This is a genomic window from Kitasatospora sp. NE20-6 (assembly GCF_045862635.1).
In genome coordinates this window covers 56,857-113,502 of sequence record NZ_BPRL01000036.1, presented here as the reverse complement: position 1 = coordinate 113,502, position 56,646 = coordinate 56,857, and the positions used below count along the sequence as shown (strand labels likewise).

General features: G+C 75.6%; 52 protein-coding genes (1 of these 52 only partly in view). 31 read left to right on the top strand and 21 right to left on the bottom strand.

Annotated features, from left to right (window positions below):
* Positions 1–104: 104 nt before the first annotated feature.
* Positions 105–860 carry an enoyl-CoA hydratase family protein gene (locus tag SNE206_RS23575; RefSeq protein ID WP_407915477.1) on the top strand — a complete coding sequence of 252 codons (756 nt, stop codon included), beginning with the start codon at positions 105–107 and terminating at the stop codon, positions 858–860.
* A 93-nt stretch (positions 861–953) separates the two neighbouring features.
* Here SNE206_RS23575 and SNE206_RS23570 read toward each other — a convergent pair whose 3' ends face one another.
* Positions 954–1,709 carry a maleylpyruvate isomerase family mycothiol-dependent enzyme gene (locus SNE206_RS23570; protein ID WP_407915476.1) on the bottom strand — a complete coding sequence of 252 codons (756 nt, stop codon included), beginning with the start codon at positions 1,707–1,709 and terminating at the stop codon, positions 954–956.
* A 79-nt stretch (positions 1,710–1,788) separates the two neighbouring features.
* On the opposite strand from SNE206_RS23570, the gene SNE206_RS23565 reads away from it, so the two are divergent.
* Entirely contained in the window at positions 1,789–2,568 is a 780-nt protein-coding gene (locus SNE206_RS23565; RefSeq protein WP_407915475.1) for an acyltransferase, read from the top strand.
* Positions 2,569–2,763: 195 nt separating this feature from the next.
* Here the strand turns inward: SNE206_RS23565 and SNE206_RS23560 are convergent, their stop codons facing one another.
* The 3 genes from SNE206_RS23560 to SNE206_RS23550 all read right to left on the bottom strand — a co-directional run bounded on the left by SNE206_RS23560 (position 2,764) and on the right by SNE206_RS23550 (position 6,215).
* The gene (locus SNE206_RS23560; protein WP_407915474.1) at positions 2,764–4,083 is read right to left on the bottom strand and encodes a pectate lyase; all 1,320 of its coding nucleotides are present in this window, start codon (positions 4,081–4,083) and stop codon (positions 2,764–2,766) included.
* Positions 4,084–4,322: 239 nt separating this feature from the next.
* Complete coding sequence (locus SNE206_RS23555) at positions 4,323–5,423, bottom strand: calcium:proton antiporter (protein WP_407915473.1); 1,101 nt, start codon at positions 5,421–5,423, stop codon at positions 4,323–4,325.
* Between the two features lie 195 nt (positions 5,424–5,618).
* Complete coding sequence (locus SNE206_RS23550) at positions 5,619–6,215, bottom strand: TetR/AcrR family transcriptional regulator (RefSeq protein WP_407915472.1); 597 nt, start codon at positions 6,213–6,215, stop codon at positions 5,619–5,621.
* A gap of 100 nt (positions 6,216–6,315) precedes the next feature.
* On the opposite strand from SNE206_RS23550, the gene SNE206_RS23545 reads away from it, so the two are divergent.
* On the top strand, positions 6,316–6,807 hold the full coding sequence (locus SNE206_RS23545) for an FBP domain-containing protein (RefSeq protein ID WP_407915471.1): 492 nt from the start codon (positions 6,316–6,318) through the stop codon (positions 6,805–6,807).
* A gap of 169 nt (positions 6,808–6,976) precedes the next feature.
* Here SNE206_RS23545 and SNE206_RS23540 read toward each other — a convergent pair whose 3' ends face one another.
* Entirely contained in the window at positions 6,977–8,254 is a 1,278-nt protein-coding gene (locus SNE206_RS23540; protein WP_407915470.1) for an MFS transporter, read from the bottom strand.
* 17 nt (positions 8,255–8,271) lie between these two features.
* Here SNE206_RS23540 and SNE206_RS23535 point away from each other — a divergent pair, with 17 nt between their 5' ends.
* The 4 genes from SNE206_RS23535 to SNE206_RS23520 all read left to right on the top strand — a co-directional run bounded on the left by SNE206_RS23535 (position 8,272) and on the right by SNE206_RS23520 (position 11,049).
* Entirely contained in the window at positions 8,272–9,630 is a 1,359-nt protein-coding gene (locus SNE206_RS23535) for an ROK family protein (protein ID WP_407915469.1), read from the top strand.
* Positions 9,631–9,724: 94 nt separating this feature from the next.
* A complete protein-coding gene (locus SNE206_RS23530; RefSeq protein WP_407915468.1) occupies positions 9,725–10,159 on the top strand; it encodes a VOC family protein in 435 nt (144 codons plus the stop codon).
* Between the two features lie 19 nt (positions 10,160–10,178).
* Positions 10,179–10,736, top strand: coding sequence for a nuclear transport factor 2 family protein (locus SNE206_RS23525; protein ID WP_407915497.1), 558 nt, complete (start codon positions 10,179–10,181; stop codon positions 10,734–10,736).
* The gene (locus tag SNE206_RS23520; RefSeq protein WP_407915496.1) at positions 10,630–11,049 is read left to right on the top strand and encodes a GNAT family N-acetyltransferase; all 420 of its coding nucleotides are present in this window, start codon (positions 10,630–10,632) and stop codon (positions 11,047–11,049) included. Before SNE206_RS23525 ends, SNE206_RS23520 begins: the two co-directional genes overlap by 107 nt.
* Positions 11,050–11,058: 9 nt before the next feature.
* Here SNE206_RS23520 and SNE206_RS23515 read toward each other — a convergent pair whose 3' ends face one another.
* A complete protein-coding gene (locus SNE206_RS23515; RefSeq protein ID WP_407915467.1) occupies positions 11,059–11,967 on the bottom strand; it encodes a LysR family transcriptional regulator in 909 nt (302 codons plus the stop codon).
* 72 nt (positions 11,968–12,039) lie between these two features.
* Here SNE206_RS23515 and SNE206_RS23510 point away from each other — a divergent pair, with 72 nt between their 5' ends.
* Entirely contained in the window at positions 12,040–12,438 is a 399-nt protein-coding gene (locus SNE206_RS23510; protein WP_407915466.1) for a RidA family protein, read from the top strand.
* Positions 12,439–12,478: 40 nt separating this feature from the next.
* On the opposite strand, the gene SNE206_RS23505 is transcribed toward SNE206_RS23510, so the two are convergent.
* Positions 12,479–12,694: a hypothetical protein gene (locus SNE206_RS23505; protein ID WP_407915465.1), complete on the bottom strand. Its 216-nt coding sequence runs from the start codon at positions 12,692–12,694 to the stop codon at positions 12,479–12,481.
* Positions 12,695–12,915: 221 nt separating this feature from the next.
* Between SNE206_RS23505 and SNE206_RS23500 the strand changes: the two genes are divergently transcribed.
* The 3 genes from SNE206_RS23500 to SNE206_RS23490 all read left to right on the top strand — a co-directional run bounded on the left by SNE206_RS23500 (position 12,916) and on the right by SNE206_RS23490 (position 15,800).
* Positions 12,916–13,797 carry a PhzF family phenazine biosynthesis protein gene (locus tag SNE206_RS23500; protein WP_407915464.1) on the top strand — a complete coding sequence of 294 codons (882 nt, stop codon included), beginning with the start codon at positions 12,916–12,918 and terminating at the stop codon, positions 13,795–13,797.
* 133 nt (positions 13,798–13,930) lie between these two features.
* Positions 13,931–15,118 carry a sensor histidine kinase gene (locus tag SNE206_RS23495; RefSeq protein WP_407915463.1) on the top strand — a complete coding sequence of 396 codons (1,188 nt, stop codon included), beginning with the start codon at positions 13,931–13,933 and terminating at the stop codon, positions 15,116–15,118.
* A 10-nt stretch (positions 15,119–15,128) separates the two neighbouring features.
* Entirely contained in the window at positions 15,129–15,800 is a 672-nt protein-coding gene (locus SNE206_RS23490) for a response regulator (protein WP_407915462.1), read from the top strand.
* 74 nt (positions 15,801–15,874) lie between these two features.
* On the opposite strand, the gene SNE206_RS23485 is transcribed toward SNE206_RS23490, so the two are convergent.
* Complete coding sequence (locus SNE206_RS23485; RefSeq protein ID WP_407915461.1) at positions 15,875–16,495, bottom strand: GNAT family N-acetyltransferase; 621 nt, start codon at positions 16,493–16,495, stop codon at positions 15,875–15,877.
* 226 nt (positions 16,496–16,721) lie between these two features.
* Between SNE206_RS23485 and SNE206_RS23480 the strand changes: the two genes are divergently transcribed.
* From SNE206_RS23480 to SNE206_RS23450, 7 genes are all read left to right on the top strand, one after another.
* Positions 16,722–17,000, top strand: coding sequence for an SHOCT domain-containing protein (locus SNE206_RS23480; protein WP_407915460.1), 279 nt, complete (start codon positions 16,722–16,724; stop codon positions 16,998–17,000).
* Complete coding sequence (locus SNE206_RS23475) at positions 16,997–17,776, top strand: ABC transporter ATP-binding protein (protein ID WP_407915459.1); 780 nt, start codon at positions 16,997–16,999, stop codon at positions 17,774–17,776. The genes SNE206_RS23480 and SNE206_RS23475 overlap by 4 nt, the downstream gene beginning before the upstream one ends.
* Positions 17,773–20,337, top strand: coding sequence for an ABC transporter permease (locus tag SNE206_RS23470; RefSeq protein WP_407915458.1), 2,565 nt, complete (start codon positions 17,773–17,775; stop codon positions 20,335–20,337). The genes SNE206_RS23475 and SNE206_RS23470 overlap by 4 nt, the downstream gene beginning before the upstream one ends.
* Positions 20,338–20,587: 250 nt before the next feature.
* Positions 20,588–21,694: a PLP-dependent cysteine synthase family protein gene (locus SNE206_RS23465; RefSeq protein ID WP_407915457.1), complete on the top strand. Its 1,107-nt coding sequence runs from the start codon at positions 20,588–20,590 to the stop codon at positions 21,692–21,694.
* A 98-nt stretch (positions 21,695–21,792) separates the two neighbouring features.
* A complete protein-coding gene (locus tag SNE206_RS23460; protein WP_407915456.1) occupies positions 21,793–22,287 on the top strand; it encodes a GNAT family N-acetyltransferase in 495 nt (164 codons plus the stop codon).
* A gap of 697 nt (positions 22,288–22,984) precedes the next feature.
* Positions 22,985–24,103 (top strand): endo-1,4-beta-xylanase, encoded by a 1,119-nt coding sequence (locus SNE206_RS23455; protein WP_407915455.1) that lies wholly within the window; start codon positions 22,985–22,987, stop codon positions 24,101–24,103.
* A 95-nt stretch (positions 24,104–24,198) separates the two neighbouring features.
* Positions 24,199–27,399, top strand: a complete 3,201-nt coding sequence (locus SNE206_RS23450) for a glycosyl hydrolase 115 family protein (RefSeq protein ID WP_407915454.1) — start codon at positions 24,199–24,201, stop codon at positions 27,397–27,399.
* Between the two features lie 59 nt (positions 27,400–27,458).
* On the opposite strand, the gene SNE206_RS23445 is transcribed toward SNE206_RS23450, so the two are convergent.
* From SNE206_RS23445 to SNE206_RS23395, 11 genes are all read right to left on the bottom strand, one after another.
* Positions 27,459–28,265, bottom strand: coding sequence for a DeoR/GlpR family DNA-binding transcription regulator (locus tag SNE206_RS23445; RefSeq protein ID WP_407915453.1), 807 nt, complete (start codon positions 28,263–28,265; stop codon positions 27,459–27,461).
* A gap of 87 nt (positions 28,266–28,352) precedes the next feature.
* The gene (locus SNE206_RS23440; RefSeq protein ID WP_407915452.1) at positions 28,353–30,809 is read right to left on the bottom strand and encodes a right-handed parallel beta-helix repeat-containing protein; all 2,457 of its coding nucleotides are present in this window, start codon (positions 30,807–30,809) and stop codon (positions 28,353–28,355) included.
* A 135-nt stretch (positions 30,810–30,944) separates the two neighbouring features.
* Complete coding sequence (locus SNE206_RS23435; RefSeq protein ID WP_407915451.1) at positions 30,945–31,838, bottom strand: MOSC domain-containing protein; 894 nt, start codon at positions 31,836–31,838, stop codon at positions 30,945–30,947.
* 154 nt (positions 31,839–31,992) lie between these two features.
* Positions 31,993–32,676: a DUF6643 family protein gene (locus SNE206_RS23430; protein ID WP_407915450.1), complete on the bottom strand. Its 684-nt coding sequence runs from the start codon at positions 32,674–32,676 to the stop codon at positions 31,993–31,995.
* A gap of 293 nt (positions 32,677–32,969) precedes the next feature.
* Positions 32,970–33,413, bottom strand: coding sequence for a large conductance mechanosensitive channel protein MscL (mscL, locus tag SNE206_RS23425; RefSeq protein WP_407915449.1), 444 nt, complete (start codon positions 33,411–33,413; stop codon positions 32,970–32,972).
* Positions 33,414–33,577: 164 nt separating this feature from the next.
* Positions 33,578–34,852 (bottom strand): DegT/DnrJ/EryC1/StrS family aminotransferase, encoded by a 1,275-nt coding sequence (locus SNE206_RS23420; RefSeq protein ID WP_407915448.1) that lies wholly within the window; start codon positions 34,850–34,852, stop codon positions 33,578–33,580.
* Positions 34,849–36,393, bottom strand: a complete 1,545-nt coding sequence (locus SNE206_RS23415; RefSeq protein WP_407915447.1) for a hypothetical protein — start codon at positions 36,391–36,393, stop codon at positions 34,849–34,851. The genes SNE206_RS23420 and SNE206_RS23415 overlap by 4 nt, the downstream gene beginning before the upstream one ends.
* Positions 36,393–37,436 carry a GNAT family N-acetyltransferase gene (locus tag SNE206_RS23410; RefSeq protein WP_407915446.1) on the bottom strand — a complete coding sequence of 348 codons (1,044 nt, stop codon included), beginning with the start codon at positions 37,434–37,436 and terminating at the stop codon, positions 36,393–36,395. Before SNE206_RS23410 ends, SNE206_RS23415 begins: the two co-directional genes overlap by 1 nt.
* 124 nt (positions 37,437–37,560) lie before the next feature.
* On the bottom strand, positions 37,561–38,655 hold the full coding sequence (locus SNE206_RS23405) for a glycosyltransferase (RefSeq protein WP_407915445.1): 1,095 nt from the start codon (positions 38,653–38,655) through the stop codon (positions 37,561–37,563).
* Positions 38,652–40,445 carry an AAA family ATPase gene (locus SNE206_RS23400; protein ID WP_407915444.1) on the bottom strand — a complete coding sequence of 598 codons (1,794 nt, stop codon included), beginning with the start codon at positions 40,443–40,445 and terminating at the stop codon, positions 38,652–38,654. The genes SNE206_RS23405 and SNE206_RS23400 overlap by 4 nt, the downstream gene beginning before the upstream one ends.
* A 480-nt stretch (positions 40,446–40,925) precedes the next feature.
* Positions 40,926–42,092: a glycosyltransferase family 4 protein gene (locus SNE206_RS23395; protein ID WP_407915443.1), complete on the bottom strand. Its 1,167-nt coding sequence runs from the start codon at positions 42,090–42,092 to the stop codon at positions 40,926–40,928.
* A gap of 177 nt (positions 42,093–42,269) precedes the next feature.
* Between SNE206_RS23395 and SNE206_RS23390 the strand changes: the two genes are divergently transcribed.
* From SNE206_RS23390 to SNE206_RS23360, 7 genes are all read left to right on the top strand, one after another.
* Complete coding sequence (locus SNE206_RS23390; RefSeq protein ID WP_407915442.1) at positions 42,270–43,421, top strand: glycosyltransferase; 1,152 nt, start codon at positions 42,270–42,272, stop codon at positions 43,419–43,421.
* Positions 43,422–43,568: 147 nt separating this feature from the next.
* Positions 43,569–44,510, top strand: a complete 942-nt coding sequence (locus tag SNE206_RS23385) for a slipin family protein (protein WP_407915441.1) — start codon at positions 43,569–43,571, stop codon at positions 44,508–44,510.
* Positions 44,511–44,673: 163 nt separating this feature from the next.
* On the top strand, positions 44,674–45,333 hold the full coding sequence (locus tag SNE206_RS23380) for a DsbA family protein (protein ID WP_407915440.1): 660 nt from the start codon (positions 44,674–44,676) through the stop codon (positions 45,331–45,333).
* Positions 45,334–45,515: 182 nt separating this feature from the next.
* Complete coding sequence (locus SNE206_RS23375; protein ID WP_407915439.1) at positions 45,516–46,415, top strand: ABC transporter permease; 900 nt, start codon at positions 45,516–45,518, stop codon at positions 46,413–46,415.
* Positions 46,405–47,598, top strand: a complete 1,194-nt coding sequence (locus tag SNE206_RS23370; protein WP_407915438.1) for an ABC transporter ATP-binding protein — start codon at positions 46,405–46,407, stop codon at positions 47,596–47,598. The genes SNE206_RS23375 and SNE206_RS23370 overlap by 11 nt, the downstream gene beginning before the upstream one ends.
* 4 nt (positions 47,599–47,602) lie before the next feature.
* Positions 47,603–48,802 (top strand): glycosyltransferase, encoded by a 1,200-nt coding sequence (locus SNE206_RS23365; protein ID WP_407915437.1) that lies wholly within the window; start codon positions 47,603–47,605, stop codon positions 48,800–48,802.
* Between the two features lie 208 nt (positions 48,803–49,010).
* Positions 49,011–49,583, top strand: coding sequence for a flavodoxin family protein (locus tag SNE206_RS23360; protein WP_407915436.1), 573 nt, complete (start codon positions 49,011–49,013; stop codon positions 49,581–49,583).
* Positions 49,584–49,599: 16 nt separating this feature from the next.
* Here SNE206_RS23360 and SNE206_RS23355 read toward each other — a convergent pair whose 3' ends face one another.
* Positions 49,600–50,736: a glycosyltransferase gene (locus SNE206_RS23355; protein WP_407915435.1), complete on the bottom strand. Its 1,137-nt coding sequence runs from the start codon at positions 50,734–50,736 to the stop codon at positions 49,600–49,602.
* A 55-nt stretch (positions 50,737–50,791) separates the two neighbouring features.
* On the opposite strand from SNE206_RS23355, the gene SNE206_RS23350 reads away from it, so the two are divergent.
* From SNE206_RS23350 to SNE206_RS23340, 3 genes are read left to right on the top strand one after another with little or no spacing between them, the layout of a single operon-like run.
* Positions 50,792–51,571, top strand: coding sequence for a glutamate racemase (locus tag SNE206_RS23350; protein ID WP_407915434.1), 780 nt, complete (start codon positions 50,792–50,794; stop codon positions 51,569–51,571).
* Between the two features lie 26 nt (positions 51,572–51,597).
* Positions 51,598–52,323 (top strand): tyrosine-protein phosphatase, encoded by a 726-nt coding sequence (locus tag SNE206_RS23345; protein WP_407915433.1) that lies wholly within the window; start codon positions 51,598–51,600, stop codon positions 52,321–52,323.
* 17 nt (positions 52,324–52,340) lie between these two features.
* Positions 52,341–52,895: an NUDIX hydrolase gene (locus SNE206_RS23340; protein WP_407915432.1), complete on the top strand. Its 555-nt coding sequence runs from the start codon at positions 52,341–52,343 to the stop codon at positions 52,893–52,895.
* 10 nt (positions 52,896–52,905) lie between these two features.
* Here the strand turns inward: SNE206_RS23340 and SNE206_RS23335 are convergent, their stop codons facing one another.
* Positions 52,906–53,901, bottom strand: a complete 996-nt coding sequence (locus SNE206_RS23335) for a polysaccharide deacetylase family protein (RefSeq protein WP_407915431.1) — start codon at positions 53,899–53,901, stop codon at positions 52,906–52,908.
* A gap of 295 nt (positions 53,902–54,196) precedes the next feature.
* Here SNE206_RS23335 and SNE206_RS23330 point away from each other — a divergent pair, with 295 nt between their 5' ends.
* From SNE206_RS23330 to SNE206_RS23320, 3 genes are all read left to right on the top strand, one after another.
* Positions 54,197–54,454 carry a hypothetical protein gene (locus SNE206_RS23330; protein WP_407915430.1) on the top strand — a complete coding sequence of 86 codons (258 nt, stop codon included), beginning with the start codon at positions 54,197–54,199 and terminating at the stop codon, positions 54,452–54,454.
* Between the two features lie 192 nt (positions 54,455–54,646).
* Positions 54,647–55,477: a polysaccharide deacetylase family protein gene (locus tag SNE206_RS23325; RefSeq protein WP_407915429.1), complete on the top strand. Its 831-nt coding sequence runs from the start codon at positions 54,647–54,649 to the stop codon at positions 55,475–55,477.
* Positions 55,470–56,646: the 5' portion of a glycosyltransferase family 4 protein gene (locus tag SNE206_RS23320; protein WP_407915428.1), read on the top strand. It continues 14 nt past the right edge of the window; only the first 1,177 of its 1,191 coding nucleotides appear in the window; the start codon lies at positions 55,470–55,472; its stop codon lies off the right edge, out of view. The genes SNE206_RS23325 and SNE206_RS23320 overlap by 8 nt, the downstream gene beginning before the upstream one ends.

The window sequence follows — 56,646 nt, the reverse complement described above, 5'->3', positions numbered from 1 at the left end:
TCCGCCCGGCCGGGCGGGGACACACTGGCCGACCGGACGTTCGGCGTGCCAGAGTCCTGTGCGAGCCGTCCGACCCACCCTCAGCCGGAAAGCAGGCCCAGGCGATGACACCCCTCGTCCGCATCACCACCGCCGACGCGGTCACCACCCTCGAACTCGACTCCCCGCACAACCGCAACGCCCTCTCCACCCGCCTGATGGCCGAGCTCGCCGCCGCGCTCACCGAGGCCGCCGCCGACCCGGCCGTGCGGGCCGTGGTGCTCGGCCACACCGGCAAGGTGTTCTGCGCCGGCGCCGACCTCTCCGAGGCGACCGGCAGCGACCCGACGGTCGGCCCGCGCGGCCTCGTCGACATCCAGCGGGCCATCGTCGACTGCCCCAAGCCGGTCATCGCCGCGATCGACGGCCACGCGCGCGCGGGCGGCCTGGGCCTGCTCGGCTCGGCGGACCTCGCCCTGGCCGGGCCCGCCGCGACGTTCGCCTTCACCGAGGTCAGGCTCGGCCTGGCGCCCGCCGTCATCTCGCTGCCGCTGCGCCCCAAGCTCGACCCGCGGTCCGCCTCCCGCTACTACCTGACCGGTGAGACGTTCGGCCCGGCCGAGGCCGCCCGGATCGGACTGGTCACGGAGGCCGTCGAGGACGTCGCCGGTGCACTGAAGTCCCTGCTGGACGCCGTGCGGCTCGGCTCCCCGCAGGGCCTCGCCGAGTCGAAGCGGCTCGCGAACGCGGCGGTGGTGGAGTCGTTCGAACGGGACTCCGACGAGCGGGTCGCCCAGTCGGCCCGGCTGTTCGGATCCGACGAGGCCCAGCAGGGCATGCGGGCCTTCCTGGAGCGCCGCCCGGCCCCCTGGGCGCAGTGACGTCCGCGCCGCGGCGGTGACGCGGGGCCGTCCCGCCGCGGTGACGCGCTGCCGCACCACGGCGGGCGCGGGGCCCGCCGTACGGACGGGTGGTCAGCTCCAGCGGATCTGCGCCGACGACCGCCACAGCTCCAGCAGCGAGCGGTCGCCGGTGACGCCGATCCCGTCGACCGGGCGGCGGTTCCAGAGCAGCAGGTAGAGCTCCTGGGCCGGGCCCGTCACCGTGCAGTCGGCGGGCCCCGGGCCGGGCTCCACCCGCAGCGGGTCCGGCCCGATCGTGGCGAGCCAGCTCTCCGGCCGGTCGGTCGGGCTGACGAGCAGGGTGCGGGTGTCCGCGCTGCGCAGTTTCGTCCGCGGCCGCACCAGGAAGCCGTTCAGCAGCTCGTCCAGTCCGTCGGCGGCGAACGCCGGGTCGACGGGGGACGGCCCGGTGCCGGCCGCGGACTCGGCGTCCACCCGGTGCACCGCCGTCTCGTGGGCCTGCCGCCGCGCCCAGAACGCCAGGGGTGACGGTGCCGGCAGGAAGCTCCAGCACGCCAGGTCGGCCGGGGCGCCGTCCAGGGCGGCGAGCAGCGACCGGTGCCCCTCGCGGAACCACGCGACCAGGTCGGCGTCGGAGGGCTCCTGGCCCCAGACGGCGGCGGTGCCCTCCGCGTCGATCGGTGCGGTCAGCGCGTCGCGGACGAGGGCGGTGGCCCAGCGGTGCACCCGGCCGGTGTGCAGTACGAGGTCGCGCAGCCGCCACTCGGGACAGGTCGGCACGGGCGTGTCCGGGGGCGTCCGGTCGGCCGTCGCGGCGAGCAGGCCGCCCTCGCGGCGCAGCACGTCCACGAGCTCGGGAATCTCCATGCGGGGAGTCTGCCAGGGCCCGGTGTGATGTTGATCGCCCCCCGCCGTCAGGCGGGCGTGCGGCCGATACGGTGGGCGCATGCCGAGCCTCCGCACGCTCCTGACCGCCGCCCGCACCGGGGGCCGCCGTGCTGCCGGCCGGGCCGTGCACCGGGCCTGGAAGCTGGTTCAGGAGACCGGTGCGGTCACCAACCGGAGCCCCGGCCCGTACCGGTTCGGCGAGCTCGGCGACGGCACCAAGCTGGCGTTCCCGCTGGGCGCGGTCTTCAACGAGCAGTGGATCACCATCGGCCCCTTCTCGATCATCGGCGAGCGCGTCACCATCTCGGCGGGTTTCCTGCCCGGCCTCGACCTCGGCCCCGAGCCGATCGTGCGGATCGGCGGCGGCTGCGTGATCGGCCGCGGCAGCCACATCGTCGGGCACCAGTCGATCGTGCTCGGCGACGACGTGTGGACCGGCCCGAACGTCTACATCACCGACCAGGCCCACGAGTACCGCGACACCGACCTGCCGATCGGCAAGCAGTGGCCGCGCAACGAGCCCGTCGAGATCGGCGCGGGCTCCTGGATCGGCACCGGCGCGGTGATCCTCCCCGGCTCCCGGATCGGCCGCAACGTCGTCGTCGCGGCCGGCTCGGTCGTCCGCGGCGAGATCCCCGACCACGCGGTGGTGGCGGGCGCCCCGGCCAAGGTCGTGCGCAGCTGGACCCCGGACGACGGCTGGCAGCCGCCGCTGCGCCACGACGCGCCGCAGCCCGTGCCCGAGGGCGTCACCGCGGAGCAGCTCCGCGCCCTGGTCGGCTGGGACCTGCGGATACCGGGCCAGGCGGACGGCACGGAACTCACCGGCCAGGGCTGACGGCCCCCGACGGCCCCCGGACACGGCACGGCGGCCGCGCACCCCCGGTGGTCCGGGAGTGCGCGGCCGCGCTGTGTTGCGGGTGCTACGGGTGCTGCGGGTGCTGCGGGTGCTGCGCCGTGCGGTACGTGCCGCGGTGCGATGCGGTGTGTGCCGTTCGCACGCGCCTTACGGGCAGCGGGTACTGAGGGCCGGTCAGTCCACGTACGTCACGTCGGAGGCGGCGTAGATGCAGGACGTGCCGTCCGCGCCGCTGCCGGTCTCCTTGGGCTCGCCCGACGTCACACCGGTGTACTTGCGGCAGATGTCGAGGTCGCGTCCGCCGTCGTCGTAGACCGTGATCCTGGAGAACCGCGCCGTGTCGCCGTAGTTGGTGTTGATGCCGACCAGGGCCTCGCCCGGCGTGGTGGCCCAGATGTTCTGCAGCTGGATGTGCCGGGCGTACTGGGTGGAGCAGTTGCCGCAGGAACGGACGAGCTTGCCGAAGTCCTGCACCTGGAAGTTCTTGACGATCAGGGTGCCGGCGCCGTTGTGCTGGAAGACCTTGTCCTCGGCGAGCTTCGCGCCGCCGCCGTCGACGGTGCGGACGAGGGAGGCGGAGCTGCCGCGGAAGGTGGCGGCGTCCTCGCCCACGTCCTCCCACCAGACGTTCTTGAGCGTGCAGGCGCCGGCGCAGTGCACGCCGTCCGCGGCGGGCGAGCCGAGGATGACGTTCTGCAGGGTGGCGCCGTCCGCGAGTTCGAACATCGCGGGCAGGTCCTCGTCCTGGCTGCCGGTGCCGAGGTCGCCGCTGCCGTAGTACCGCTTGAGGCCGCCGTCGAACACCCCGGAGACCGGGATGCTGGCGGTGACCGGCTGGGTGCCGGTGGCGGTGGGCCAGGCCGGACGCGTGCCGGGCGGGGTGGTGGACGTCGGGGACGCCGTGGGGGAGGCGGTCGGCGACGCGGTCGGGGTGGGGGTGCTGCCCGCGGCGGTGAACGTCCACTGCTTGCTGGTCACCGAGTCGCAGGAGTTCTGCTGCACGAGGGCCCCGGCGGCGGTGGAGCTGTCCTTGACGTTGAGGCACTTGCCGCCGTTGGCGTTGACGACCTGGTAGGTGGTGCCGCTCACGAGGGTGAGCGTCCACTGCTGGGTCGCGGCGCCGCTGCAGGTCTGCTGCTCGACGGCCTTGCCCGCGCTGGTGGAGGCGTCCTTGACGCCGGCGCACTTGCTGCTGTGCGCGGCGGCCAGGGTGTACCCGCTGCCGGAGGCGGTGAGGCGCCAGGTCTGGGCCGCCGACCCGCTGCAGGCGTTCTGCGCGAGCTGGGTGCCGACGGCGGTCGACGACCCGGGGACGTCCAGGCAGAGTCCGCTGGCGGCGTTCCTCAGGTTGTACGAGCCTGCGGCGGGGGCGGCTGCTGCCGACCCTCCGGACAACAGGGCGGTGAGGCCTGCGGCGAGCAGGGCGACGGTGGCGGTCAGAGCGCCTGCCGTGCGCCGGCCGCGCCTCCTGACGTGCGTGTTCCTTATGAGCACAAGGTGTTCCTTTCACCGCCTGCGGAGGTGGCCGCAGGCGCCAATGGGGGGTTGGCGTGGTGGGAAGGGCATCCCTCGGGCGTCGATTCGACGTTCCGTATTCTGAACAGCGTTCTGCTGTGAGAACGGCCGTGACGATACGTCAACCCCGGTGGCGGGTCAAGGAGATGGGACGGAACCGGTGCGGGCCTGCCCCGGACCGGCCGCCGCCGGGCACCGTGCGGCCGTGGTGGCGACGGTCAGGGGCTGACCGCGAGCACCAGGTACGCCGCGAGGACGGACAGGTGGACGGCCCCCTGCAGCGGGGTCGCCCGGCGGGGGATCACCGTCAGCGTGCCGATCGCGACCGTCAGCGCCAACAGCACCATGTGCGTCGGGCCCAGGCCCAGGACGAGCGGGCCGCTGAGCCACAGGGAAGCCACCGCCACCGCGGGCACGGTCAGCCCGATGCTCGCCAGCGCGGAGCCGAGCGCCAGGTTGAGGCTCGTCTGCACCCGGTTGCCGGCGGCCGCCCGCAGCGCCGCGATCGTCTCCGGCAGCAGGACGAGCAGCGCGATCACCACACCCACCACCGAGGCCGGGAGGCCCGCGTCGGCTACCGCCGACTCGATGGTCGGCGAGACGACCTTCGCCAGGCCCACCACCGCGACCAGGGCGACCGCGAGCAGGCCGAGGCTCGTCAGGGCGGTCCGTGAGCTGGGCAGTTCGCCGTGGTCGTCCTCGTCCAGCAGCTCGCCCTCGGCGGTGACCTGCAGGAAGTAGTCGCGGTGGCGGAGCGTCTGGGTGGCGACGAAGAGGCCGTACAGCCCGAGCGAGGCCACGGCGGCGAAGGTGAGCTGGGCGGTGTTGAACTGCGGGCCCGGTGTGCTCGTGGTGAACGTCGGCAGCACCAGGCTGAGCGTGGCGAGCGTCGCGATGGTGGCGAAGGCGGCGCCGGTGCCCTCGGCGTTGAAGACGGCGATGCGGTGGCGCAGGGCCGTCAGCAGGATCGACAGGCCGAGGATGCCGTTGCACGTGATCATGACGGCCGCGAAGACGGTGTCGCGGGCGAGCGTCGCGTTCTTCACCGGCGCACCGGCCATGAGGGTCACGATCAACGCGACCTCGATGATCGTCACCGCCACGGCCAGCACCAGTGACCCGAACGGCTCGCCCACCCGGTGCGCGATCACCTCCGCGTGGTGCACCGCCGCGAGCACCGCGCCCGCCAGGAACGCCGCCACCACGGCGACCGCCGCGCCCGGCAGCGACCGCCCCCACGTCAGCGCCAGGGCCACCAGCGCCAGCAGCGGCACGGTGACGGTCCATCGGGTGACACCTGCACGGATGCGGTCGATCATCCGTCGAGCTTCGCATCCCGGCCCGCGCCGGGCGGGGCGCGCCGCCGTCCGGGGTGCCGGAGTCGCCTCGACGGCCCAGTCGTCCGAGCGGCGTCGGAGCGGTGGCCGACTGGTGGCGGTCGCTGCAGTCGGGCCTGTCGGCCGCCTGTTGTCAGCCGTCAGCCGTCAGCCGTCAGCCGCCTGCCGCCTGCCGCGTCAGTCGTCGGCGGGCTGCAGGGCGTCCGCCGCTCCCGCCCACCGGCCGAGCACCTCGTGCAGGGCGTCGACGGCCCGGTCGAAGGAGACGGAGACCGGCCGTGGATGGTCGAACCCGGACCGCGCCTCCAGGTCGGCGAAGCCGTGGAAGGTGCTGCGCAGCAGCCGTACGGCGTCGGTGGCGTCCGGCTCGGCGAGCCCGTAGGCGAGGAGCAGCGCGTACGTGGAGCGCAGGATGTGCTGCGCGCCCGCGGAGGAGGCGACGGCGGCCGGGACCGGCCGCAGCTGGGTGGCGGCGTACCGGCCGGGGTGGTCGCGGGCGAACCGCCGGTACGCGTGGGCGAACGCGCCGAGCGCGTCGCGTCCGGCCCGGCCGGCCACGGCGTCGGTGATGCGTTCCGCGAAGTCGTCGACGGCCAGCAGGGCGACCCGGATCCGGAGGTCCTCCAGGCTTCTGACGTGCGAGTACAGGCTGGCGTCCTTGACGCCGAAGCCGCGGGCGAGGGCGGAGACGGTGATCCGGTCGAAGCCGACCTCGTCCGCGAGGTCCGCCGCGGCGCGGACGACACGGTCGGTCGTCAGGCCTGCTCGTGCCATCGGGTCACCCTCTCCTCGCCTGTGCCGTAGGGCTTCAGCCTACAACCTAGGACCATTAAGAAGTTGCCTGAGAGCTGTAGGTGGCGTTAGCGTCGCTGGCATGAAGGCGCTGACCGAACAGACCATCCGCAGCTCGTTCCTGAACTGCTCCAAGGGCGAGGCCGGCCGGCTCGCCGTGCCGCGCGACCTCGCGGACCGGCCCTGGGGCGACCTCGACTTCCTCGGCTGGCGCGACCCCGCCGCACCCGACCGCGGCTACCTCGTCGCGGAGCGCGACGGGGCGCCGGTCGGCGTCGCGCTCCGTGCGAACACCGGCCGTCGCGGCCTGCACCGCAGCATGTGCTCGCTCTGCCTCACCGTGCACCCCGGTGACGGCGTGAACCTGATGGCGGCCCGCCGTCCGGGCGCGGCGGGCCGCCAGGGCAACACGGTGGGCCTGTACCTCTGCGCCGACCTCGCCTGCTCGCTCTACGTGCGCGGCCTGCGGGTGGCCGGGCCGGGCGGGCGCATGGGCGAGTCGCTCACCGTGGCGGAGCAGGCGGAGCGCACCCGGGCCAACCTCTTCGCGTTCCTCGACCGGCTCTCCGCGTGACGGCGCCGCTCCCGTGTCCGTCGCCGGGAGCCGGGAGCCGGGAGTGGGGAGTGGGGAGTGGGGAGCGGGGCGAACGGAGCGGGGGCGGACGGAACGGGCCGGTGCCGGTGGTCGGGGACCACCGGCACCGGCCCGTTCCCGTTCGGTGCCGTCAGGGTCGTGCGGTCGGTCAGACCGTCCGGGACGGGCGCCGGCCGACCACCAGGGCCAGCACGCCGGCCGTTCCGGCGGCCGCGGCCACGCTGGTCAGCGCCAGCGGCAGGCCGACGGCGTCCGCGAGGAAGCCGATCACCGGCGGGCCGATCAGCATGCCCGCGTAGCCGAGGGCGGAGGCGGTGGCGACACCCTGCGGGCCGCCGGTCTCGCCGGCCCGGCCGATGGCCAGCGGGAAGATGTTCGCCAGGCCGATGCCGACCAGGACGAACCCGCCGAGTGCCGCGGGGACGGACGGCACCAGGGCCGCGATCAGCATGCCGGTGGCGGCGGTGAGGCCGCCGAGCAGCATCAGCCGGGTCGCGCCGAGCCGGATGGAGAGCCAGGTGCCGCTGACGCGTCCGGCGGTCATCGCGAAGGCGAAGGCGGCGTACCCGGCGGCGGCCATGCCGGCGCTCGCGTGCACGTCGTCCGTCAGGTGCAGGGTCGCCCAGTCGGCGAGCGCGCCCTCGCCGTAGGCGGTGAAGAGGGCGGTCAGGCCGAGCAGCACCACCAGCAGGCGGGCGTGCCGCGGGGTGCCCGACGCCTTGGCGGCCGTCCTGGACGTCCTGGCGGCCGGGGCGGTCCGCACGGCCGGACGGGCGGCGGGACGGCTGCGCAGCAGGACGGCGCCGGCCGCGGCCGTGACCAGCAGGCCGACGGCCCCGCCGAGGGCGAGCGCCCAGGCCGCGCTCAGCGTGCCGGCCAGCAGACCGCCGACCGCCGCGCCGAGCAGGCCGCCGAGGCTGTAGCCGGCGTGGAAGCTCGGCATGACCGGGCGGCGGAGCTCGGAGACCAGCTCGACCGCGGCGCTGTTCATGCTGACGTTCGCCGCGCCGTACCCGGCGCCGAAGATCAGCAGGACACCGCCGAGCGCGGCCACCGAGTGGGTGTGCGCCGGGAGCGGCACGGCCAGGGCGACCAGGGCGACCGAGCCGACGGTGACCGGGCCGCTGCCGTACCGCACGACGAGCCGGCCGGCCAGGGCCATGGTGGCGACGGCGCCGGCGGAGATGCAGAGCAGGGCCAGCCCGAGCGCGCTGTGGGAGGCGTGCACCTGCAGGCGGATGTCGGGGATGCGGACCACCCACGCGGCGAACAGGAAGCCGTCGACCGCGAAGAACGCGGTCAGCGCGAGCCGGGCGGCGGACCAGGTGCGGGGCGTGCTGCCGGGGGCCGTACGGATGGTGCGGGGGGCGGAGGCGGGGCTGTCGGCGGCGGAGGACCGGGCGTCTGTTTTGTTCAGTAGCGGCACAAAGTAAGAATAGGGGAGTGCCCACCTCATCCACAAGTGCCCAGCCCCCGACGGGTCCGCAGCGCCCGGCGGATCCGCGCACCCCGCCGGACCCGCAGCCCCCGGCCGGATCCCGCACCCCGGGCGGGCCCCGCCCCGCCGGCGCCGAGCACCGCCGCGCGGCGCCCGACCGCGGCCGCACCCTGCTCGGACCCGCCCTCGCACTCGTCCACACCGGCCGTGCCCCCACCCGCTCCGCCCTCACCACCGCACTCGACGTCACCCGCGCCACCGCCGGGGCCGTCACCGGCGAGCTGGAGGCGCTCGGCCTGATCACCGTCGACTCCCGCCCCGCCGGCGGCGGCCGCGGCCGGCCCTCGCACCGGCTCGCCATCGACCCGGCCGGGCCCGTCGTCGTCGCCGCCCAGATCCACGCCGACAGCCTCAGCGTCACCCTCGCCGGCCTCGGCGGCAGCCTCGACAAGCCCCGCTACCTGCCGCTGCCCGCCGCCACCGACCCCGTCCGGATGCTGCGCGCCGTGGCCGAGGCGGGCGCCGACCTCGCCCGCAGCACCCACCGCCGCTGCCTCGGCATCGCGCTCGCCCTCCCCAACCCGGTCACCGAGCCGGACGGCACCGCCCTGGCCGCCCTGCACTTCTCCTGGCCCAGCGGCACCCCCGTCGCCGACCTCTTCGACGAGGAGGTGCGGCGCGCCGACTTCGGCCCCCGCGCCCGCACCCCGCTGCCCAGCGCCGTCGCGAACGACGCCAACCTCGCTGCCCTCGCCGAGCACCGCCACGGCGCCGGACGCGACGCCCGCCACCTGCTCCTCGTCACCTCCGGCCACCGCGGCGTCGGCGGCGCGCTCGTCATCGACGGCCGGCTGCACACCGGCAGCGCCGGACTCGCCCTGGAGGTCGGCCACCTCACCGTCGACCCGCTCGGCCGCCCCTGCGGCTGCGGCAACCGCGGCTGCCTCAACGCGGAGACCGACCCCGAAGCCCTCTTCGTCGCCGCCGGGCTCACCCCCGACCCGCTCACCCCGCTCTTCGAACAGGCCCGAAGCCTCGCCCGCTCCGCCGCCGCCGACCCGCCCGACCCCGTCGCCGAAGCGGCCGTCGCCCACGTCGTCGACCGCCTCGGCCTCGGCCTGGCCGGACTGGTCAACATCCTCAACCCCGACCGCATCGTGCTCAGCGGCCTCCACCTCGACCTGCTCGCCGTCGCCCCCGAACGCCTCGCCGCCGTCGTCGCCGACCGCTGCCTCTGGGGCCGCAGCGGACGCGTGCCGATCGTGCCCGCCCAGGTCGACCACGCAGGCCTCGCCGGCGCGGCCGAACTCGCCTGGGAGCCCTACCTGCAGGACCCGCAGGCGGTGCCCACCGGCCGCGCCTGAGCCGGTCCCCCCGGAACCCGCTGCACCGGGCGCCCGTCCGCCGCTACCGTGGAGACGTCCCGCCCGGGCGCGGCGGACGGAGAGGGGCCCGACCGTGGCGTACGAACTCGACCACGTGGTGCTCTGGGTGGCCGACCCGGTGCGGTCCGCCGCCTTCTACCGCGACACCGTCGGCCTCGAACCCGTCCGCCTCGCCGCGTACGAGGCCGGGGAGGCGCCGTTCGTCAGCCTGCGCATCGGCCCGGGCACGCTCGTCGACCTCGTGCCGCTGCGCCTCGCCGACGGCCTGAACGCCGCCCCCGGGGCGGAGGGCAGCGCGGGCAACAAGCACAACCACGTCTGCCTGGCCACCACCGCCGCCGGGTTCGAGGCCCTGCACGCCCGCCTCACCGCCGGCGGCCACCACGTCACCCCCTTCGCCACCGACTCCTTCGGCGCCCGCGGGACCGCCCCCCGCACCTTCTACTTCGCCGACCCGGACGGCAACGTGCTCGAAGCCCGCCACTACGCGGAGACCGGCGGTCGCTGAGACCTGCGGATCCGGGGCCCTGCGGATCCGGGGCCCTGCGTTCTTCCGGGAGGACTCCACCTGGACGCTCGCCGGAGACCTGCCGCTCTCCCGCACCTGGACCGGCCCGGACGAGATCCTCGGCGAGTTCGTGCCCGCGATGGTCGCCCGTCTGCTGCCCGGGACCATGGAGTTCTCCGTCGACGGCGTGCTCGCCGACGGCGACCGGGTGCTCGCCGAGTGGAACACCCGGGCCACCACCCGCACGGGACACCGCTACGACCAGCACTGCCTCGCCGTCATCACCGTCCGCGACGGCCGCCTCGCCGACGTCCGTGAGTACCTCGACAGCCTGCACGCGCGGACCACGGTGTTCGCCCGAGCCGCCGGCGGCCGCGCCCGCGGGCAGGGGCCCCGGCCGCCGGGATATCGGCTGGCCGTCCGGTGCGGCGGGCTGCTTGGATCCCCCCATGGACGACACACCCGTACCCCTGCCGGACGGTTACGAGATCTCCGCCGACCCCGCCCGCCTCGACGCGGAACGCATCCACGGCTGGCTGTCGGGCGACGCGTACTGGGCCCGCGGGCGCTCACGTGAGAAGCAGGACGCCGCGATCGCGGGCTCCCTCAACCTCGGCGTCTACGAGACCGGCACCGGCGCGCAGGTCGGCTACGCCCGCATCGTCACCGACCGGGCCACCTTCGCCTGGCTCTGCGACGTCTACATCGCCCCCGCCGCCCGCGGACGCGGCCTCGGCACGGCCCTCGCGGCCGCCGTCCGCGACCACCTCGCGGGGCACGGGCTGCGTCGGGTGATGCTCGCCACCGCCGACGCCCACGAGGTCTACGCGAAGGCCGGGTTCGAGCCGCTGGCGGCGCCCGACAAGTGGATGGTGCTCGGCGAGCAGTAGCCCGCCGGCTCACCGGGCCCGCTGCCGCCGCACCTCCGCGGCCACCGCCAGGAAGTGCCGCAGCAGCGGGCCGTCGTCACCGGCCCGCCACGCCACCGCGACGGAGGTGCGGGCGGTCGCCGGTGCGGTGCGGCGGTAGGCGACACCGGGCAGCCGCAGCCTGCGGACGCTCTCGGGCGCGAGGGACACCCCGAAGCCGGCGGCGACCAGCGCGGCGACGGTCTGCCACTCCACGGCGCGCTGCACGACCCGTGGCTCGAAGCCCGCCTCCCGGCACACCCCGACGATGCGGTCGTGCACGGTCGGCCCGTCGACCCGCGGCAGCAGCACGAACGGCTCGGCGGCCAGGGCGGCGACCGGCACCACCCGGCGCGCGGCCAGCGGATGCCCGGCGGGCAGCACGGCGACGAACCCCTCGGTGAGGAGCGGCCGGACGGCGAGCCCCGGGTCGTCCGGCGGTTCGCGGAGCAGCCCCACGTCGAGCGCCGCCTCCTGCAGCGCCGCTACCTGCGGGGCCGTGGTCATCTCACGGATCTCCAGCTCCACCCCGGGGTGGCGGTCCCGGAACGCCCGCAGCAGCTCCGGCAGCACGGTCGGCGCGAGCGAGGCCGCGAAACCGATCCGCAGCAGGCCCGCCCCGCCCGAGGCGACCCGCCGGGCGGCCCGCAGCCCGCCCGCCACGTCGTCCAGCGCCCGCCGGGCGGCGGGCAGCAGTTCCTCCCCGGCCGGGGTGAGCGACACCCGGCCGGGCCCGCGCAGGAACAGCGGATGGCCGACCTTTGCCTCCAGCCGGCGGATCTGCTGGCTCAGCGGCGGCTGGGCGGTGCCGAGGCGTTCCGCGGCCCGGCCGAAGTGCAGCTCCTCGGCGAGCACGGTGAAGGCGTGCAGCTGGTGCAGGGCGAGTTCGGGTCCGTCCATACGCCCAGCGATATCACAGGAGTCCCCGGGAAGTATTGGACGTATCGCCGCAGGCTGCCTAGCGTCTCGGGCATGAGAGAGCGGCGCGCGATCCTGAGCGGATCCACCTTCGAGGAACAGATCGGCTACGCCCGGGCGGTGGTCGACGGCGACCGGGTGCACGTCTCCGGCACCACGGGCTTCGACTACGCGGCGATGACCATCTCCGGCGACGTCGTCGAACAGGCCGAGCAGTGCCTGCGCACCATCACCGCGGTGCTCGCCGAGGCGGGCTGCACCCTCGCGGACGTCGTACGGGTGCGCTACCTGCTGCCCGAACGCGACGACTTCGAGCCCTGCTGGCCGGTGCTGCGCCGGGCGTTCGGTGCGGTGCGGCCGGCCGCCACCATGATGGTCTGCGGTCTCGCCGACCCGCGGATGAGGATCGAGATCGAGGTGGACGCGAGGCGGCCCGCCACCGGGGAGCGGTGACGGGCCGTCGGGTGAGCCGGGTGCCGGAGGAGGCTGCGGCTCACACCGAGTAGCCGAGGCGGCCCACGGTGCGGCGGCCCAGCAGGCGCAGCAGCGGGGCCCGGCGATACGTGGGCGGTTCGTCGGCTCCCCGGGCGAGACTGGCGAGCCGGTCGGCCTCGTGGCCGCGCACCTCGGCGGGCGCACCGATACCGCGGTCCTGGTCGGCGCCCGACAGCTCGACGAGGGCTGCAACGAGTACGGAGTAGTCGCTCATTTGGAGTTCCTTTCGGCTGATTACCTCTGACCTCAAGGATGACGTGCCGTCATGACATCAGGTTTGCAGGCGGGTCTCACTTGCATGGCCGATCGGCGACCGGAGGTTACGGAACGGTGTCGGTACCGCCCCGGTGTTACGGCGGGCGGTCGCGGCCGCCGGGCCGGCCCGGCGGCCGCGTGGGTGGGAATCCGTGGCCCCCGCCGCACGTTCGGCCGGGTATGACCGTACTGCCGGGCACGTCGCTGCCGTCTTCCGCCGAGATCCTCCGCTACGCCGCCTTCACCACCGACCCGGCCGGAGGCAACCCTGCCGGGGTCGTGCCGGACGCCGCCGGGGTCGACGACGGTACGGCCCTCGCCGTCGCCGCCGCGCTCGGCTACTCCGAGACGGCCTTCCTCACCCGCACCGGCGAGCGGACCTACGCGGTGCGGTACTTCAGCCCGGTCGCGGAGGTGCCGTTCTGCGGGCACGCCACCATCGCCTCGGCCGTGGCGCTCGCCGAGCGGGCCGGGCCGGGCGAGCTGCTGTTCGAGACCAAGGCCGGTCCGGTGCCCGTCACGGTGGTGGCCGACGCGCAGGGCGTCCTCACGGCGACCCTCACCAGCGTGGAGCCGTCCGTGGAGGCGGTCGCGGACGCCGACCTCGCCGAGGCGCTCGCCGCCCTCGACTGGAGCCGCGACGACCTGGACGAGACCCTGCCGCCGCAGATCGCCTACGCGGGCGCCCGGCACCTGGTGCTCGCCGCGGCCACCCGCCGCCGACTGGCCGAGCTGGCCTACGACTTCGACCGGCTGGCCCGCCTCATGACGCGGCTCGACCTGACCACGCTGCAGCTGGTGCACCGCGTGTCGGACCGGGTCTTCCACGCCCGCGACCCGTTCCCGGTGGGCGGTGTCGTCGAGGACCCGGCGACCGGGGCCGCCGCTGCCGCGTTCGGTGCCTACCTGCGCGAGCTGGAGGGCCTCGGCCAGGCGGTGCTCACGCTCCACCAGGGCGAGGACCTCGGCCGGCCGGGCGTCCTCACGGTCGAGCTCCGCGAGGGCGACGGACGGGTGCGGGTCAGCGGCAACGCGGTCCGGATCCCCGACCCGCTGGGCTGACCGCCCCCGCGCCGACCACCGGCGGGGCGGAGCGGGCGGCGGAGGCGGGAGCAGGCGTACTCCACCGGGAGCAGCCGCGCCGACGCCGCCCGGAGGACGCCGCGGCAGGACGGCGGCGGCTAGCCTTCCCCGCATGACCGACGACGACCCCGCCGACGCCCTGCCCTGGCGCCCGCCGTGGGTGCGCGCGGCGAAGGCCGGGTGGCCGGTGGCGTCGTCCGTGCTCGTCGCCGTGCTCCAGGTGGCCGGGACCGCCGCGGCGGCCCGCCACCAGGCCGGGCGGGTGCCGCTCGACGCGCTCGCGTACGTGCTGCTGCTGCTCGGCCCGGCGCTGCTGGTGTTCCGGCTCCGCCGCCCGGTCGCCGTGGTCGCCGGCACCACCGTGGTCACGGTCGCCTACCTGCTGGCCGGATACGCCTACGGGCCGGTGTTCGTGAGCCTCGTGGTGGCGGTCTGCTCCGCCGTGCAGCAGGGGCACCGGCGGGCCGCGTGGGCCGCGGCCGGTGCCTTCTACACGGCGCACCTGCTGACCTCGTTCGTGCTGCCCGACGGGTGGGTGCGGGGCACGGCCGGCGGGCTGAACGGCTTCCAGGAGCTGGGCGTCGCCGCGTGGCTGCTCCTCGTGCTGGCGGTCGCCGAGATCCTGCGCTTCCGCCGCGAGCGGATGGAGGCCGTCCGGGCCGCGGCCGAGGAGGCCCGGCGCAGGCGTGCCGACGAGGAGCGCCTGCGGATGGCCCGCGAACTGCACGACATCCTGGCGCACAGCATCTCGCTGATCCACCTCCAGGCCGGGGTGGCCCTGGAGCTGCTCGACGCCCGGCCCGAGCAGGCCCGGGAGGCGCTGACCACCATCAAGGCGGCCAGCAAGGAGGCGCTGGGCGAGGTCCGGCAGGTGCTCGGCACCCTGCGGGGCCCGGACGCCGCCGCCCCGCGCAGCCCCGCCCCCGGGCTGGCCCGGCTCGACGAACTGGTGGCACAGGCCCGGCAGGCCGGGCTGGCCGTGACCGTCCGGGTGGAGGGGCGGGCGCGTCGGCTGCCCGCCGGGCTCGACCTCACGGCGTTCCGGGTCGTCCAGGAGGCGTTCACCAACATCGTCCGGCACTCGGTGGCACGGCAGGCCGACGTCCTGCTCCGCTGGACGCCCGACGGGCTGACCGTGCAGATCGACGACCCCGGGCCGGCCGGCCGCGACGAACCCGGCGGATCCGGCAGCGGGCTGACCGGCATGCGGGAGCGGCTGGCGGCGGTCGGCGGCACGCTGGAGGCAGGACCGCAGGACGGCGGTTTCCGGGTGCGGGCCTGGCTGCCCGCGGAGCGGTGAGGAGCCGTACGTGATCCGGGTGGTGCTGGCGGACGACCAGGCGCTCGTACGGGCGGGCTTCCGGGCGCTGCTCGACGCCCAGCCCGACATCGAGGTCGTCGGGGAGGCGGGCGACGGCGGGGAGGCCGTCGCGCTCGCCGGGGAACTCCGCCCCGACGTCGTCCTGATGGACATCCGGATGCCCCGGCTCGACGGCCTGCAGGCGACCGCCCGGATCGGCGCCGACCCCGGCCTCGACGGTGTGCGCGTGGTGGTGCTGACCACCTTCGAGCTCGACGAGTACGTCTTCGAGGCCCTGCGGGCGGGCGCGGCGGGCTTCCTGGTGAAGGACACCGAGCCCGCCGAACTGGTGCGGGCCGTCCGGGTCGTCGCGGCCGGAGACGCCCTGCTCTCCCCGGGCGTGACCCGCCGCCTCATCGGGGAGTTCGCCGCCCGCTCGAAGGCCCCGCAGCCCGGTGCCCCCGGCCCGCTCGACGCCCTCACCGACCGCGAACGCGAGGTGCTGGCCCTCGTCGGCCTCGGCCTGACCAACGAGGACATCGCCCGCCGGCTGGTCGTCAGCCCGCTCACCGCCAAGACCCATGTCAGCCGGGCGATGGTGAAGCTCGGCGCCCGCGACCGCGCCCAGCTCGTCGTCACCGCCTACGAGTCCGGCCTCGTCCGGCCGGGCTGGCTGGGGTAGCCCACGGCGCCGGGAGACGTCGGGAGGGAGGCGGAAAGCGGGAGTCGGCGGGCGGGAGCCAGGAGGTCAGGAGGTCAGACGTCCCATGCCCGCGGCCGGTCCTGGGCCTCCCACTCGGGGCGCAGCAGGCCGAGGACGGCGACGTCGTGGCGCCGTCCGCGGTGCATGCAGGCCGACCGCCGGACACCCTCGTGCGTGAAGCCCGCCGAGGCGAGCGTGCCGAGGGCGGCGGCGTTGGTGGTGTGGGTGTTCGCCTCCAGCCGGTGGAGGGGGAGTTCGCCGAAGGCGAGGTCGGTCAGGGTGCGCAGGGCGTCCACGGCCAGCCCGCGGCGGCGGTGACCGGGGGCGAGCATCAGCTCCAGCTCGGCGGAGCCGTCGGCGAAGTCCTGCTGGAAGACCGCGCAGTGGCCCACCGGGGTGCCGTCGGGCAGCAGGATCAGGAAGTCGTCACGGTCGCTGTTGTCGACGTCGCGTTCGATGCGCGCGCGCAGCGCGGAGAGCGGGCGCGGCCAGATGCCGATCTCGTGCGCGGCCGTCGGGTCGGAGCGCCACCCGTGCAGGAGTTCGGCGTCGTCGACGTCCAGCGGCGCGAGGGCGACGAGCCGGCCGCGCAGGGTGGTCGGACGGTCCGTCACGGTGTCGTCGGCGTCTGCGTTTGCGTCGGCGTCGGACTCCGCGGTTGCGGCGGTGGTCATGGGTGGCTCCCGTTCGTCGGTCGATCCGTGCGGATGCTACGAGCGTGCGGCCGCCGCGGCCAGCGGATTTCGTCCGGCACCGGACGTACTGCACCGGACGTGCCCCACCGGACGTACTGCGCCGGGAGTAGCCGCGGAGCCGCTGCCCGGAGGACGCGCCGCACGGGGACGCCGCGGGAGGCTCGGAGCATTCCGAGACATCCCCGCACCCGAGGAGTTGGACGACATGGACGTCCTGTTGGCACACGCCGACGGCCGGTGGGCCGGCCCCGGCCCGTGGATCCTGCTGGTCCCGCTGTTCTGGGCGGCCGTCGTGCTGCTGGTCGTGCTCGTGCTGCGCCGTACGGCCCGGCGCCGCGGCGGCTGCGGACGCGGCACCGGCCCGCTCGCCACGCTCGGCGACCGGTACGCCCGCGGCGAGATCGACGCCGACGAGTACCGCGCGAAGCGGGCCGTCCTCACCGAGAGGCCCGACCGCGCCGACACCTCCGGCGGTGTGGTGTGAGCACCGTCGTCGACCTGCACGCGGCGGCGCGCGTCGCGGACGCCGTGAAGGTGTACGGCACCGGGGAGACGCGGGTGCGGGCCCTGGACCACGTGACGGTGGAGTTCCCGGCCGGGCGCCTCACCGCGGTCATGGGCCCGTCGGGTTCGGGCAAGTCCACGCTGATGCACTGCGCCGCCGGCCTGGACACCCTCACCGCCGGCCGCGCGTACATCGGCAGCACCGAGCTCGGCACGCTCGACGACCGCCGCCTCACCGAGCTGCGCCGCGCCCGGATCGGCTTCGTCTTCCAGGCGTTCAACCTGGTGCCCACCCTCACCGTGCGGGAGAACATCACCCTGCCGCTCGACCTGGCCGGCACCGCACCCGACCGCGCGTGGGTGGACGCGCTGATCGACGTGGTCGGCCTCGGCGACCGGCTGCGCCACCGGCCCTCCGAACTCTCCGGCGGCCAGCAGCAGCGCGTCGCCGTCGCCCGCGCACTCGCCGGGCGCCCGCAGGTGGTGTTCGCCGACGAGCCGACCGGCAACCTCGACTCCCGGTCCGGCGCCGGGGTGCTCGGCCTGCTGCGGCAGGCCGTCGACACCATGGGCCGGGCCGTGGTGATGGTTACGCACGACCCCACCGCCGCCGGGTACGCCGACGAGGCGCTGTTCCTCGCCGACGGTCGGCTCGTCGACCGCATGCGCGCGCCGACCGCCGACCGGGTGCTCGACCGGATGAAGGCCTTCGACGGCGCCGCCGACCGCCCGGACACCGACGGCGGTGCGTCGTGAACACCGCCCTGCGGATCGGCCTGCGCTCCGCCCGCGCCCACCGCCGCCGTCTGGCCGGAACCGTGCTGGCCGTGCTGCTCGGTGTCGCGTTCCTGACCGGCACGATGGTGCTCGGCGACACCCTGCGGGCCAACTTCGACACCCTCTTCGCCGACGCGAACGCCGGCACCGGCGCCGTGGTGCGCAGCGCCGACGTGCTGCCCGCCGAGAACGTCCCCGGCGGCGTCCGGGCGCCGGTCGACGCGGCCCTCGCCGACCGGCTGCGCACCGTGCCCGGGGTGAGCGCGGCGGAGCCGTCGGTGCAGGGCGCCGGACAGCTCGTCGGCCGCGACGGGCAGCCGGTCGGCGGCAAGGGTCCGCCGACCCTGGCCGGCAACTGGCTGACCGACGCCACCCTCAACCCGTACCGGCTGGCGGAGGGCCGGGCGCCCGCCGCGCCCGGCGAGGCGGTCGTCAACCGGGGCGCGGCGAAGGCGGGCGGCCTGCACCTCGGCGACACGACGGTGCTGCGCACGCCCGACCCGGTGCGGATCACGGTCGTCGGCATCGCGACGTTCGGCGCGGACGCCGACGGCATGGGCCCGTCCACCTTCACCGCCCTCACCCTCGCCGACGCGGAGCGCCACCTCACGCCGAAGGGCGCGGGGCAGGCGTCCGCGATCAGGCTGCGCTCGGACACCCTGACGCAGGAGCAGCTGGTGGACCGGGTGGCGCCGCTGCTGCCGGACGGCGTCGAGGCGCTGACCGGGCAGGCGGCGACCGCCGAGTCGACCGCGGACGTCTCGGGGCGGTTCCTCACGATGTTCACCACGCTGCTGCTGGTGTTCGCCGGGATCGCGCTGCTGGTCGCGACGTTCACGATCCACAACACCTTCGCCATCGTCGTCGCCCAGCGCACCCGGGAGAACGCCCTGCTGCGGGCGCTCGGTGCGAGCCGTCGGCAGGTGCTCGGCGGCACCCTCGCCGAGGCGGCCGTGGTGGCGGTGCTCGCCTCCGCGGCCGGGCTGCTCGGCGGGATCGGCGTGGCGGCGGGCCTGAAGGCACTGTTCGCCGGGCTCGGCTTCGCGCTCCCGGCGGGCGGCACGGTGGTGGCCGCGGCGTCGGTGCTGCTGCCGCTCGCGGTGGGAGTCGTGGTCACGCTCGGGTCGGCGCTGGTGCCGGCCGTCCGGGCGGGCCGGACGGCGCCGCTCGCCGCCCTGCGCGAGAGCGCGGTGGACGGTGCGGCGGCCGGCCGGGCGGCGGCCGTCCGCGTCGTGCCGGGCGGTGTGCTGCTCGCGGGCGGGGTCGCGGCGGCGGCCGTCGGCGCCACCGGCGGGCCGTCGGTCGTGCTGACGGCGGCCGGGGCGGTGGCGGCGTTCGCGGGCACGGTGGTGCTCGGCCCGGTCGCGGCGGTGCCGGCCGTCCGGGTGCTCGGGGCGCCGGTCGCGCGGCTGCGCGGGGTCGCCGGGGTGCTGGCCCGGCGGAACGCGGCCCGCAACCCGTCACGGACGGCGGCGACCGCGACGGCCCTGATGACGGGCGTGGCCGTGGTGACGCTCTTCACCGTCTTCGGCGCCTCGATCCGCGCGACGCTGGACGACACCGTCGACCGCTCGTTCGCGGGCGATCTCGCGGTGACGGCCCCGTCGTTCGGCGCGGGCGGCAGCGGGGTCAGCCCGCGGCTCGCCGCCGCGCTCCGGCAGCTGCCGGAGGTCGGGCAGGCCGTCGGGCTGGGCCGCGGCGTCGCCCGGATCGACGGGCACGGCCGCGAACTGGACGTCACCGACCCGGGCCGGCTGGCCGGCGTGGTCGACCTCGGCCGGGTCGACGGCGACCTGACTGCGCTCGGCACGGACGGCCTGGCGGTCTCCCGCAGCGAGGCGGCGGCCCGCGGCTGGCGGGTGGGGGCGGTCGTGCCGGTGGCGTTCACCGACGGCACGGCCCGTTTCACGGTGCGCGCGCTGTTCGAGGGCGGCGGCGTCGCCGGCGACTACCTGATGACGCGTGAGGCGTGGGCGCCGCACCGTGCGCAGGACAGCGACGGGATGGTCGCGGTCGCCCTGCGGCCCGGGGTGGGCCTCGCGGAGGGCCGGGCTGCGGTCGAACGGGTCGCCGCGGAGTTCGGCGGCCCGCAGGTGCAGGACCGCGACGCGTACGCGGCGAGCGCCGCCGGGGGCGTCGACATCATGCTGTCGGTGGTGTACGCGCTGCTGGCGCTGGCGGTGCTGATCGCGCTGCTCGGCATCGCCAACACGCTGACGCTGGCCGTGCACGAGCGCACCCGGGAGCTCGGCCTGCTGCGGGCGGTCGGGCAGACGCGGGGGTCGCTGCGGGCGATGGTCCGCTGGGAGTCGGTGCTGGTGGCGGCGTTCGGCACGGTCGGCGGCCTGGGTCTGGGGGTGTTCCTCGGCTGGGCGCTGGTGCGGGCCTCGGACGCGGCGGGCACCGGCTCGTTCGCCCTGCCGCCGGGCCGGCTCGCGGTGGTGCTGCTGGCCGGGCTCGTCGCCGGGGCTGTCGCGGGGCTGCGTCCGGCGGGGCGCGCGGCGCGGCTGGACGTGCTGCGGGCGATCGCGGCGGACTGACCTCCGGCCGTCGCGGCGGGGTGGCGGGGGTGCCGGCGTGGTGTCGGCGGGCGGGGGTGCCGGCGGGGTGCTGGTGGGCGGGGGTGCCGGCGTCGCGTCGGCCTCCCCGCCGATAAGGGTTCGCTGGAGATACCGTAACAGTCACTTATCGTAGGTGACTGTTACACTCGGTGGAGGTGGTGCCGCCGGGACAGGGGTGCCCCGTCCGACCCAGGGTGCCGGAGCGGCGCCCGCCCGAGGGAGGCTCGTGATGGCCCTGCACACCGTGGACGTGGACCGTTCCGACGCCGCCTACCGGGCCTGGCTCAAGGAGGCCGTCCGCAGGGTCCAGGCGGACGCCAACCGTTCCGCCGACACCCACCTGCTGCGCTTCCCCCTCCCCGGGGAGTGGGGCATCGACCTCTACCTCAAGGACGAGTCGACCCACCCCACCGGCAGCCTCAAGCACCGCCTCGCCCGCTCGCTCTTCCTCTACGGCCTGTGCAACGGCTGGATCAGACCCGGCAAGCCGGTCATCGAGGCGTCCAGCGGCTCCACCGCCGTCTCGGAGGCGTACTTCGCCAAGCTGATCGGCGTCCCCTTCATCGCGGTGATGGCCCGCACGACCAGCCCCGCCAAGATCGAGCTGATCGAGTTCCACGGCGGCCGGTGTCACCTCGTCGACGACCCCTGCGAGGTCTACGAGGTCTCCGCGCGGCTCGCCGAGGAGACCGGCGGCCACTACATGGACCAGTTCACCTACGCCGAGCGCGCCACCGACTGGCGCGGCAACAACAACATCGCCGAGTCGGTCTTCGCCCAGCTCCGCCTGGAGCCCCACCCCGAACCGGCCTGGATCGTCGCCACCGCCGGCACCGGCGGCACCTCGGCCACCATCGCCCGCTACGTGCACTACATGCAGTACGACACCCGGATCTGCGTCGCCGACCCGGAGAACTCCTGCTTCTTCGACGGCTGGGTCGACCGCGACCCGGACGCCGTCTGCACCACCGGCTCGCGCATCGAGGGCATCGGCCGGCCCCGCATGGAGCCCAGCTTCGTGCCCGGCGCCGTCGACCGGATGATGCGGGTGCCCGACGCCGCCTCGATCGCCGCCGTCCGCGTGCTGGAGCGCGTCCTCGGGCGGAAGGCCGGCGGCTCCACCGGCACCGGCCTGTGGAGCGCCCTGCGGATCGTCGCCGAGATGCGCGCCGCGGGCCGGCGGGGCAGCGTCGTCACCCTGATATGCGACCCCGGCGACCGCTACCTCGACAAGTACTACGCCGACACCTGGCTCGCCGCGCAGGGCCTCGACATCGCGCCGTACGTCGCCGAGCTCGACGCCTTCCTCGGCGGCACCGCGATCGGCCTCGGCTGACGGCACCTCACCGGCTGACGGCGCTTCACCGACTCCCGGCTCCCGGCCGCCGGGTGGTGGGTGGTGGGAGCACCGCACCGGATGGTAGGCATACGGCCATGGACGATCTTCTGACCGAACGCCTGGCCCTCCACCCGCTGACCGCGCCGGAGGCCGCCCGGATCGCCGCGGGCGAGCGCACCCCCGACACCCGCTGGGCCGCCGACTACCCCGCCGAGGGCGAGCGGACCGGCGCCCGGATGTTCCTCCGCGCCTGCGAGGCGGTCGGCGACCCCCAGCCCTTCGGCGGGTACGAGATACGGCTGCGCGCCGACGGCCTGGCCGTCGGCGGCATCGGCTTCCACGGGGGACCGGACGGCCACGGCACCGTCGAGGTCGGCTACGGCCTCGCCGAGTCCGCCCGCGGCCACGGGTACGCCACCGAGGCGCTGCGGGCCTTCGTCGGCCTGGCCGTCGCCCACGGCGCCGCGCTGGTGACCGCCAACACCACGCACGACAACGTGCCCTCGCAGCGCGTCATGACCGCTGCCGGCATGGTCCTCGTGCGCGAGGACGACGAACTGAAGTACTACGAGGCGCCGTCGGCCCGCTGACCGCCGCAGGTCACCACCGGCCGCTGGTGGCCGGTGGTGGCCGCTGTTGGCCGGCGGGACGGCCGTCCGCCGCGTGGTGATCGCGGTGTGTTCGTGATGCCGACTGCCCGTCAACCGTCCGACCCGGCAGCCCTCCACGTGTGTCCTTCCGTGGCCGGCCCGCCGGTGAGGTGCAGTGCAGTGCAGTGTGGTGCAGCGCAGTGCGGTGCAGTACCGGGGAGGGCGTGCGCGCGGGGCCGGGCGCGCCGCGGGCGGGCCGTGAGCCCCTGACCGGCTCCTGGCCCGCCCGTGGTGCCGTGCACCGCGCAGCGGTCGTCCCACCGTTCCGCCGCACCCGCGGCAGTCGTCCGGCGGCCGTTCGGCCGGCCGTCCTCGTGCCCCGGTCCCTCCTGTGCCGTCCAGGGCGCGCGTCGGTCTCCGCGTCCTGGTGCGGCCGTGCCCCGGTGCGGGGGCGGCCCGATCGTAGGACAGTCCGAGAGTTTCGGCCAGTACTTGGGTGAACTTCGCCGGGACGGGTCGGTGCAGGGCTGGCCGGAATGGGCGGGGCCGTGGACCGGAGCATGCATCAACTCCGCACGGAATCTGCCCGCAGGGGGATTGACCCCTTCGAAAATCTCCCCGTAGGTTGCCGTGAAACTTCCGGAACTTACTCCGAAATGTTTCGAAAAGCTCTCACCCCCACCCGAAGGGACACCTCGTGTCCGGATCGACCGTCACAACGACGCTCAGGGCCACCCGCACCGCCCTGGCCTGCACCGCCGCAGGAGCCGTGGCCGCGACCGTCCTCGGCCTGCCCGCCGCCTCCGCCGCCCCCGAGGGCGGCGCGGACCGGTCGAAGGCGCCCGCCTCCCGCACCCTCGGCGAACTCGGCGACCGCGCCGGCGTCCGGATCGGCACCGCGGTCGACATGTCCGCCCTCGCCTCCGACCCGACCTACCGGGAGAAGGCGGCCGCCGAGTTCAGCTCCGTCACCCCCGAGAACGTCATGAAGTGGGAGGCCGTCGAGCCCACCCGCGGCACCTACGACTGGGCCCCCGCCGACGAACTCGTCGCCTTCGCCCGCGCCAACCACCAGCTCGTGCGCGGCCACACCCTGGTCTGGCACAGCCAGCTGCCCGCCTGGCTCACCACCGGCGACTTCACCGCGGCCCAGCTGCGCGACATCCTGCACCGTCACATCACCGACGAGGTCACCCACTTCAAGGGCAAGATCTGGCAGTGGGACGTCGTCAACGAGGCGTTCAACGACGACGGCACCATGCGCGACAGCATCTGGCTGCAGAAGCTCGGCCCCGGCTACATCGCCGACGCCTTCCGCTGGGCCCACGAGGCCGACCCGAAGGCCAAGCTCTACATCAACGACTACAACGTCGAGGGCGTCAACGCGAAGAGCACCGCCCTCCACGACCTCGTCGTCGAACTCCGCAAGCAGCACGTGCCGATCGACGGCTTCGGAGTCCAGGGCCACCTCGACGTGCAGTACCCGGCCCCGCACGACATCGCCGACAACCTCGCCCGCTTCGACGCCCTCGGGCTGGAGACCGCGATCACCGAGGCCGACGTGCGCATCACGCTGCCCGCCGACGCCACCGAGATCGAGGCCCAGGCCCAGGCGTACAGCGTGCTCCTCCAGGGCTGCCTGCTCACCCGGCACTGCACCGACTTCACCGTCTGGGGCTTCACCGACAAGTACTCGTGGGTGCCCGGCGTCTTCAAGGGCCAGGGCTACGCCAACCTCCTCACCGACGACTACCGCACCAAGCCCGCGACCAACACGGTCCGCCAGGACCTGATGCTCGCCGCCCGCCGGCACTGAGCCCCCGGGCCCCGGCGGGCGGCAGGACGCGCCGCCCGCCGGGGCCCGGCACCCGCACCCGACGCCCCGCCCCCACCCCCACCGGGAGAACCGCCATGGACCGACCAGCCCAGCCCCGCACCGGCCGCCGCGCCGTCCTGGGGCTCGGCCTGGGCCTCACCGCCCTCGCCGCGACCCCGCTCGGCCCACTGCTCGGACTCACCGGCGAGGCCCACGCCGCCGACGCCGCAGCACACCCCGCCGGGGACTCCGCGGGCACCGGCCGGCCGGCCGACCCCGGCAGCTGGATCTCCTTCACCACTCGCCCCGGCGCCCTCGCCCTGGTCGAGAACGGCCGGGCCGCCCCGATCGTCGTCAGCGGCGCCGACCACCCGGGCGTCGTCCGCGCCGTCGGAGACCTGCAGGCCGACGTCGAACGCGTCACCGGGGTGCGCCCCGCCGTCGTCCGCGACACCGTGCCGCGCGGCCGCACCGCCGTCATCGTCGGCACCATCGGCCGCAGCCCGCTGATCGACGCCCTGATCGCCGCCGGCCGGCTCGACGTCACCGGCATCGCCGGCCGGTGGGAGACCTCCCTGCAGGCCGTCGTCGACCGCCCGCTGCCCGGCGTCGACCGCGCCCTCGTCATCGCCGGCAGCGACCAGCGCGGCACGATCTACGGCGCCTACGACGCCTCCCGCGGCATGGGCGTCTCCCCGTGGTACTGGTGGGACGACGTGCAGCCCCGCCGCCGCACCGCGGTCTACGCCCTGCCCGGCCGCCACAGCCAGGGCACGCCCGCCGTGAAGTACCGCGGCATCTTCATCAACGACGAGAACCCGGCCCTCGGCACCTGGGCGCCCGCCTACTTCGGCCCCGGCAAGGCCCCCGGCTTCCCCGGCGGCTTCAACGCCGACTTCTACGCCAAGGTCTTCGAGGCCATGCTGCGCCTCCGCGCCAACTACCTCTGGCCCGCCGTCTGGGGCCGCGCCTTCGCCGAGGACGACCCGCTCAACCACGCCACCGCCACCGCGTACGGCATCGTCATGGGCACCTCGCACGAGGCGCCGATGATGCGCGGCATCGAGGAGTGGAACCGGCACGCGGTGCCCGCCGTCCGCGACAGCACCGGCGCGATCACCACCCCCGGCCACGACCCGTACGGCGGCACCGGCGAGTGGTCGTTCCGCCGCAACGCCGAAGCGGTGAAGGCGTACTGGGCCGACGGCGTGCGCCGGACGGTCGAGCAGGGCATCGAGGGCGTCGTCACCCTCGGCATGCGCGGCAACGGCGACGTCGGCCTGCCCGACGGTGACGGCATCGAGCTGATGACCGAGATCATCGCCGCCCAGCGCGCGATCCTCGCCGAGGTCACCGGCCGCGACGTCACCGGCATCCCGCAGGTCTGGACGCTCTACAAGGAGGTCCAGCGCTACTGGGACCGCGGCCTGCGGGTGCCCGACGACGTCACCGTCGTGCTCACCGACGACAACTGGGGCAACGTCCGCAAGCTCCCCGACCTCGCGAACGAACCGCGCAGCGGCGGCTACGGCCTCTACTACCACTTCGACTACGTCGGCCAGGGCCGCAACTACAAGTGGGTCGACACCACCCCGCTGCCCAACCTGTGGGACCAGCTCCGCCAGTCGCACGCCTACGGCAACCACGGCCTGTGGGTCGCCAACGTCGGCGACCTCAAGGGCAACGAACTGCCCACGCAGTTCTTCCTCGACTACGCCTGGGCCCCCGACCGCTGGCCGCTGGAGAGCCTCCCCGAGTGGGAACTCGGCTACGCCCGCCAGCACTTCGGCGAGCAGCAGGCCCAGGAGATCGCCGACCTCCTCGCCGCGTACGGGCAGCTGCAGTCGGTGCGCAAGCCCGAGCTGCTCAACCGCCGGATCACCCTCGACCCGGCGAAGAACCCCGCCGACCCGGCCGCCGTCGTGTACGACGACCGGGCGACGCCGTTCAGCCTCACCGACCACCGCGAGCTCGAACGCGTCACGGCCCGCTGGCAGGAGCTGGCCGGGGACGCCGAACGCATCCGCCGCCGCCTGCCCGCCGCCGCCCAGGACGCCTGGTACGAACTGGTCGGCTACGAGGTCGCCGCCACCGCCAACCTCTACGCCCTGCGCGAGGCGGAGTTCACCAACCTCCACTACGCGCCGCAGGGCCGGGCCCTCACCAACGACCTCGCCGCCACGGCCGAGGCCCGGCTCGCCGACGACCTCGCCCTCGCCGACCGCTTCAACACCGCGGTGGCGAACGGCAAGTGGCGGGGCTTCCAGACCCAGCCGCACATCGACTACGGCGACGTCGACCGGTACGGCCCCAACGCCCCCTGGCAGCAGCCGGAACGTGACAACGTCGCCATCGCCGACGTGATCTTCCCCGCCGTCACCCGGATCGAGCTGCCCGACACCGCGGACATGGGCGTGGCCGTGGACGGCTCCGCCGCCTGGTGGCCGCACGCGCAGGACCCGGCCGTGCTACCGGAGTTCAGCCCCTACCGGACCGGGCCGGCGCCGTACGTCGAGGTGTTCAACCGCGGCCGGCGGCCCTTCGACTACCGGATCACCACCGGCGTGCCGTGGCTCACCGCCGACCGGCCCCGCGGCCGGGTCGACACGCAGCAGCGCGTCGCCTTCTCCGTCGACTGGGCGCGGGCCCCGAAGGGCACCACCGAGCTGCCCGTCACGGTCACCGGGGCCGGCCGCACCGTCACCGTGCGGGCCGTCGTGCGCCGCCCCGCGGTGCCGCGCGGCGGGCTCGCCGGCCATGTCGAGGCGGGCGGCCACGTCTCCGTCGAGGCCGCGCACCACACCAGGGCCGTCGGCCGCGACGGCATCGCCTGGCAGCGCATCCCCGGCATCGGCCGCACCGGCGACGGCATGACCCCGGTGCCCGTCACCGCGCCGCGGCAGACCCCGGGGGGCTCCTCCCCGCACCTGGAGTACCGGGTCAGCCTGTTCACCACGGGCCCGGTCACGGTCTGGGCGTACCTGTCGCCGCGCAACGACGCCCTCCCCGGCAAGGGGCTCGCGTACGCCGTCTCCTTCGACGACGCGCCGCCGCAGACCGTGGACACCGTCGCGGTGAGCGGCTCCGACGCGGGCACGATGAACCCGCAGTGGGCCCGCCGCACCTCCGACAACGTCAGCCTCACCGCCACCACCCACACCGTCACCGGGACGGGCGTGCACGTGCTGAGGTTCTGGATGGTCGACCCGACGGTGGTGCTGCAGAAACTGGTGGTCGACACCGGCGGCCTGCGGCCCAGCTACCTCGGCCCGCCGGAGAGCCACCGGATCGGCTGAACCCGGCCCTGCGCGATGCCGCCGCCCTGCCGCCGCCCCGGCCGGGCGGCGGCAGGGCGTCAGTCGTCGCGGCCGGCCAGCAGCACCTCGCCGATGTGCTCGCGGGCGGCCTGCGCCGCCGCGGCCGGCAGGGCGGAGTCCGTCACCCAGGTGTCGACCTCGGCGAGACCGGCGAAGGTCGACAGGCCGACGGTGCCCCACTTGGTGTGGTCGGCGACCAGCACCGTCCGCCGGGCGGAGGCGATCAGGGCCCGGTTGGTCTCCGCCTCGGCGAGGTTCGGCGTCGACAGCCCGGCCTCCGGCGAGATCCCGTGCGTGCCGAGGAACAGCACGTCGAAGCGGAGCGAGCGGATCGCCCGGTCGGCGACCGGCCCGACCAGCGCGTCGGACGGCGAGCGCACCCCGCCGGTCAGCACGACCGTCGACGCCGGGCCGCCCGCGCGGTGCGCGGCCTCGAACACGTCGGAGACCGGCACCGAGTTGGTGACGACGGTGAGGCGTTCGACGGCGGCGAGCTCCAGCGCCAGCGCGTACGTCGTGGTGCCCCCGGAGAGCGCGACCGCGGCGCCCGGCGCGACCAGGCCGGCCGCCACCCGGGCGATCTGCTCCTTCGCCGAGAGCTCCAGCGCGGACTTCGCCTCGAAGCCGGGCTCGTGGGTGCTGGCCGCCCCGGCGGGCACCGCCCCGCCGTGCACCTTCTCGATCGCGCCGAGCCGGGCGAGCGCGTCGAGGTCGCGACGGATCGTCATGTCGGAGACGTTCAGCTGCCGGGTGAGCTCGTTGACCCGGACGCCGCCGCGCCGCCGCACCTCGTCGAGGATCAGCGCGCGGCGCTGCTCGGCAAGCAGGTTGGCGTTGTCGGCCACGGGTCCTCCTCCGGTCGGGTGCGGCCCATCCTCGCATGCGGCCGGTCGGCCCCGGTGCCGTCGGGTCGGCCGGGGAGGTCAGCCGGGTCAGCCGGGGAGGTCCGCCGGGACGAGCAGTTGCAGTTCCTCCGTCGACGGGTCGTCGAGGTGCGCGATCCGTACGGCGTGCCGCTCCACCATCGTCTCGAACACCTGGCGGGCGGTGCGGCCGTTGCCGAAGCCCGGGCCGCGCTCCAGCGCGGCGAAGTGCACCAGCAGGGCGTCCTCGGTGGCGTCGGCGAGCGCGTACTCGTGCTCGGCGCACTGGGCCCGGGCGATCTCCAGCAGCTCGTCGGCGCTGTAGTCGGGAAAGGTGACCGTCCGTGAGAAGCGCGAGGAGAGACCCGGGTTGGCGGCGAGGAAGCGCTCCATCTCGGCGGTGTACCCGGCGACGATGACCACCACCTCGTCGCGGTGGTCCTCCATCAGCTTCACCAGGGTGTCGATGGCCTCCCGGCCGAAGTCGCGGCCGCCGTCCTCCGGCGCGAGGGCGTACGCCTCGTCGATGAAGAGCACCCCGCCGCGGGACCGGTCGAAGGCGGCCGCGGTGCGGATCGCGGTGGAGCCGATGTGCTCGCCGACGAGGTCGAGCCGGGCCACCTCGACGAGGTGGCCGCGCTGCAGCACGCCGAGCGAGGCCAGGATCTCGCCGTAGAGCCGGGCCACCGTCGTCTTGCCGGTGCCGGGGGCGCCGGTGAAGACCAGGTGGCGGCGGAGCGAGGGCGCCTTGAGACCGGCCCGGCGGCGGCGCCGGCCCACCGTGATCAGGTCGATCAGGGTGCGCACCTCCTGCTTGACGGTCGCCAGGCCGACCAGGGCGTCGAGTTCGGCGAGCGCCTCGTCGGCCGGGCGGCAGTCGGGGATCGGCGCGATGGCGGTGCCCGCGGCGGGCGGCCCGGCACTGGTGAGCCGGGCGGTGGCCGCGACGAGCTGCGGCACCGGCGGGGAGAAGGCCGCAGGGGGGAAGGCCGCCGGGGGAGCGGCGGCGGGGAGGGCCGCCGGGGGGAGCGCGGGGCGCGGCACCGGCAGTGCCGGCGGCGGCGCGACGTCGTCCGACACGCAGCCCTCGGTGACCGGCCCGGCCTCGGAGAACTCGAAGCCCGCCCGGCCGTTCTGCTCGGCCCGGCAGCGGGTCAGCACCGTGCGGCAGCCGTCGATGACGTGGAAGCCGAAGCCGCGCCCGTGCGAGACCCTGCAGTCCTCGAAGCTGCCGCGGCCCTGTGCGGAGACGTACACCCCGGCGTCGCCGGCGCCGCGCACCGTGCAGTCGCGCAGGACGGGGTCGGCGCCCTTGGCGACGATCACGCCGGAGGCGACGTCGGCGATCTCGCAGCCGGTGAGGAGGCCGCCGCTGCCGTGGTCGCGGAACCACAGGCCGGTGCCGGCCTCCTGGATGCGGCAGTCCGTCAGGTCGGCGGTGGCGCCGCCGCTCACGGACACCGCGGACGACCGGATGCGGCTGAAGGAGCAGTCGGTCGCGGAGGCCCGGGAGTCGCGGTCGAGCACGAAGAGGGCGTCGGGCAGGTCGTGCAGGCTGCAGTCGGTGAGGGAGACCCGGGCGCCGTCGCTGACCCAGAGCGCCGGGTAGTCGCCGCCCGCCGAGTGGATCTCGGTGCCGGTGGCCTCCACCTCGGTGCCGGCGTCCCACACGGAGAGGGCGCCGCGGCCGAAGCCGTGCAGGGTGCTGCGGTCGAGCCGCAGGCGGGCGCGGCCGCGCAGGTCTGCGGCGTTCTCCGGGAGTTCGTGGATCCGGCAGCCGGTGAGCAGGAGCTCGGCCCCGGTGTCGAGGGTCAGGCCGTTGCCGGTGACCCGGTGCACGGTGCAGTCGGTGAGCCGGCCGACCGCGCCGTCCTCCGCCTGCACGCCGCTGCCGCGGATCTCGTAGATCTCGCAGCCGGTGGCCTCGGCGCCGCTGCCGTGGCCGGTGATCAGCAGGCCGGCGCCGCCGGTGTGGTGCACCCGGCAGCGGTCGAGGACGGCGGCGGCGCCGCCGAGCACGGCGATGCCGGCCTGCCCGGCGGCGGAGACCTCGCACTCCTGGAGGCCCGCGCGGGAGCCGGCGCGCAGCCGGACGCCGAGGCCGGCGGGGTTGGCGACGGTGCAGGACCGCAGGACGGCGGAGGCGCCGTCGGCGATCTCGACGCCGACCGAGGCGTGGGTGTCGATGCGGCAGCCGGAGAGCCGGGCGCCGTCCGCGTCGACGAGCACGGCGGGCAGCGCGCGGTCGGAGCCCTCGACGACGAGGTCGTGCACGGTGGCGGCGGCCGTGAGCGTGAGCGGCACACCGGAGGCGGGGCTGATCCGTACGCTGCCCGGCCCTTCGGCGGCGAGCAGGGTGACGGGCTTGTCGACGAGGAGGTTCTCCCGGAAGGTGCCGGCCCGCACGGTCACGGTGTCGCCGGGTTCGGCGGCCTCCAGGCCCTCCCGGAGCGTCTCGTACTCCCCGGCGCGGCGGCGCCAGCGGGATCCGCTGTCCTGCGTGACCCGGACCCTGTGCTCAGCCATGCGGTCTGTCTTCCCACCTTCGTCGAGGCCCTGCGATGGTTGGCCGCCCGTCCGGTGCGGCCGCCGCCCGGCGGGCGGCGGCCGTCTCCGACTCCAACGAGCGGGCGGCGGCACGGTGCCGGTCGGCGGTGCCGGTCAGCGGCGCCGGTCCGGTTGGGGCCGCGGTCCCTCCTCCAGCACGGTGACCTCGTCGCCGAGGCGGACGGTGCCCAGGTCGTCGCCGGTGACGCCGTCGGGGCGTTCGGGCACGAGGTTCTGGCCGAAGACGAGCTTCTTGCCGAAGCGGCGGTGCCGGCCGAGGGCGAGCAGCGGCTCGGGGCCGCGCCGTTCGCCGCTCTCCTGGTCGGTGGTGGTGACCACGCACCGGCCGCAGGGCTTGGCCACCCGGAACTCCACGTCGCCGATGCGGATGCGGCGCCAGCCGTCCTCCGCCCAGGGCGCGGTGCCGGAGACGACCAGGTTGGGGCGGAAGCGCTCCATCGGCAGCGGTTCGGCGCGCCGGTCGTCCCCGGGGTGGTCGGTGGCGAGGTGCCGGTTGAGCGCGTCCAGCGAGGCGGTGGTGGCGAGCAGCAGCGGGAAGCCGTCGGCCATGCTGGTGGTCTCGCCGGGGCGGGCGTGCTCCAGGTCGATCTGCCGGCTGGTGGCGGGCTCGTCGAGATGCAGCAGCCGTACGTCGCCGAGGCGGTCGGCGAGCCAGATCTGCACCTCCTTGGCGGCCTCGACGGCGGGGAAGAGGGTGCCGAACACGTCGCCCTGCGCGGTCTGGTCGCCGGCCGCGGCGGAGGCGGCGGGCACGTGCACCCGGGCGCCGCCGGGGTCGGTGATCGTGAGGGAGCCGTCCTCGTGCGGGTGGACGCGGTACTGGCCGAGGGTGGGCTCGTCGCGCTGGGTGACGGCGCGGCCGGTGGGGCCTGCGAACATCCAGCGCCGGTCGCCCGCGAGTCCCCAGGGCTCGACCCGCGCGTCGGCGGGGCTGAGCCGGTAGGTCGACTTGACGGGGTAGACGTGGAGTCCTGTCAGCTGCGGCATGCCACCATCCTGCCAGTCGGCGGCGGATCCCCGGTGCGGTGCCCGGGAATGCGCGGGGGCCGTCCGGTCCGCCGTGGTAGGCGGGTCGGACGGCCCTCGGGAGACCTTGCCCTGCGCTGGCCCGGCGCGCACTCCGCCGGGGGGACGGATACGGTCAGCCGGCCTGCGGGTAGTAGGCCTGACCGGGGTACTGCGGCACGGGGCGCACCGGTGCGACGGGTGCGGCCGGGCGCAGCTGGTTGCCGCCGAAGCTCTGGTCGGGGAAGCCCTGCGGCTGGCCCTGGGTGCCGAACCCCTGCGCGCCGAACGGCTGGCCGGTCATCCCGGTGGGCGCCGACGAGAAGCTGTTCTGGCCGCCGAACTGGCCCTGGCCCCCGAACTGGCTCTGGCCGCCGAACTGGCCCTGCGCACCGAACTGGCCCTGGCCGCCGAACTGGCCCGGGTTGCCGCCCTGCTGCTGCGGGGCGTACGACTGCGGGGCGCTGCCGTAGCCCGGCACCGCGGCCTGCGGGGCGGACTGGTACATCGCCGGGCCGGTCTGCGCGGGGATGTACGAGGTGGCCGGGCCGCTGCTCGGGCCGGGGCCCAGGGCGAGGCGGGCCGGGGGCAGCGCGGGCAGGTTCGACGCGGGGGAGTCGAAGCCGTTGCCGTAGCCGGTGGCATGGCCACCGGTGTAGCTGCTGCCGTAGGAGGAAGCCGGGGGCAGGGCCGCCGGCACGTTGATGGGGGCGATCTGGGGCACACCGCGCTCTGCGACGAGGCTGTCGTAGATGGGCGTGCCGGAGGCAAAGGACGGAGAGGGGTAGCCGACTCCGTCGTAGGAGCGGGGCGAGGTCATGGGGCATACCGTAAGCCCACAACGTGCCTGCTGAGGAGAGTGGAAGAGGTGGGATTTCGACTGTTTACAGAGTCTTCGCTCGATCCGACGGATCGAAAGTGTTCATATCCGACATATTGTCGTCGACTTCCGGCCAACCTGCCCGGCCGACGGCCCGTCGAACGCGGGGCGAACCCCCGCCGTCGGCCGACCGGACCCTCCGCCGTGCGAACCGGAGGCGTGCGCACCGCCTGCATGCGCCGTCCGGCCCGGCCCCGGGGTGCGGAGCCGGACCGGAGGAACGAAACCGCCGGTCAGTGCACCTGGAGGGACTGCGCGGGGAACCCGGGCCGGCCGGCCAGCCCGCTGGTGCAGTGCGCGCATCGCACAGCCGCCGCCGGCACCGTGCTGAGGCAGTCCGGGCAGTCCGTCTTCGCGACGGGCACGTCCTTGACCGGCTCGAACCGGGCCTGCAGCCGGCCGACCGGCAGGACCACCGCGAAGTAGATGACCGCGGCCACGAGGACGAAGCTGATCAGCGCGTTCAGGAACGCCCCGTACGGGAACGTCGTGCCCGCGACGCTGAACGCCTCCTTGCTGAAATCACCCACCGCACCCGTCGCCACACCGATCAGCGGGGTCAGGAACGCCGTGACGAAACCGGTGACCACGGCCGTGAAGGCCGCACCGATCACGATGCCGACCGCGAGGTCGACGACGTTGCCGCGCAGCAGGAAACTGCGGAATCCCTTGAACACCGGGGCGACTCCTCGAAACGTACGTCAGGCCGTACGGGCCTGGGCGGGCCGGGCCGACGTAGGCCCGGCCCGCCATCCTGCCGACGCAAGCTCCGTGCGGTCCAGCCGAGTTCACCTGTTCCGGTGAGTTGTCGTACCGCGCAGGCCCGCAGGCAGGAAAGGCGTCAGATCCCGGCGGCGCGCAGCGCCCCCGCGTGCGCCTGCACCTTCAGCACCGCGCCCGCCACCCCGCGCACCGCGGCCTCCTCCATGTGCGACCAGAGCGGCACCGTCAGCACCGAGCCCGCCAGCCGGTCGGTCAGCGGCAGCGCCTCCGCCTGCCCCAGGTGCGCGTACGCCTGCTGCCGGTGCACCGGCGGGTGGAAGTACCGCCGGCTGTCGACCCCCTCCGCCTTCAGCGCCCGGCCGAGCTGCGCCGCGTCCAGGCCGAACGCCCCGGCGTCGTCGACGATGAGCGTCAGGTCCTTGAACGTCGAGGTGTCACCCGGCTCCGGCAGGGCGAGCCGCAGGCCCGGCACGCCCGCCACCTCCGCGGCGAACGCCGCCACCAGCGCGCCGCGGTGCGCCACCCGCTCGGTCAGCCCGGCCAGCGAGGCCAGGCCCACGGCCGCGTGCAGCTCGCTCATCCGCGCGTTCAGCCCGGGGAACAGCGTGTCGTAGTCGCCCGGGTTGCCGTAGTCGCGCGCGGTGCGCAGCGTCGCGGCGAGCGCGGCGTCCCTGGTGGCGACCAGGCCGCCCTCGCCCGCGACCGCCACCTTCGTCGGACTCATCGAGAACACCTCGGCCAGCCCGAACCCGCCCAGCGGCACCCCGCCGCGCGCGCTGCCGAAACCGTGCGCGGCGTCGTACACCAGCGGCACCCCGGCGGAGTCCGCCACCTCCTGCAGCCGCTCGACCTGGCACGGCGTGCCGTACACGTGGGTCGCCATCAGCGCGGCCGGGCGGTCGGCGGTCTTCAGCCGGGCCTCCGCGTCGTCCGGGTCGAGGGTGATGTCCTGCGCGCGGGCCTCCGCGAAGACGGGCGTGCCGGCCGCCCAGTGCGCGGCGTGCGCGGTCGCCGAGAAGGTGAAGCCGGGCATCACCACCGGCCGGCCGCCGTCCACGCCGGCCGCCTGCAGCACCAGCATCAGACCGGCCGTGCAGTTCGACACCGCCACCACGTGCTCCACCCCGAGCAGTGCGGCGGCGCGCTCCTCCAGCTCGGCGACGGTGCGCCCGTTGGTGAGCTGCCCGCTGTCGAGCACGGCGGCGATCCGGGCGAGCACCTCCTCGCGGTGCGGCACCCGGACCCGGGTCAGCGGCAGGCCGTCGGGGAAGGCCGGTGCGCCGCCGAGGGCGGCGGGCGCGGGGCGGCCCGGGACCTGGCCGGTGGTGCGGCCGGAAGTCCGGTCGGAGGTGTGGCCGGTGGCCTGGTCGGAGGTGTGGTCGGTGGTCGTCATGATCGGGTCGAACCCCCCTGGGTCGGTGTGGTGCCGGAGCGCGGCGCGGGGCCGGGCCCGGGTTCGGGGCCGGCCTGCGCGGCGGCGCCGGCCGGAACGGGCAGGGCGGCCGCCCGCTCGCCCCACTGCCCGGGCTGCACCCGCCACAGCGGCGGCCGGGAGTGCGCGCGGAGCTTCGGGCGGTCGCCCTCGGGGCGCGGTACCGCGAGCAGCACCAGCACCAGCGGCAGCACCTGCACGCGCTCGCGCGACAGGATGCCCATGTTGTTGATCGTCGAGAACGCCCAGCAGAAGAGCAGCGTGTAGACGATCGCGAAGGCCACGTACGAGCGGCTGACGAAGAGGCGGGGCAGCCGGCTGAGCCGTGGCCAGCTCCGCACGAACATCACCAGCAGGGCGAAGCACTCCACCGACTGCACGAGGTTCTGCACGTTGGACGCCTCGAACGGGAACGGCCGGAACAGCACGCTGACCACCGCCACCGGCAGGCCCGCCGGGTTGAGGCTGAACTGCGGCGAATCGTCGTCCCCGGTCGGCTGGTTGATCACCGACCCGCCCTGCGAGGTGCGCCGCGAGGTCTCCGACAGCACCTGGTTGACGCTGTCGCCGCCGGTGCCCGTCGTGCCGAAGAACGTCGACACCTGTTGCAGCATCAGCATCACCATCACCCCCAGCACCACGACGGTCAGCACGGTGCGCAGCGGCCCCAGCGCGCTCACCTGCCGCGGCCGCCTGCGCAGCACGTACGCCACCGTCAGGCCCGCCCCGGCGAGGACCGTCACGTGCGGGCGCACCATCGCCGTGCCCAGCGAGCCCAGCGCGATGCACGCGAACGCACCGAAACGCCGGTCGAGCAGCCGGGCCACGCCGTACGTCGTGACGCCCAGGCAGAGCATCATCCAGGCGTCCTTGCCGATGCTGGACGGCCAGAAGAGCAGCGACGGCAGGAAGAACACGAGCTTCGCGTAGCGCCGGGAGTCGGCCTCCGGGAAGGCGATCTGCAGGGCCCGCCAGAAGAGCAGCAGCCCCCAGAAGCCGAACCACGAGAACACCAGGAAGCCGCCCACCAGCGACGGACCGGTGATCGCGTAGACCACGCCGGTGACGATGATGACGAAGCCGGTGCCGGCGACCTTCATGCCCAGGTCGTAGTGGAACGCGCCCGACAGCGGGCTGTGCGTGTCGAGGAACAGCGCCAGCTCGCTGCCGCGCTCGTGGTACATCTTCGCGTCGGCGGCGCCGCCGTACAGCACGAACGCCATGAGGTACCGGGGGAACGCGCAGAGCAGCTTCAGCGCCATCGCCAGCATCAGCAGCCGGAAGACGTCCTTCTCCGGGTTGGCGGCCGCCACCCGGGAGAGGATCGGCGTGCCGATCGCCATCAGCGCGGGCAGCACCAGCAGCGCCCCCCAGGTGTCGTAGCCGGTGTGCACCATCGCCAGCACGAACACCGTCACGTAGCCCGCCACCAGGGAGAACGCGACCGCGGTCGGCCAGTGCGCCCGGCGGGCGAACGAGGCCGCGGCGGCGAGCGCGGACATCAGAAGACCTCCAGGTCGCCCAGGGCGAACCGCCAGTCCGCGGCCGACCTGCCCTCCGGCAGCGGACCCGAGGGCGTACGGGCCGCCAGCACCATGCCGGTGCGCGGCGCCGTGAGGTAACCGCTGCGCAGCGCCGCCGCGGCCGCCTCGGTGCCGGCCGCGAGGTGCCCGGCCACGTGGTCGCAGCCCGCCCGGGCGGCCTCCTTCAGCAGCCGGGCGGCGCTGCCCCGGTCGCCGGGCCGGACGATCACGTCGGCGAGCGTGAACTCGGTGAGCGGGCCGCGCCGCCGGGGCCGTCCGACGGCCAGCCCGGCGAGCTCGCCGCCGCGGTGACAGGTGATCACCCGGTAGTCCAGGCCCGGTGCGTCGCCGTACCGCCACTGCAGGAACCCGGGCGTGCGGCGCACGGCGAGACGGGTGTCGGCGGCCTCGGCGCCGGCGCGTTCGCGCAGCAGCTCGGCGAGGCCGGTGCGCGGCCCGGCGAACCACGCCGCGGCGCTCTCCAGCCCGCAGCGCACCGGCCGGACCGGCCCGGACGCCCGCCGGGCCAGCGCCGCCCGCGCGCCCAGCGCGAACGCCCCCGGCCGGGCCACCCGGACGGCCACCGGCACCCGGCCGAGCTCGCGCCAGCCCATCTTCAGGTAGCCGGGCAGGCTGTTGCCGTTCGGGGTGTTGAAGACCAGCTCGGCCTCGGGCGCGACCTCCTCCAGCAGGCGCAGCGTCAGATCCCGGAAGACGCCGCGGCCCTGGAAGTCCGGATGGGTGGCGGTGTCGACCGGGCGCACCGCCGGCACCGGCCGCCCGCCGGTGCGCCATTCCCAGCGCAGGAACAGCCGCACCCCGGCCAGCCGGCCGTCCCCGGCCTCGGCGACCAGCCCGGGGCTCGCCCCGAACGGGTTGAGCCGGTGCTTCCAGTCGAAGAACTCGGCCGTGCGGGTGCCCGTCGGCCCGCCCGCGAGCGAGGCGGTCAGCAGGCCGAGTACGGCGGGTGTGTCGGCGTCCGTCAGCGGACGGTACGTCAGCCCGTCGTGTGGCGTGGTCATCGGGGTCATCGGCTCCGGGAAGAAGGGTCCGTGGAGGAGGGTCCGCGGGGGTGGAGGTCGGCGGCGGGTGGAGGTCGGCGGCGGGGTGGAGGTCGGCGGTGGGTGGAGGTCGGCGGGGTGGGGGTCAGCGGGTCAGGACGCGCGCGTACACCTGCTCGATCGTCCGCTGCGCGCCGGCCACGTCGAAGCCGCGGGACCGCTCGCGGGCCGCCGTGCCGAGGCGCTCGCGCAGGCCCGGGTCGGCCGCCAGCCGGCCCAGCGCGGCGGCCAGCGCGGCCGGGTCGCCCGGCGGCACGAGCAGGCCGTGCTCGTCGTCGGCCAGGACCTCCGGCATGCCGCCGACCCGGGTCACCACCGACGGCAGGCCGCTCGTCATGGCTTCCATGAGTGCCACGGGCAGCCCCTCCTGACGGGAGCTCAGCGTGAAGACGTCGAAGGCCGGCAGCAGCGCGGGCACGTCCGCGCGGGAACCGGCGAAGACCACGCCTTCGCCCGCCGCGGCGCGCAGCTCCGCCTCCAGCGGCCCGGCGCCGATCAGCACCAGGGCCGCCGAGGGGTGGTCGAGCCGCAGCCGGGCGAACGCGTCGAGCAGGCCGGCCTGGTCCTTCTTGGGCGTCAGGTTGCCGACCGTGCCGACGACCAGGGCGTCCTGCGGCAGGCCGAGCGCCTCGCGGGCGGCGGCCCGGGCGGCCGGGCCCCCGGGGGCGCCGCCCAGGTCCGGGCCGTGGTGCACCACCGTCACCCAGTCGTCGCCGGGCCGGCGGCGGCCGATCGTCGCGGCGACCGCGTGGGAGACCGCGACGACCGCGTCGTTGCGCCGGTAGGTCAGCGCGTTCGCCCAGCGGGTGGGCGTCCGGTAGCGCTCCCACACGTTGTGCTCGGTGTGCACGAGCCGCGGCGCGTGCCGCCCGAACGCGACGAGCCGGGCCGCCACCGCGGGGATCGGCATGTGCGAGTGCACCAGGTCGTAGCGGCGCTCCGCGATCAGCCGGCGCAGCCGCAACGGCCACAGCGCGCCGGGCGGCCCGCCGAGGAGGTGCACCCGGATGCCGGCCGCCTCCAGCGCGGGCACGAGCGCGTCCTTGTACGGCAGCACGTACGCGACCTCGATCTCGTACCGCGCGGAGTCCGCGTGGCGGGCGCAGTTGAGCAGCAGCTGCTCGGCGCCGCCGCGGCCGAGCCCCTTCGCGAGCCAGAGCACCCGCCGGCGGGTGCTCACAGGTCCTCGATCTCGCGCAGCTGCAGGGTCGTCTCCACGACCGGCTCCGCCGAGGGGGCCGGGCGGCGGGCCCAGCTGGGGGCGGAGCGGTGGTGCTCCTCCGCGACGGGCGCCGGTGCGGGACCGGCCGCCGTCGGCGGTGGCGGGGGAGCGGCGGGGGTGGGCTTCGGCTGCCGCTCGGCGGCGGCCCGCGGACCGCTGCCGCCGGTGCGGCCGGCGAGCAGGGTGCCCGTGCGCAGCCCGTCCCGCTTGAGGCGGCGGCCGGACGGGCCGACGGTGCCGAGCAGGGCGACGCCGGCGACCGGCACGCCGGTGCGCGCGAGGAGCTCGGAGACGCGGTCGGCCTGCTCGGGCGTGACGTTGCCGGAGAGCGCGGTGACGAGCACCGCGTCGGAGTGCTGCACGAGGTCGTACGCGTCGTTGGCGTGCAGCAGCGGGGAGGTGTCGATGAGCACGACGTCGGCGTGGTCGCGGGCGCGGCGCAGCACCTCGCCCGCGCGCAGCACCAGCGCGGCCGGGTAGGCGGTGGTGTTGCCGCCGGTGATCAGGCGGACGCCCTCCACGCCGGTGTCGCGGATCAGGTCGTCGAGTCGGGGCAGCCGTTCGCCGCTGAGCAGTTCGGCCATGCCGGGGCCGTCGCCCACCCCGAAGTGCAGGTGGGCCTGCGGGTGGCGGAAGTCGCAGTCGAGCACGAGGACGGCACGGCCGGTCTCGGCCAGCGCCGCCGCCAGGTTGGCGACGGTGGTGGTGCGGCCGTCGCCGCTGCGGCCGGACATCACGAGGATCACCGGGGCCGGGCCGTCGGCGGCGCGGTGCCCGCCGTGGTCGGCCCGGCCGGGCCGCCCGGAGAGCGACTCGGGCCCGGTCAGCAGCAGGGTCGAGCGCAGCGAGCGGAACGCCTCGGCGGCCGGGTCGGACGGGCGGGCCACGACGAGCGGCTCGCGCAGCCGCCGCAGCCGCCGGCCGAGCTGCGGGATCTCGCCGATCACCGGCAGGTTGAAGGCCTCCTCGGTGGTGTTGCGGGTGCGCAGCCGGGTGTCCATGCGGCTGAGCATCACCGCCGCGACCACGCCCAGCGCGAGGCCGAGGACGACCGCCAGGCTGAGCCGCATGCCGCGGCTCGGCGAGCTGAGCAGGCTGCCGCCCGCCTCCTCGGCGTCGATGCTGCCCCACTGCTGGATGGCGTCGGTCTGGCTGTAGTTCTGCAGGGTGCTGATGTCCGTGAGGGTCTTGGTGAGCGCGTTGAGCGCCGCCGTCAGCTGCGGCTGCAGCTTCGGCTGGTCCGCCGCCCCGGCCTTGTTGAACGCGTGCTGCAGGGTGTTGACCTGCTCCTGCTGGCTGTCGGCCTGCGTCTGGAGCCGCTTGATCGAGTCGTCGGCGCTCTTCTTCGACGCCTGGCTGTAGCCGTTGATGGTCGACTCGGCGAGCGCCGCCGCCAGGTCCGTGCACGACTGCTGGGTCGGCCCGGTGACGGTGAACACCAGCATCTGGGTGGAGGCCGCGGCGACGGTGCGCCGGTCGGTCAGGGCGGCCACGTCGGTCATGCCGAGCTTCTTCGCGGCGGCCGTGCTGACGTCCGAGCCCTGCGCGTAGCTGAGCACCTGGTCGGCACGGACGGACTCGCCGGCGCCCGCCACGGGTGTTATCGCGACCTTGCACTGCCACTTGCCGACGTCCACGGCGTCCCCGGCCGGCGTGAGCAGGAATCCGATGAGCAGCGCGGCGGCGGTGCACCCGGCGAGCAGTCGCCAGTAGCGCCGCAGGACCGTGACGTGGTTTGCCGGTTCCACCGGTGGGTTCCCCTCGTGTTCGTGGTGCGGGCAGGCGGCGTGCCCGGCGGCGCGTGCCCGCCGTCGCTGCGGCGGCACGCCCCGGTACGGCCTGGTGTGCTCGTGGTGTCGTGACAGGAGCGGCCCGGAGGCCCGCCCGGACCGGTGGTCGTCAGCGGCGCGCCGGTAAGGCGGCCGGGCCGTGCCATGACACCGCCGCGGCCGGGCCGCGCACGGATCCCGGCAGGCCGGCGCATCGCGGCTGTCGCTGTGACATCAGGCCCCCTGACGGCGTCGCCCACCCGGGCCCGCCCGGCCCGGATGCCTCGCGCGGGCCGCCGTTCCCCCCGGCCACCCGCATCCCCCTGCGATGCTTGCCGCCACGGACCTGCGGCGCAAGCGCTTTGGCGATTCTCGGGAGGGCGCATTTCGGCACTCCCGCGCGCCCTGCGGTGGTTGCGGCGGCAATGTCCCCGTTTGACGTGCATGTCTGACGGTCCGTCAGGGACGTGCGCCCTCCGGCCGCCCGGGAGCCCGGCGCAGCGAGCGCTCGTAGAACCCCACCATCTGCCCGCATACCTGCGGCAGCGTGAACGTCGCGAGGAACCGCGCCTGCGCGGCCTTCGCCCGCACCCGGGCCGCCGCCGTGTCGTCGAGCGCCGTGACCAGCGCCGCGGCCAGCTCGGCCGGACGTTCCGGCGGCACCAGCAGGGCGTGGTCCGGCGAGCCGACCGTCTCGCGCAGCGCCGGCACGTCCGCGCACACCAGCGGCACGCCCACGCCCATCGCCTCCATCGCCGCGCTGCCCAGGCCCTCCCAGCGGGACGGCACCGCGAACACGTCCGCCGCGGCCATCAGGTCGTACACGTCGCCGCGCGGCCCCAGGAAGCGCACCTGCCCGGCGCGTCCGGCCAGCGCCTCCAGCCGCGCCGTCTCCGTGCCCGGGCTGCCCGCCAGCAGCAGCACCGCCTCCGGCGCGTGCGCGCGCACCGCGGCGAACGCCTCCACCAGCACGTCCAGCCCCTTCTGGTACTGCTGCCGGGCCGCGGCCAGCACCACCGGGACGTCCTCCGGCAGGCCCAGCGCGGCGCGGACGGCCGCCCGCCGCTCCGGCGTCACCGACCCCAGCAGCTCCGGGTCGCGGCCGCGCGGCACCACGTCGATCCGGTCGGCGGGGATCCGCAGCCGCCCGGCCATCGACGCCGCCACGTGCCGGGTGAGCGCATGGAACCGCCGGGCGCCCTGCGCGGTCGCCGCGTCCACCGCCTGCGCCGCCCGCACCTTCCACGGCGACAGGCCGCGCGCGTGCAGGTGCTCCGGCCCGTACGAGGAGTTGACCAGGCTCGACACCACCGGGGTGCCCGCCGTCAGCGCCGCCGCCCGGCCGAGCACGTCCGCCTCGTACAGCGTCGTGTGCACCAGGTCCGGGCGGTGCTCGCGGACCAGCCGCCGCAGCGCCGCCGCCGTGCCCGCCCGTCCCGGCCGGTGCACGCCGAACACCCGGGCGCCCGCCGCCGTCAGCTCCGGCTGGAAGCCCCCCGGCGACTCCTTCAGGTAGGCGACGTCCAGCTGCACCCCGGAACGCACCAGCAGCGGCGCCATCGCCACCAGGCCCTGCTCGGCACCGCCGATCCGGTGCAGGCTGTCGATCACATAGAGCACGTGCACGGCGGCGACCCCCCGGGGAACCCGGCGCGCGGCCCGTCCCTCGTGGCTCCCGCGCCCTGACAGGCGCTCAGCATCCCAGGCCCGGCCGAGTGTCCGCCAGGGAATCGGCGAGGAGCCCGCGCACGCCCTTCCGCGGAACCGCTGCGCCGCCCCGCCGGGCTGTGCCAGGGTCGCTCCATGCCCGACCCCGCGCCCGCGCAGCCCGCCGGCCCGCAGCCCGACCCCGCGCCGCCCGCCCCGCAGCGGGACGTGCCGCAGCCGGCCGTCCTGCACCTGGTCACCGACCCGCGCCGGCGCGGCGCCCAGAACCTCGCCCGCGACCTGCACGCCGAACTGCTCCGCCGCGGCCAGCGCTCCGACCTGCGCGCGCTCCAGCCCCACCCCGACGCCCCGGCCGACGCCGACGTCCCCGTGCTCGGCCCGGCGCGCTTCCACCCGCGCACGCTGCGCGCCCTGCGGGCCGCCGCCCGCCGCGCCGACGTCGTCGTCGCCCACGGCTCGTCCACGCTGCCCGCCTGCGCCCTGGCCCTCCTCGGCACCCGCACCCCGTTCGTGTACGTCAACATCGGCGACCCCCGGCACTGGACGGCCTCCGCCTCCCGCCGGCTGCGGGTCGGCGCCTTCCTGCACCGGGCCGCCGCCGTCGCCGCGATCTCGGACGGCGCCCGCCAGGTGCTCGTCGACCGCTTCCGGCTGCCCCCGCAGCGCGTCCGCACGATCCCCAACGCCCGTCCCGCCGAACGCTTCCCGCCCGCCGCCGACGCCGCCGACCGGCAGACCGCCCGGGCCGCGCTCGGCCTGCCCGCCGACGGCCCGCTGCTCGCCTGGGTCGGCGCCGTCGCCCCCGAGAAGCGGCTCGACCTCGCGCTGGACGCCCTCGCGCTGCTCCCCGCCGCCCACCTCGCGGTGGCCGGCGACGGACCGCTGCGCGCCGCCCTCGCCGCCCGCGACACCACCGGCCGGGTCACCTTCCTCGGCGACCTCGCCGACCCGGCACCGCTCTACCGCGCCGCCGACGCCCTGCTGCTCACCAGCGACAGCGAGGGCGTGCCCGGGGTGCTCGTCGAGGCCGCGCTCGCCGCCCTGCCCGCCGTCGCCACCGACGTCGGCTGGGTCGGCGAGGTCGTGCAGGACGGCGTCACCGGCACCCTCGTGCCGCCCGGCGACGCCGCCGCGCTCGCCGCCGCCGTCGACCGGCTCCTCGCCGACGCCCGCCACGGCGTCGGCGCTGCCGCCCGCCGGCACGCCCTCGCCCGCTTCGACCTCGCGGTCGTCGCCGACGCCTGGCAGCAGCTCATCGCCCGCACCGCCCGCGCGCCCCGCGGCTGACCGCGCCCTCCGGCCGACCGCGCGCCCTCCGGTCCACCGCAGGGCTGTCCGCCGCCGGGGCCCGGCGCGCATACTGTGCTCCGCGGCCCGCACCCGCGCGACAGGGCCGCCCCGGCCCGGCCGGGCCGGCCGCGACGGGGGTGTGCGATGGCGGTCCTCGCGGTCGTCGTGGGGCTCGGGCTGTTCTGGCTGGTCACCGGTCTGCGGGTGGTCCAGCAGTACGAGCGCGGCGTGGTTTTCCGGCTCGGCCAGGTGCGCGGCCGGGTACGCGGCCCCGGCCCGGCGCTGCTGATCCCGGTCGTCGACCGGATGCGCAAGGTCAACATGCAGGTGATCACGATGCCGGTGCCCGCACAGGAGGGGATCACCCGGGACAACGTCTCGGTGCGGGTCGACGCGGTCGTCTACTTCCGGGTGATCGACCCGGTGCGGGCCACCGTCGACGTGCAGAACTACACCTTCGCGATGTCCCAGGTCGCCCAGACCTCGCTGCGCTCCGTCATCGGCAAGAGCGACCTCGACGACCTCCTCTCCGGCCGCGAGAACCTCCACCGCGGCCTCGAACTCATGCTGGAGAGCCCGGCGGTGGGCTGGGGCGTGCACATCGACCGGGTCGAGATCAAGGACGTCGCGCTGCCCGACTCGATGAAGCGGTCGATGGCCCGGCAGGCCGAGGCGGACCGCGAGCGGCGGGCCCGGATCATCACCGCCGACGGCGAGTTCCAGGCGGCCGCGAAACTCGCCGAGGCCGCCACCGTCATGGAGGCCACCCCCGCGGCCCTGCAACTGCGGCTGCTGCAGACCGTCGTGGAGGTCGCGGCGGAGAAGAACTCCACTCTCGTGCTGCCCTTCCCGGTGGAGCTCCTGCGGTTCTTCGACACGGCGGCCGGGCAGGCCACCGCCGCTGCCGCCCGGATCGCCGCCGCACCGGCCGCTCCTGCAGCACCGGCCGCTCCCGCACCCCCGGCCGCTCCCGCACCCCCGGCCGCTCCCGCACCCCCGGCCGTCCCGGCCCGGGCGGCCGAAACGGCCGAAGCCGCCGAGGCGCCCGTGCCGCCGAAGCCCCGGCGCGCGCCCGACCCCGCCTGACAGCCGCGACAGCCGCGACAGCCGTGACGGCAGCGGACGGCCCGCGACGGCATCGCCCGATCGCCCGATCGCCCGATCGCCCGATCGCCCGATCGGGCGAATCCGGGCCCACCGCGGCCGACCTGGCTGGCCGTCCGGTCCGCGGCGCTGGCACGCTACGGCCGTGAACGCCAAGCTGCTGCGCACCGCCCCCGTCCTGCTCGCCCTCGCCGCGGGCCTCACCTCCGGTCTCGTGCCGGGCGCCGCGGTGGCGGCCGTCCCGGACGTCCCGCGTGACGGTGCGCACCTGGCGCTGCCCGGCCACCCGCCGCGGGCCGCCGCGCAGCGGCAGGAGGCCGTCGAGTTCTTCTGGTACGACTGCGTCCACTCCGCGCAGTTCGAGGCGCCGCTGGAGCGGTGGGCGGCCGGGCACCGCGACGACGTGCTGCTGCGCCGGGTGCCCGCGGTCTGGCAGGGCTCCCCGGACGAGCAGGAACAGCTCGGCCACGCGCGCCTCTACTACGCGCTGGAGCACCTCGGACAGGTCGACCGGCTGCAGGCCGCGGCGTTCCGCGCCGTCCGCGAGCACCGGTCCGACCTGTCGGGCGAGGAGGGTGCTGCGGCGTGGGCGGCCGGGCAGGGCCTGGACGCCGCCGCGTTCCGGGCCGCGTACCGCTCGCCGGAGGTCGACCGGGCGGTCGCCGACGCCCCGGGGCTGCTCACCCGGCACCGCATCACGGAGATCCCGACGGTGCTCGTCGGTTCCGGGCGCACCTCGCCGACCGCCGCGGGCGGGGTCGACCGGATGCCGGACGCCCTGGACGGGCTCGTCGAGCGGAGCTGACCGCCCGGCGCCGTACCGGTCGCCGCCCGCCCCGGCGCCCGCGCCCGCCGGTACGGCCGCTGAGCAGCCCCACCTTCACCGAACCAGCCCCTGGCGCGCACACCTTGTGCCAGAGTGGTCGCCCGGGCCGCACCTCCTGAGCAGCGGCCCTCCGGCAGCCACATGCGAGAGGGCGGGGGCCCGTGGGGGGACACAGCGCGCAGGTCATCGACGACGAGCGCGACCGGCGAACGGCGGGCCGGCCCGCACTGCCCGACGGCCCGCCCCCGGAGCTGGTGTTCCGGCGGCGGCTGCGGCCGGTGCAGACCGCGCGCGATCTGTGGGCGGCCCGTGAGCTGGTGCGCGCCCTCGCCGAGCGCGACCTGCGGGCCCGCTACAAGCAGGCCGTCCTCGGCTTCGCCTGGGCGGTGCTGACCCCGCTCGCGCTGTGCGCGATCTTCACGCTGGTGTTCCACCGCGCGGTGAAGATCGACACCCAGGGCGTCTCGTACCCGCTGTTCGCCTACGTCGGCCTGATCGTCTGGCAGTTCTTCAGCAACACGATGAACCAGGGTGCGCTGAGCCTCGCCAACAACCTGAGCCTGCTCAACAAGGTGTACTGCCCGCGCGAGGTCTTCCCGCTGGCGACGATGCTGGTCGCCGCGGTCGACATGCTGATCGGCACCGCCGTGCTGGGCGTGCTGTTCCTGGTGACCTGGACGGCGCCCGCGGCGACCTTCCTGTGGGTGCTGCCGCTGCTGGCGGTCCAGTTCGCGTTCACCTACGGCGTGGCGCTGATCCTGTCGGTCGCCGTGGTCTACCTCCGCGACGTCCGCCACCTGCTGCCGATCATCACGCAGATGGGCGTCTTCGCGACCCCGGTCGCGTACCCGCTCGCGAAGATCCCGGTGCGGCTCCAGGAGATCTACTGCGGCGTCAACCCGCTGGGCGCCGTCATCGAGGGCTACCGCCGCGCCCTGCTGTACGGGCAGGCGCCCGACCTCGGCCTCACCGCGATCGCGGCCGTCTCCTCGCTGGTGTTCCTGGCCGGCGGCTACCTGCTCTTCAAGAAGCTGGAAACGGGGATCGCCGATGTCGCGTGAGCTGCCGCCGGGGACGATCCGCACCGAGCACGTCTGGAAGCGCTTCAAGGCCGACCAGCAGCGGATGCTGCTGCGCGACAAGGTCGAGGCGATGGCCCGCCGGCTGCGCGGCGGCCGCGGCGAGGACTGGCGCTGGGCGCTGCGCGACATCAACCTGCACGTCGAACCGGGCGAGTCGGTGGGCCTGATCGGCTCGAACGGCTCCGGCAAGTCCACCCTGCTGAAGATGCTGACCCGGGTCATGTACCCGTACGGCGGCATCATCGACGTGCGCGGCCGGATCGGCGCGCTGATCGAGATCCGGGCCGGCATCCACCCGGACCTCACCGGCCGCGAGAACATCTACCTCTTCGGCGCGCTCCTCGGCCTCAAGCGCCGGGAGGTCGCCGGCCGCTTCGACGACATCGTGGAGTTCGCCCGGCTCGGCGGTGCCATCGACCGGCAGGTGAAGTTCTACTCCTCCGGCATGCAGATGCGCCTCGGCTTCGCCGTCGCCGCCTACCTGGAGCCGCACGTGCTGCTCGTCGACGAGGTGCTCGCGGTCGGCGACGCGGTCTTCCAGCAGCGCTGCCTGGACCGCATGCGCGAGGTCGCCGAGCAGGGCACCACCATCGTCTTCGTCTCGCACGACCTGCCCGCCGTGCAGTCGATCTGCCGCCGCGGCATCTGGCTGGAGCAGGGCACGGTGCGCGTCGACGCGGGCATCCGCGACGCGCTCGCCGGCTACCGCGACTCCATCGAGGCGCAGTCCGAGGCGGGCGCCCGCAGCGGTGAGCCGCTGCAGCTGCTCAAGCACGAGCTGCGCGGCGAGGACCGCGACAACCTCACCACCGACGAGCCGATGACGGTGGAGCTCACGCTCGGCGGCGACTACCGCGGCGACGCCACCCTGCACCTCGGCGTCAGCGAGGGCACCTCCAGCCCGATCTTCCAGATCAGCCACGAGATCCGGCTCGGCGGCGAGGACCACCACGTCGCGTGCGTGATCCCGCGGCTGCCGCTGCCGCGCGGCCGGTACACGCTGTGGGCGGGCGTCTACTCGATCGGGAAGACCGACGGCGGCACCCTGATGAGCTGGCACTCCGTCGGCCAGTTCGACGTGTTCGGCCCGATGCTCGACACGCCGCCGCGCGCGGTCGTGCTCGCCGCACCGGTGTTCGTCCCGCACCACTGGGAGGAGTGACCGCGTGAGACCGGTCCGGGTGCTCGTGCACCTCAACAACCTCGCCCTCGGAGGGGCGCAGCTCAACGCGGTCGACATCGCCCGCACCCTGCGCGACCGCGGGCACGAACCGGTGCTCTTCGCGCAGGGCGTGGCCGGTGACGCACCACTGGTCGACGTCGCCGCCGGGCACGGCATGGACGTGGTCGTCGCCGGCGGCCCGGACACCCCGCACCCGGAGGTGCGGCGGCGGCTCGTGCGGCTCGCCGAGGAGCACGGCAGCGACCTGGTGCACGCCTGGGAGGTGCGGGCGGCACGCAACGCCTTCTTCGGGCCCGGCCGGCTCGGCCGCCTCCCGGTCGTCACCACCTTCTACGGCATCCGGATGCTCCGCGGTCTGCCCCGGCACCAGCCGCTGGTGCTCGGCCTGGGCGCCCTGATGGGCGACGGCCGGGCGTTCGGCCACCGCGACGTCCGGCTGGTCGAACCGCCCGTCAACACGGCCACCGACGCCCCCGGCACCGCGGACGGCACCGCCTGGCGGCGCGGCCTCGGCATCGCCGACGACGAGCTGGTGCTCGGCATCGTCACCCGTCTGGTGCCCGACCTGGAGAAGGACGCCGGAGCCGCGCTCACCGTCGAGGCCGTCCGCCGGCTCGACGACCCGCGGGTGCGGCTGGTGATCGTCGGCGCCGGTCCGAGCCTGGAGGCGCTGCGCGCCCGCGCGGCCGACGCCAACCGCGCACTCGGCCGCGAGGCCGTCCTCGTGCCCGGCCAGGCGGCCGACCCGCGGCCCGCGTACGAGGGCTCCGACGTCGTGCTCGGCATGGGCGGCTCCGCGCTGCGCGGCCTCGCCTTCGCCAGGCCGGTCGTCGTGCACGGCGCGGCCGGCTACACCGCGGTCCACCGGCCCGGCCCGCTGGTGGAGCCGCACGCCTCGCGCTGCATGTACGGCTTCGGCGACGGTGACCGCGACCCCGGCCCGCTCGCCGCGCAGCTGCGCGAGCTGCTCGACGACCCCGGCCTGCGGGCCGAACTCGGCCGCTGGGGACGGGAATGGGTGGTCGGACGCTTCTCCCTGGAGAGCGTCTCCACCGCCTTCGAGGAGATCTACCGGGAGGTGCTGGCGGCCCCGCCGGGCCCGTCCCGCTGGCTGCGCGACCTGGAGCAGATGACCCGGTACGAGTTCACCAAGCCGACCGCGCTGCGGCTGCTCGGCCGCTGACCCCGGCCGCCGACCCGGGCGCCGACCCCGGGTGCTGCTGCGCCAACACCGGGTGACCGCACGGTCGTTCCGAGTGATCGGACTCCTCGATCCGCCGTTGTGGGAGCGCTGCCGCTGCTGCCAGCATCGACAGGGTAGGGCCGGTGCGCGGCGCACAGCCGCAGCTCCGGCCGGCCCGACCCTCCTCCTACGTAAGGAATCCGACAGCATGTCTCGCGAGATCAGCGTCGCCATCGCCTACCACAGCGGCTACGGCCACACCGCCCGCCAGGCCGAGGCCGTCCGTCAGGGCGCCGCCGAGGTCGCCGAGAACGTCCACCTGATCGCGGTCGACGAGATCACCGACGAGCAGTGGGCCCAGCTCGACGCCGCCGACGCCATCATCTTCGGTTCCCCCACCTACCTGGGCGACGTGTCCGCCGCGTTCCGCACCTTCGTGGAGAAGTCCAGCGGCCGCTGGATGAAGCAGGAGTGGAAGGACAAGCTGGCCGCCGGCTTCGTCAACTCCGGTGCCAAGAGCGGCGACAAGCTGCACAGCCTGCAGTCGCTGTCGCTGTTCGCCGCCCAGCACTCGATGACCTGGGTCAACCTGGGCCTGCTGCCCGGCTGGAACAAGTCCACCGCCTCCGAGTTCGACCTCAACCGCCTCGGCGTCTGGCTGGGTGCCGCCGCGCAGTCCAACGGCGACCAGGGCGCGGAGGCCATGCACAAGTCCGACCTCGCCACGGCGGAGCACCTCGGCCGCCGCGTCGCCGAGCAGGCCAAGCGCCTCTCCGCCTGACCCGCACCCGCAGGGGTCAGTAGGTCCGCCCCTTCCACGCGGCGCCCCGCCCCCGCCAGTGCTGCACCGCCGAGTCGACCGTCATGAGCAGGTACAGCCCGGCGGTGAACGGCAGCAGCAGCGCGGCGGGGGCGGGCCGCCCGTAGTACCGCAGCATCGGCACGTACGACCCGGCCATCAGCGCCCACGCCGCACCGCCGAGCACCGCCGCCCCGGCCGACCCGGTCGCCGCCCCCGCCGCCAGCGCCACCGGTGGCACCAGGTAGACGAGCGCCAGCCCCGCCACCGTGCCCGCCAGCAGCACCGGCGAGTGCCGCAGCTGGGCGTACGCGCTGCGCGACACCATGCGCCACAGCCCGCCGAGGTGCGGGTAGGGCCGCACACTGTCGGCCTGCTCCGCCAGGCCCAGCCAGGTGCGGCCCCCGGTGCGCTTGACCGCCCGGGCCAGCGACACGTCGTCGATCACCGCCCCGCGGATCGCCGCGACCCCGCCGGCCCGCTCCAGCGCGCTGCGCCGCACCAGCGTGCAGCCGCCCGCCGCGGCCGCCGTCCGCGCCCCCGGCCGGTTGCTCCACCGGAACGGGTACAGCTGCGCGAAGAAGTACACGAACGCCGGCACGACGAGCCGCTCCCAGCCGGTCGCCACCCGCAGCCGGGCCATCTGCGAGACCAGGTCGAGGCGGTTCGCCTCCGCCGCGGCGACGAGGTCGGCCAGCAGCGAGGGGCCGTGCGCGATGTCGGCGTCGGTCAGCAGCAGGTAGTCGGCGTCGCCCGCCAGTTCCACGCCGTGCCGCAGCGCCCACAGCTTGCCCGTCCAGCCCGCGGGCAGCGCCGGAGGCACGGCCACGGTCAGCGGCAGCCCGCCGCCGTCGCCGAGCCGGGCGGCCAGCGCGCCGGTGCCGTCGGAGCTGTGGTCGTCCACGAGCACCACGCGGGCCGTGCCCGGGTACTTCTGGCCGAGCAGGCCGGGCAGCGAGAGCGGCAGCACCGCGGCCTCGTCCCGGGCGGGCACCACCACCGCCACCGACGGCCACCGCCGCGGCGCCGGACGCGGCGGCAGCCGCTGGTCCGTCCGCCAGAACAGCCCGTGGCAGCAGACCAGCCACACCCACACCAGCAGGGACAGCGCCGACACCCAGAGCAGCCACGTCACCCCGGCAGTCTGCCGCACCCGACCGCTCCGGAGGGGTTCGGTAGAGTCGTGCCCCGTGAAGATCGCACTGGTGGACTCCGGACTCGGACTGCTCGCTGCTGCCGCCGCCCTGCGCCGGCTGCGGCCCGACGCCGACCTCGTGCTGTCCTCCGACCCCGACGGCATGCCGTGGGGCCCCCGCACCTCCGAGGACATCGCCGGGCGCGCCCTGGACTGCGCACGCGCCGCCGCCGCGTACGCCCCGCACGCCCTCGTCGTCGCCTGCAACACCGCCTCCACGCACGGCCTCGCTCTGCTCCGCGCCGAGCTGGAGCCCGCCCTGCCGGTGATCGGCACGGTGCCGGCCGTCAAGCCGGCCGCCGCCGCGGGCGGCCGGGTCGCGATCTGGGCCACGCCCGCCACCACCGGCAGCGCCTACCAGCGCGGCCTGATCGCCGACTTCGCCGGGACGGCCGAGGTCACCGCGGTCGCCTGCCCCGGCCTCGCGGACGCCGTCGAGCGCGGCGACCGCAGCGCGGTCGCCGCGGCCGTCGCCGACGCCGCCACCCGCACCCCCGAGGGCACCTCGGCGATCGTGCTCGGCTGCACCCACTACGAACTCGTCCGCGACGAGATCCGCGCCGCCGTCGCCGACCGCGCCACCGCCGGCCTGCGGCTGTACGGCTCCGCCGACGCGGTCGCCGCCCAGGCGCTGCGCCGACTCGACGCCGCGGGCCTCGCCCCCGGCGGCGGCACCCTCACCGTGCTGCACAGCGGCCGCACCTCCGCGCTCGGCCCGGCCGCCCTGCGCTACCCCGAGGGCGCCCTGATCGGCTCCGCCGTTCCGGCCCGCTGAGCCCCGCCGGTTCGTACGCTGGCCGGATGACCGACACGCCCGCCCCCGACGGCCTGGACAACCTCCGCGACCTCGGCGGACACCGCACGTCCGACGGCCGCACCGTGCGCCCCGGCCTGCTCTACCGCTCCGACTCGCTCGGCAAGCTGACCGGCCCGGGCCTCGCCGGGTTCACCGAGCTCGGCATCCGCACCGTCATCGACCTGCGGTACCCGTGGGAGATCGCACAGACCGCCCGCGTGCCCGACCTGCCGGGCCTGGCGTTCCACAACCTCTCCGTCGAGCAGCAGCCGTACGACCAGGCCGCGCTCGGCGCCGACGTCGATCCCGGGCCCTACCTCGCGGCGCGGTACACCGAGATCGCGGAGGACGGCACGGCCGAACTCGCCGAGGTGCTCCGCGTCGTCGCCGCCGCGGACGGCCCGCTCCTCTTCCACTGCTACTCCGGCAAGGACCGGACGGGCATCGTCGCCGCCCTCGTGCTGACCCTGCTCGGCGTCGCCCGGCAGGACGTCGTGGCCGACTTCACCCTGACCGGGCGGGCCACCGCCCGCCTCGTCGACGGCTACCGCGCCCGGCACGGACGCACCCCCGGCTGGCCGGGCTACGGCCGCGCCCCCGCCGCGGTCATGGAGCTCTTCCTCGCGGACCTCACCGACCGGTACGGCTCCGTCGACGGCTACGCCGCCACCCGCCTCGGCGCCGACGACGGCCTCGTCCGCGCGCTCCGCGGCCGGCTGCTCACCCCCTGACCCGGAAGGACCGCCCGATGGCACCCCGCCCTCCGGCCCGCGCACCACGGCGCACGGCCGTCCTGCCCTGGCGGCGGACCACCTCCCGCCTGCTCCTCGTCGACGGCCGGGACCGCCTGCTCCTCCTCTGCGCCCGCGACCCGCGCAGCCGCGGCGCCCGCTGGTGGTTCACCGTCGGCGGCGCCGTCGAGAAGGGCGAGGACCACGTGCAGGCCGCGCTGCGCGAACTCCGCGAGGAGACCGGCCTGCACCTGCCCGCGGACCGGCTCGGCCCCGTCGTGTGGACCCGGCGGGCCCGCTTCCGCACGACCTGGCGGCGCATCGACCAGCACGAGGAGTACCGGCTCCTGGTGATCACCGACGACGAGGCCGCCGCTCTGCGCATCGACCCGCACGAGGCCCGCTACGGCCACCGCTGGTGGAGCGCCGCGGACCTCGCCGCCACCCGCGAGACCGTGCGCCCCCGGGGGATGGACGTGCTGCTGCCCGCCGTCCTCGCGGGCGGCGGCGCCCCGCTGCACCTGGGGGACGTCGACGAGGGCACCGAGCCCGACCGGGCCCCGTCCCCCTGACGCCCCCGGGTCAGGCGACCGCGCCGCGCCAGCGCTGCATCGCCGGCTCCAGGCCCGACAGGATCGTGTCGAAGCGCCGCGTCCCGGTGGTCGAGTCGACCTGCAGCCGGCTGATCCGCAGCGGGTGCACGGGCAGCCGCGGCCCGAGCCGGTGGTCGGAGAGGAAGCCGAGCCGGTAGCCGAGCCGGCGCAGCACCGCGTCCGCCCTCGGGTCGTAGCCGCCGTCCGGGTAGGCGAACGCCGTCGGCGCCTCGCCGAGCCACTGGGTGAGCGCCAGGTGCGCCGCGGTGATCTCGGTGTGCACCGTCGAGTCGTCGCAGCGGCTCAGGCAGGGGTGGCCCAGCGTGTGGTTGCCGACCGCGATGTCCGCGGAGCGCAGCGCCCGCAGGTCCTCCGGCCGCAGCTGCTCCTGGTGCGGGGGCCGCCGGTCGGCGCTCACCCGCAGCTCGTGCAGCGACCGGCGGCGGTCCGGGTCGGGCAGCTCGCGCAGCCGGGCCAGCAGCCGCCCGGGGGGGCCGCCGGGCAGCAGCCTGGCCCGCCCGCCGTGCCGGGCCAGGTACGCGGCCTCGTGCCACCAGAACGGCCGGTCGGTGCCGATCAGCTCGGCGATCACGAACGCCGCCGCCGGGATGCCGCGGGCGGCGAGCACCGGCATGGCGTGGGTGCGCACCGAGCGGTCCGCGTCGTCGAAGGTGATCAGCACCGAGCGCGGCGGCAGCGGCCGCCCCTCGGTGACGGCCTGCTCGACGGCCTCCAGCGACACCGGGTTCGCCAGACGGCGCAGCCGGTCGAGCTGGGCGCCGAACGAGCGGGGGTCGGTGACCCCGTGGTAGGCCAGCACCGCGAGCCGCTGGGCGGCCCGGGCGCGGAAGAGCGGCTGGGCCGGCGTGAGCCGCAGCCAGCTGCCCCGGTTGCGGGGGCCCCGGCCGGGGGCGGCCGCCGGCGCGCCGCGCCGGACGGTGGTGGGCGGTGGGGTGCTGACGGTCGTCGAATCGGAGTACGGCACGCGGTTCCCCCTCGGTCGCCGCAGAACGGCGTGGCGGTACCGTCGGCAGGCGGAGCCCGGCCTCCGACCCCGGGAACGGCGGCTCCGTCCCGGTGTGATCCGGTCCGCGGCGGGGACTCCCTGCCCGCGCGGACGGCTCCTGGATCGCTCAATGTAATGGAGACCCCCGGGCCCGGCGGATGGTTGTACGGCGCTCGGCGAATTTTCGACGGGCGCACGGAAGGGGCCTTTCCGGTGCGCGGGGGCGCATCCACGGGGTATGCCTCGGGAAGGGAGCTCGGTTAGCGTGGAGGACATGGTGCACACGGATGGTCACACGCCGCTCACCCGCTGGGCACGGGCCTGGAGCGGCTGCGCACTGGAGCGTCACAAGCTGTTGCTGGCCGTCGTCGGTGCGGCGTGCGTCGCCGCCGGCATCCTCGTGGCCGTCCTCGTCCCGGAGAGTGACGGCCCGGCCTGGGTGATGGCCGTCGCCGGGTGCCTGGCCGCGGGCGTCGTCCTGCTGGCCCGCGTCGCGGTGGCCTGGCTGCGCAGGCCCGCCCGACTGGGCTGAGACCGACACGCCGCACCCGGTTCCGGTCACACCCGGTCCGACCGGCCGCTTTTCGGCCCATCTCCGCGCTTCTTTCACATTTCCGGGGCAGCAACCCCACACTTCCCCCTACTGTGGTTCCCGCCCGGCCCCTGGACGCCGCCGGGCGGGGCCGGTACGGCGCCGGGGAGGGCGCCGCGGAAGGGGAGAACGATGGGGACGACCGCCGCGCCCGCGGCCGGAAACTTCCGCAGCACGCTCAAGCGCGGCCTCGCCCGTGCGGCCGGCCGTGCGCCCGGTGAGGGAGCCACCCTCCTCATCTACCACCGCATCGGCGGCGGCACCGCCGACGAGCTCGACGTCCCGACCGCCGCGTTCACCGCCCAGATGGACCTCCTCGCCGACCTCCCGCCCGGCCGGGTGGTCTCCCTCGACGAGGCCACCGACCGGCTCGCCGCCGGCCGCCGCACCCCGAGCGCCGTCCTCACCTTCGACGACGGCTTCGCCGACGTGTACGACCACGCCTGGCCCCTCCTCAAGGAGCGCGGCCTGCCGTTCACCGTCTACCTCGCCAGCGGCCACGTCGGCGGCGCGATGCGCTGGGAGGGCTCCACCGCGAAGGGCGCCCCCGCACCGGGCCTCGACTGGGACCAGCTGCGCGAGATGACCGCCTCCGGCCTGTGCACCGTGGCCAACCACACCCGCACCCACGCCCGGCCCGTGCTGCTCACCACCGCCGAGCTCGACGGCTGCAACGACGACGTCGAGGAGCACCTCGGCACCCGCCCCCGGCACTTCGCCTACACCTGGGGTGTGCCGGTGCCCCACATGGCCGTCGCGCTGCGGGCCCGCTTCCGGACCGCCGCCACCGGCGAGGTCGGCCGCAACCTGCCGGGCTCCGACCCGGCCAGGTTCTGCCGGGTGCCCGTACGCCGCACCGACCCCATCGACTTCTACCGGGCCAAGCTGCACGGACGGCTCGTCCCGGAACGCGCCTACGCCCGCATCGTCGCCACCGCGAAGGCGGTGGGCGCCCGTGCCTGAGCCCGACGGCACCCCCGTGCTGCCGCTGCGGCTGCGCGGCCCCGGCGGCCGCCCGCTGCGCGTCGCCCACCTGACCACCGTCGACATGAGCCTGCAGCTGCTGCTCGCCACCGAGCTCACCGTCGACCTGGAGGCCGGTTTCGAGACGTACGGCCTCAGCGCACCCGGCCCGTACGTGCCGCAGCTGGAGGCCATCGGCGTGCGGCACGAGCCGCTGCACGCGCTCACCCGGGCGTGGCAGCCGCGCGCCGACGCGGCCGCCGGGCGGGAGCTGCTCGCGGTGCTGCGCCGCATCCGGCCGGACGTGCTGCACACCCACAACCCGAAGACCGGGGTGCTGGGCCGCGTCCTCGGCCGCCTCGCCGGGGTGCCCGTCGTCGTCAACACCTGCCACGGCCTCTGGGCGCAGGCCCACGACCCGTTCGCCAAGCGGGCGTTCGTGCTCGGCGCGGAAGCCGTCGCGGGGCGCTTCTCGCACGCCGAGCTCTACCAGAACGCCGAGGACCGCCGCACCCTCGCCCGCGCCGTCCCGCGGTACCGCTCCCGGGTGGTCGGCAACGGCGTCGACCTCACGCGCTTCCGCACCCGCCCCGGCGTCCGCGAGCGGGTGCGCGCCGAACTCGGCGTCGCCGACCGCGAGCTGCTCGTCGGCGGGGTCGGCCGGCAGGTCGCCGAGAAGGGCATCCGCGAGTACGCGGAGGCCGCCGCGGCGCTCGCGGGCAAGGCCCGCTTCGTCTGGATCGGCCCGCCCGACCCCGACAAGCCGGACGCGCTCACCGGCGCCGCCGACGGCGGCGTGGACTTCCTCGGCGCCCGCTCCGACATGCCCGACCTCTACGCCGCACTCGACGTCTTCGTGCTGCCGTCCCACCGCGAGGGGTTCTCGCGGTCCGCCATGGAGGCCGCCGCCGCGGGCCTGCCGATGGTGCTGAGCGACATACGCGGCTGCCGGGAGATCGGCATCCACGGCGAGCACCTGCTGCTCGCCCCGCCCGGCGACGTCCGGGCGCTCACCACGGCGCTCGACCGGCTCCTCACCGAGCCGGCCCTGCGCCGGGACCTCGGCGCGGCGGCCCGCTGCCGCGCCCTGGCCGAGTTCGACCAGCGCGCGGTCGCCCGGGTCTCGCTGGAGACCTACGCGGCCGTGGCCAGGGCACGAGGGCTGCCCT

Bases quoted from the DNA above. Each gene is read 5' to 3' on its own strand.
- SNE206_RS23360 (WP_407915436.1), top strand. From the start codon at position 49,011: ATGTCTCGCGAGATCAGCGTCGCCATCGCCTACCACAGCGGCTACGGC.
- SNE206_RS23340 (WP_407915432.1), top strand. From the start codon at position 52,341: ATGGCACCCCGCCCTCCGGCCCGCGCACCACGGCGCACGGCCGTCCTG.
- SNE206_RS23510 (WP_407915466.1), top strand. From the start codon at position 12,040: ATGAGAGAGCGGCGCGCGATCCTGAGCGGATCCACCTTCGAGGAACAG.
- SNE206_RS23460 (WP_407915456.1), top strand. From the start codon at position 21,793: ATGGACGATCTTCTGACCGAACGCCTGGCCCTCCACCCGCTGACCGCG.
- SNE206_RS23390 (WP_407915442.1), top strand. From the start codon at position 42,270: ATGCCCGACCCCGCGCCCGCGCAGCCCGCCGGCCCGCAGCCCGACCCC.
- SNE206_RS23370 (WP_407915438.1), top strand. From the start codon at position 46,405: ATGTCGCGTGAGCTGCCGCCGGGGACGATCCGCACCGAGCACGTCTGG.
- SNE206_RS23515 (WP_407915467.1), bottom strand. From the start codon at position 11,967: ATGGACGGACCCGAACTCGCCCTGCACCAGCTGCACGCCTTCACCGTG.
- SNE206_RS23435 (WP_407915451.1), bottom strand. From the start codon at position 31,838: ATGCCGCAGCTGACAGGACTCCACGTCTACCCCGTCAAGTCGACCTAC.
- SNE206_RS23410 (WP_407915446.1), bottom strand. From the start codon at position 37,436: ATGACCACGCCACACGACGGGCTGACGTACCGTCCGCTGACGGACGCC.
- SNE206_RS23545 (WP_407915471.1), top strand. From the start codon at position 6,316: ATGAAGGCGCTGACCGAACAGACCATCCGCAGCTCGTTCCTGAACTGC.
- SNE206_RS23505 (WP_407915465.1), bottom strand. From the start codon at position 12,694: ATGAGCGACTACTCCGTACTCGTTGCAGCCCTCGTCGAGCTGTCGGGC.
- SNE206_RS23465 (WP_407915457.1), top strand. From the start codon at position 20,588: ATGGCCCTGCACACCGTGGACGTGGACCGTTCCGACGCCGCCTACCGG.
- SNE206_RS23420 (WP_407915448.1), bottom strand. From the start codon at position 34,852: ATGACGACCACCGACCACACCTCCGACCAGGCCACCGGCCACACCTCC.
- SNE206_RS23415 (WP_407915447.1), bottom strand. From the start codon at position 36,393: ATGTCCGCGCTCGCCGCCGCGGCCTCGTTCGCCCGCCGGGCGCACTGG.
- SNE206_RS23485 (WP_407915461.1), bottom strand. From the start codon at position 16,495: ATGACCACCGCCGCAACCGCGGAGTCCGACGCCGACGCAAACGCAGAC.
- SNE206_RS23495 (WP_407915463.1), top strand. From the start codon at position 13,931: ATGACCGACGACGACCCCGCCGACGCCCTGCCCTGGCGCCCGCCGTGG.
- SNE206_RS23430 (WP_407915450.1), bottom strand. From the start codon at position 32,676: ATGACCTCGCCCCGCTCCTACGACGGAGTCGGCTACCCCTCTCCGTCC.
- SNE206_RS23565 (WP_407915475.1), top strand. From the start codon at position 1,789: ATGCCGAGCCTCCGCACGCTCCTGACCGCCGCCCGCACCGGGGGCCGC.
- SNE206_RS23575 (WP_407915477.1), top strand. From the start codon at position 105: ATGACACCCCTCGTCCGCATCACCACCGCCGACGCGGTCACCACCCTC.
- SNE206_RS23555 (WP_407915473.1), bottom strand. From the start codon at position 5,423: ATGATCGACCGCATCCGTGCAGGTGTCACCCGATGGACCGTCACCGTG.
- SNE206_RS23450 (WP_407915454.1), top strand. From the start codon at position 24,199: ATGGACCGACCAGCCCAGCCCCGCACCGGCCGCCGCGCCGTCCTGGGG.
- SNE206_RS23385 (WP_407915441.1), top strand. From the start codon at position 43,569: ATGGCGGTCCTCGCGGTCGTCGTGGGGCTCGGGCTGTTCTGGCTGGTC.
- SNE206_RS23325 (WP_407915429.1), top strand. From the start codon at position 54,647: ATGGGGACGACCGCCGCGCCCGCGGCCGGAAACTTCCGCAGCACGCTC.
- SNE206_RS23345 (WP_407915433.1), top strand. From the start codon at position 51,598: ATGACCGACACGCCCGCCCCCGACGGCCTGGACAACCTCCGCGACCTC.
- SNE206_RS23550 (WP_407915472.1), bottom strand. From the start codon at position 6,215: ATGGCACGAGCAGGCCTGACGACCGACCGTGTCGTCCGCGCCGCGGCG.
- SNE206_RS23480 (WP_407915460.1), top strand. From the start codon at position 16,722: ATGGACGTCCTGTTGGCACACGCCGACGGCCGGTGGGCCGGCCCCGGC.
- SNE206_RS23570 (WP_407915476.1), bottom strand. From the start codon at position 1,709: ATGGAGATTCCCGAGCTCGTGGACGTGCTGCGCCGCGAGGGCGGCCTG.
- SNE206_RS23500 (WP_407915464.1), top strand. From the start codon at position 12,916: ATGACCGTACTGCCGGGCACGTCGCTGCCGTCTTCCGCCGAGATCCTC.
- SNE206_RS23330 (WP_407915430.1), top strand. From the start codon at position 54,197: ATGGTGCACACGGATGGTCACACGCCGCTCACCCGCTGGGCACGGGCC.
- SNE206_RS23440 (WP_407915452.1), bottom strand. From the start codon at position 30,809: ATGGCTGAGCACAGGGTCCGGGTCACGCAGGACAGCGGATCCCGCTGG.